This window comes from Thermodesulfovibrio sp. TK110 (assembly GCF_054658355.1).
On the sequence record NZ_BAAHNB010000001.1, the window covers coordinates 785,687 to 841,185 of the forward strand.

Below are 55,499 nucleotides of genomic sequence, written 5' to 3' on the forward strand. Positions count from 1 at the left end.
ATCAAATATCCTTAAAGAAGCTGGATACAATGTCTCAACAGAATACTACATTAATGATGCTGGTAAACAGGTGGAACTTCTTGGTTTGAGTGTTTACATTGCATTACAAAAATTTTTTGGAAAAGAACTGCCCATGCCAGAAGACTGTTATAAGGGCGAATATATACATGAGATTGCAAAAGAGATTTATGAATCTTACGGTGATAGTTTAAAAGACAAAAGCTTTGATGAAATTGGTGATTTTTTAATTGATTTTTCCTATAAAAAAATACTCAATGAAATCAAAAAAGATCTTGAAGACTTTGGAGTAACTTTTGACAGCTTCCTTAGTGAGAGAAAACTTTATCATACAGGTGAGGTTCAAAGAGCGATCCTGAAGCTTAAAGAGCTTGGATTTATTTACGAAAAAGATGGAGCACTATGGTTTCGCTCAACTGAATTTGGTGATGACAAAGATAGAGTTGTTGTAAAAAGTGACGGAACCTATACATATTTTGCCTCAGACATTGCCTATCATAAAAACAAAATTGAAAGAGGATTTGATGAGCTTATAAACATCTGGGGTGCTGACCATCATGGATACATTCCGAGAGTAAAAGCTGCTGTGCAAGCACTGGGAATGACTGCTTCTCAAATCAAGATAATTCTTGTTCAGATGGTAAATCTGCTAAGGGAAGGGAAACCTGTGCAGATGTCAAAAAGAGCAGGAACATTTGTCACTTTAAGAGAAGTTATGGATGAAATTGGCTCTGATACCACAAAATTCATATTTCTTACAAGAAAATCTGATAGTCACTTAGAGTTTGACATAGAGGTTGCAAAAATGCAATCACAGGAAAATCCTGTTTATTATGTTCAGTATGCCCATGCAAGAATTAACAGTATTTTTGAAAAAGCAGGAGCTTCACCTCCTAGGGTCCCCAACGGATTTTGCCCAGAACTGTTTAATGAAGATGAGCTTAAAATTATAAAAAAATTGCTTCTTTATCCAATGATTTTTGAACTATCTGTGCAGATGAGAGAACCTCACAGAATAACCTTTTATTTACAGGAAGTTGCAGGGATGTTTCACAGTTATTATCATAAATATAGAGTTATCTCTGAAGATGACAAATTAACACAAACAAGGCTCAGTCTTTGTAAAGCTGTAATGCTGGTTTTAAAGCATGGATTGAGAATGCTTGGAGTAAAAGCTCCTGAAAAGATGTAAATCAGCTGAAACGAATAGCATCCACTACTTTTACAACCTTGGAAATAAATCCAACATCGTGAACTCTCACAATATTAGCTCCATTTAAAATTGAAACAGCAACTGCTGCAGCAGTACCTTCAAGACGAGCATGGGGAGGAGCATCATTCAGAATTTTTCCAATAAAGCTTTTTCTTGATACTCCAATAAGTATTGGTTTGCCCAATTGAGAGAATGCTTTGAGATTTTTTATTATTTGAAGATTATGTTCAGGTAGTTTACCAAATCCTATGCCTGGGTCAACAATTATCATATCTTCATTAACACCTGCCTGTTTTGCAATAACTATAGAGTTTCTCAGATATTCAATAATTTCAGGTATTAAAGCCTCATAATAGGGATTTTTTTGCATATCTCGTGGTGTTCCTTTTATGTGCATTATAACTAAAGGCACTTTGTATTTACTGACAACATCTGCCATTTTAGGATCAAATCTTAGTCCACTTATATCATTAACAATAGTTGCTCCTGCTTTAATTGCTTCCTCTGCAACAGAAGCTTTATATGTATCAATGGAAATAGGAACAGAGACCTTATTTGAAAGAGCTTCTATTACAGGAATAACCCTTTTTAACTCTTCATCAATACTAACTGGTTCTGCACCAGGTCGGGTTGATTCTCCACCAATATCAATTATGTCAGCTCCTTCATCAATCATTCTTAAAGCATGGTCAATAGCTTTTTGATAATTAAAATATCTACCACCGTCATAAAATGAATCTGGAGTGATATTTAGAATTCCCATTATATAAGTTTTATGAAGAAAATTGAATTCAAAGTTATGAAATTTGAGTTTCATGCAGCTTTTGAAACTATTTCATCTATTTCTGAAGCTTCAAGAGTCTCTCTTTCAAGCAAAGCCTGAGCAATTGCATCAAGAATCTTTCTGTTCTTTTCAAGTAACTGTCTGGTCTGGCTATAAGCCTCTGTTACAATTCTTTTTGTTTCCTCGTCTATTTCTTCTGCAGTTTTGTCAGAATAATCTCTGTGTTTTGCAATTTCCCTTCCAAGAAATACATGCTCTTCTCTTTTACCAAATGTAAGAGGTCCCATCCTGTCACTCATTCCCCATTCTGTAACCATCTTGCGGGCAAGTTCAGTAGCTCTCTCAAGGTCATTTCCAGCTCCTGTTGTCATTGTTCCAAGAGCTATTTCCTCTGCAACTCTTCCTCCAAGAAGAACTTTAAGAGTGCCATAAAGATATTCTTTTGAATAGGTATAACGGTCATCAAGAGGAAGTTGCTGGGTTACTCCAAGAGCTCTTCCTCTTGGAATTATACTAACTTTATGAATCGGATCAGTTGCAGGTGTGAGTTTTGCTACAAGAGCATGTCCTGCCTCATGATAGGCTGTAATTCTTCTTTCTTCTTCAGAGAGAACCATGCTTTTTCTTTCAACACCCATCAAAACTTTATCCTTGGCTGACTCAAAGTCATTCATGTGGACGGTATCACTATTTTTTCTTGCTGCGGTTAAAGCAGCTTCATTCACTAAATTTGCAAGGTCTGCTCCTGAAAATCCAGGAGTTCCTCGTGCAATTTTTTCAAGATCTACATCTGAAGCAAGAGGAATTTTTTTTGTATGAACTTTCAGTATCTCAAGCCTTCCTTTTACATCAGGAAGAGGAACAACAATCTGACGGTCAAATCTTCCAGGTCTTAAAAGTGCAGGGTCTAAAACATCAGGCCTGTTTGTGGCTGCAAGCACAATTATTCCTTCATTGCTTTCAAACCCGTCCATTTCAACGAGAAGTTGATTCAGTGTCTGCTCCCTTTCATCATGTCCTCCACCAAGACCTGCTCCACGCTGTCTTCCAACTGCGTCTATCTCATCAATAAAAACAATGCATGGTGAGTTTTTCTTTGCCTGATCAAACAAATCTCTAACTCTGCTTGCTCCAACTCCGACAAACATCTCAACAAAGTCTGAACCAGAGATTGAGAAAAATGGAACACCTGCCTCTCCTGCAATTGCTTTTGCTAAAAGAGTCTTTCCTGTTCCAGGAGATCCGACAAGAAGAATACCTTTTGGAATCTTTGCTCCAAGCTTTATATACTTTTGAGGATTGGTAAGAAAATCAACGATTTCTTTTACTTCTTCCTTTACTTCCTCAATCCCTGCAACATCTGAAAAAGTTACTTTAACTGATTTATTGGAAATCATCTTTGCTCTTGCTTTTCCAAAAGACATGGCACGGGAACTTCCAGCCTGCATCTGTTTCATAAACATGATCCATAAAAACAGAAGAAAAATCACAGGACCCCATGAAATCAAAAAGTTAATATACCATGGTGTCTGATCAGGAGGTTTGACTGAAATTTTTACTCCATGAGAAGAAAGTTCTTTTATAAGGTCTGGATAATTTATGTAATAAGTTTTAAAAAAAGAGCCATCTTTAAGTTTTCCTGTTATGGTATTGTCCTTGATTAAAACTTCATCCACTTCAGAATTCTGCACTTTTATGAGAAATTCTGAAAATATTATATCTTTTTCATTTTTCTGAGGCACATTAAAAAAATTAAAAAGTGCAATTATAGAGATTCCTATAATTAACCATATCAGAAATGTTTTTAATGAACTCTTTGAGTGTCCATTCATAGATTAATTTTAACTTAAAATAACCATAAAAGTAAAAAGTTGAGGTAAAATATAATTTTCTTGACAGATAAAATCTCTTTATGTTTTAATTTATTCAATTTATGGAAAGGCAAGATTCGCAAATTCAGTCCCCTTTACCCCCCCCCCCCCCCCATATCTTGTACATTTTTATATTTCCGCATTGTTAGAGCACAAAGGTTTACTAATTATTTGAATATTAAATTTTGGTAGGAGGTAAAAATGAAAGTAAGTTTATTAATGAAACTAATCTTATCACTCCTTTTTCTTTTTTCCCTCACAAGCACGGCTTTAATGTTTTTGTTTCTTGCAGGAATGACTGATGATGGAAGAGTCGTAAACTATGCTGGTATTGTAAGAGGTGGAACGCAACGACTTGTAAAATTTGAACTTTCAGGAAAACCATCTGATGAGCTTATTGCAAATCTTGATAAAATCATTGCAGGACTTTCCGAAGGAAGTAAGGAACTAAATCTTCCAAAAATAACTGATGAAAGATTTATCTCAAAGCTTAATGAGCTTAAGACAAAATGGAAATTTCTAAAGGATTTAATTAAAAACTTCAGACAGGACAGGACCCTTTCAGGAAGGCTTCTTGAGGAATCGGAAAGCTATTTTAAACTTACCAATGAAGTTGTCTCCGCGGCAGAGGATTACTCCAGGAAAAAAGTAATAACCTTAAAAATTATTCAGATATCCATATTTGTAGTCAATGTAGCTCTTCTTGCACTGATTTTTATCATGACTCAGAAAAAGATAATTAATCCCATTTACAAATTTTCTAACCTGATAGAAAAAGTTTCTAAGGGTGAGTTAACTATAAAGGTTGACACCAAGGGCAAAGATGAAATATCTAAGCTTGGTAGTTATCTTAATGGAATGATTCAATCTTTTTCCGGAATTATAGATAAAATTCTTCAGACAGTGCTCAGTGTAATAGATTCAACGGATAAACTAAGAGAAACAGCTCAGAAAGCTTCTGATGGTGCTCGCAATCAATCTTCACAGGCATCTCAGATTGCAACAGCAGCTGAGCAGATGAGCCAGACAATAACAGATATTGCAAAAAATGCTTCTCAGGCAGCAGAAAGTGCTGAGGAAGCAATGAAAACAGCCAGTGAAGGTAAAGCACTATCAAACGATGCCATAAAAGTTGTAGAAGAAGTTTATCAATCCACTTCAGAACTTTCTAATGTTGTTCAAAAGCTTAATCAGAGAGCAGAAGAAATAGGTGAGATTATAACAGTGATAAAGGACATAGCTGACCAGACAAATCTTCTTGCTTTGAATGCAGCAATTGAGGCAGCAAGAGCAGGAGAGCAAGGTAGAGGTTTTGCAGTTGTAGCTGATGAAGTCCGCAAACTTGCAGAAAGGACAATAAAGGCAACAGATGAAATATCAGAAAAAATTAAAAACATCCAGAACGACTCTCAGGCAACAAGCAAGTCAATGGAGATTTCTCTTAAAAATGTCACAAAAGCAAATGACTTTATCAAGGAACTTGGAAATTCTCTTCTTCACATTGTTGATTCAGTAAACAGAGTAAAGGATCAGATAACACAGATTGCAACAGCAGTAGATGAACAGTCTGCAGCAAGTGAGGAAGTGGCAAAGAATATAGAAAAAACATCAGAAATTGCAAAGGATATGGAAAAAAATGCATCAGAGGTCATGACAAGAGTAAATGAGCTTACAAAAATCGTTGAAGAACTAAGAAATGCTACATCTGGCTTTAAAACAGAGGCAAGTCAATTCATGATTATTGACATTGCAAAAACAGACCACAGAGTATTTGTAGGAAAAATCGGAGCCTGCCTTACTGGTTCGCTTTCTCTTTCTGCAGAACAACTTCCAGACCACAGAAACTGCAGATTTGGCAAATGGTATCTTGATGAAGGACAAAGATTGTGTGGACATCTTACAAGTTTTAAAGCAATAGATGAGCCTCATGCACGAATTCATGCCTTAGCAAAAGAAGCTATTTCTGCCTGCAATCGGGGAGATACAAAGCGTGCAGAAGAATTATATAGACAGATAGAAACACTATCGCACAATCTTGTGAATTTGCTTGATAATTTAAAAAGAGAATGTCAGCAAAACATGAGGGTTTAAGCAGTCAATGACATAATGATAGATTATCCCTTGAAGAATCCTGATTACCGAAAGCTTCCTTTTACTGTTTTAGCATGCAAAAAGAACGACAATACTATTTTACTTTATACCCACTTAACCAACAGGGTTATTAAGGCACTGATAAATGATAAAAAATTGCAATTTTACAGTAGAGTTAAGACAGTCTCAGAAGAAATAGGCAATGGAAAAGGATTTATCTTGAAGTGAAATCCTGCACTTTTTTGGAGAGAATTCTGCCATGTTTCCACAGAATTAGTCAACAGGACAATGTATGTGTTATAATTGTTAAATTCTAAACTCTGGAGGTGTGATAATGAAGATTTATTATGATGTTGATGTAAACACAGATGTTCTTAAAGGAAAAAAAATTGCAATAATAGGATATGGCAGCCAAGGATACGCTCATGCAAATAATCTTAAAGACAGCGGATTTGATATTATTGTAGGAGTCAGAAAAGGCAAAAGCTGGCAGAAGGCTGAAAATGCAGGGCTTACTGTTATGACAGTTTCTGAAGCTTCAAAGATAGCAGATATAATAATGATTCTTACACCAGATGAACTTCAGCCAGAGCTTTACAAAACAGAAATAGAGCCAAATATAAAAAAAGAAGCTTTTCTTGCCTTTGCCCATGGTTTTAACATTCACTTCGGACAGATTGTTCCATCAGAAGATATAAATGTTTTTATGGTTGCTCCAAAAGGACCTGGACATCTTGTAAGAAGTGAATATTTAAAGGGAATGGGAGTTCCATGTCTTATGGCTGTTTATCAAGATCCTTCAGGTATAACAAAGGATGTTGCCCTTGCATATGCAGTGGGCATTGGTGGTGGAAGAGCAGGAATTATTGAAACAACTTTTAAGGATGAAACAGAAACAGACCTTTTTGGAGAACAAGTTGTTCTGTGCGGTGGTTTGACTGCTCTTATAACTGCAGCGTATGAAACACTGGTTGAAGCAGGATATCCACCTGAGCTTGCCTATTTTGAGTGTCTCCATGAAGTAAAACTCATTGCAGACTTAATTTATGAAGGCGGAATATCAACGATGCGTTATTCCATAAGCAATACTGCCCAGTATGGAGATTTAACACGTGGACCAAGAATTATCAATGAATCTGTAAAAGCTGAAATGAAAAAGATTCTTGAAGAAATCCAGAATGGCAGTTTTGCAAAGGAATGGATACTGGAATGTAAAGTTGGTAAACCCACTTTTAATGCTCTTACAAAGAAGGGCGAAGAACATCCTATTGAAAAGGTGGGAGAGAAATTAAGAGCAATGATGCCATGGCTTAAAACTTCAAAGCTTGTGGATAAATCAAAGGCATGATCAGAAAAGAAGTAATACCCTATGTTGCTGGTGGATTATTTTTAAGCTCCTTTTTTTATCTTTTATGGTTAGAGCCTTTGGCAATTGTGTGTCTTTTATTATGCCTGTTTTTTCTTTATTTTTTTCGTGATCCTGAAAGAATTCCACCAGCAGACCCTAATGTAATAGTTTCTCCTGCAGATGGAAAGATAATAGAAATAAGACAGAACAGTAATCTGTGCGGTCATGATTATGTGGAACTAAGTATTTTTATGTCACCCCTTAATGTTCATGTTAACAGAGCTCCATTTGATGGCATTGTAAAGGAAATAATTTATACTCCCGGGAAATTTTTATCAGCTTTTAAAGAGAAAGCTTACAGAGAGAATGAAAACATAAAAATAAGATTTGAGACTCCCTATGGAGATATAGTTGTAAGGCAGGTTGCTGGTTCTATTGCAAGAAGAGCAGTATGCTGGGTAAAAGAAGGAGAAAGGCTAAAAAAAGGAGAAAGATTCGGCATGATAAAGTTTAGCTCCAGGGTTGATGTGTGTCTTCCATCTTCTTTTAAAATTCAGGTGAAAGTAGCAGATAAAGTTAAAGCTGGACAGACAATAATTGCATTGGTAGAGTAATGATCAAAACAAAAAAGAAAATAAGAGATCCTGATAAAAAACCTAAAAAAGGGGTTTACATTCTTCCAAATGCACTTACACTTTGTGGGATGTTTTTTGGTTTTTATGCAATAATAACAGCAATAAATGGAAAGTTTATTCATTCTGCATGGGCAATTATTCTTGCAAATATATTTGACGGACTTGATGGATGGGTAGCAAGACTTACAAGAACAACCACACGATTTGGTGTTGAGCTTGATTCTCTTTCAGACCTTGTTGCCTTTGGAGTAGCTCCTGCAATTCTTATATACAAATGGGCTTTGTTTGAGTTTGACAGAGTGGGATTTGCTATAGCTTTTTTATTTGCAGCCTGTGGAGCACTCAGGCTTGCAAGATTTAACATTCAAGTTGGAGGCTCAAAATCATTTAAAGGTTTACCAATACCAGGTGCTGCTACAATGCTTGCTGCTACAGTGATTTTCTGTCAAGAAATATTAAACTTTACTCCGCAGAAAAATCTATTTTTCCCTTTACTTACATTTATTTTGTCTTTTATGATGGTCAGCAATCTTAAATTTCATGCCCTTAAGGAAGTTGATTTTAAGGAAAAAAAACCTTTCTGGATACTTCTTTTTTTTATTTTTTTGATTTTCTTCATCGTAATCCATCCACCTCTTGCTGTATTTATACTTGCAAGCCTTTATGTTCTTTCAGGTATAATTGAAAATATAATAATTTTAATCAAAAAAAGAAGACAAAATGCTTTGTATTTTTCTGAGGGCATAAGCCCGAAAGAATCAAAATTAGAGGTGCAGAATGAGAAGGATAAAAATATTTGACACTACATTAAGGGATGGAGAACAATCCCCCGGTGCATCAATGAATGTGGATGAGAAAATACAGGTTGCACGACAGCTTAAAAAGCTTGGGGTTGACATAATAGAGGCAGGCTTTCCCATTGCTTCTCCAGGAGATTTTGAAGCAGTAAACAGAATTTCAAAGGAAATAAAAGGCGTGGTTGTTGCTGGACTATGCAGAGCCCGTGATGAAGACATTGAAAGAGCAGCGGAAGCACTGAAACCAGCAGAACAAAAAAGAATTCATACATTTATTGCCACATCAGATATACATTTAAAATATAAGCTTCGCATGGACAGAAATCAGGTTATTGAAGCAGCGGTGAAAGCTGTTAAGAAAGCAAGGCAGTATACTGATGATGTGGAATTTTCAGCTGAGGATGCAACCCGTTCAGACTGGGACTATCTCTGCAAAGTTACTGAAGAAGTAATAAATGCAGGTGCTACAACTGTAAACATCCCAGATACAGTGGGTTACACAATTCCTCAGGAATATGGAGAGCTTATTGAATACCTTTTAAATAAAGTTCCAAACATAGATAAAGCCACAATAAGTGTTCACTGTCACAATGATCTCGGGCTTGCAGTGGCAAACTCTCTTACCGCAATTCTTAAAGGTGCAGGACAAGTAGAATGCACAATTAATGGAATTGGTGAAAGAGCAGGAAATGCAGCTCTGGAAGAGATTGTTATGGCACTTAAAGTAAGAAATGACTTTTTCAAGGCTGACACAGGAATTGTTACACAGGAAATTTACAGGACAAGTAGACTTATCAGCAAGATTACAGGAATGGTTGTTCAGCCCAATAAAGCAATTGTTGGAGCAAATGCCTTTGCCCATGAGGCAGGAATTCATCAGGACGGAGTTCTTAAGGAAAGGACAACATATGAGATCATGAGACCTGAAGATATTGGAATTCCAAGTTCAAAAATAGTGCTTGGTAAACACTCTGGAAGACATGCCTTTAAGAAAAGACTTGAAGAACTTGGATTCAGCCTCACAGAAGAAGAGATAAACAGAGCCTTTGAGAGATTTAAAAGGCTTGCAGATCAGAAGAAATATATCTTTAATGAAGACATTGAGGCAGTTGTTTCTGATGAAGTTTTAAGAATTGCAGAGGTTTATCAACTTATAGAGCTTGAGGTAGCAAGCGGAACTAAGAAAAAGCCAACAGCCACAGTAAAAATGAAGATAAACGGAGAGGAAAAAGAGATCACTATCTCAGGTGATGGACCTGTTGATGCAGTTTACAAAGCTATAACTGAACTTACAGGCTCAAAGGCTGAACTCAATAAGTTTGAGATAAAGGCAATAACAGGAGGAACAGATGCTCTTGGAGAAGTAACAGTTATTCTTGAAGAGGGTGGACATACTGTAAGAGGACATGGCTCTGATACAGACATCATTGTAGCTTCTGCAAAAGCATACATAAATGCTTTGAATAAACTTGCTTTAAAGAATTTGAAGGCTTAAGGTGATTTTATGAGTGAAACTGTAAAAGATTTAACAGTAGAAGAGCTACAAAAAATAATTGAGAATACTGTAAGAGAGATATTAGAGGACTACATGGAGGATATTATTGCTCTTTCCAGTGAAAAATACCTCTCTTCAATTGAAGAAGCACGCAAGGAATACAGAAACGGAAAAATAAAAAAATTTGAAGAAATTTTTAATGTATGAAATAATCTTTACCCACAGAGCAATTAAAGATCTGGAAAAATTGGAGAAAGAGGTAAAAAATCAGATTGCGATCAAACTTAAAGAATTTTCAATTGATCCATTTAGAAACTCAAGAAAGTTAATAAATCCAAAAATCGGAAGTTATAGATTTAAAATAGGTAACTACAGAGTAATCTTTGATATAGAAGACAATCACTTAATAATTCTCCGAATAGGACACAGAAAAGATATTTATAAGTAAAAGAACTTGCTTTAAAGAATTTGAAGGCTTAAGACGAATTGATAGGCTGATCTTCCAGTTGTACCGTGAGTTAAAGCCCATTGTCTTGCTTTTTTCATTAATTCATCATAAGGCATGGTTATTCCATCTTTAGTTGCATAATACTTAACTATTTCAAAATACTGCTCTTCTGAAAATCTATAAAATCCAATTCTCAAGCCAAATCTCTCAATTAAAGATGCTCGCTCCTGCAGGCTATCCTCTGGAAAAAGTTCATTATCTGATTGGGATACAGCAGGCATGAGATTTCTTCTGTTTGAAGTGACATAAATAACTGAATTTTCAGGAATTTCTTCAATTCCGCCGTCCATAATAATCTTTAAATCTCTAAATTCCTGCTCATCTTCATTAAAAGAAAGGTCATCTATGAATATAATAAACCTGAACGCAGGATTTTCATAAATTATGTCATAAACATAAGGAATACTGATAATATCATTTTTTAACACCTGAATCATTCTTAAAGGTGTTTCTTTAAAATGATTAAGCAAACTTTTTATCAGTGTAGTTTTGCCTGTTCCTCTTTCTCCCCATAAAAGAACATTATTTACTCTTTTCCCTTCAATAAAAGCCTTTGTGTTTGCAATTAGCAACTGTTTCTGTTTTTCAATTCCGTAAAGTTCATTAATGTTTTGTTTTGGAATCCTTATAACAGGTTTTAGCTGTCTATCTTTTCCATTCCAGGAGAATGCCTGATGTCTGTCAAACATAAATTTTATTATAACATTAACACGGACTTTTCATGTTCTATGAGCCATTTTTTTACATCAATTCCAAGACTATATCCTCCCAGAGTTCTGTCAGATTTGATTACCCTGTGACAGGGAATAACAATTGGTAAAGGATTCCGCTTTAAAGCCTGTCCAATAGCTCTTGGTGATGTCTTAAGCTTACTGGCAATCCACTTATATGTAACAGTATGTCCATATGGTATTTTACAGATTAAATCAATAACTGTTCTATCAAAATTGGATACATTCTGGATGTTTAAAGGATAATTAAACTTTAAGAGTTTTCCTTCAAAATAAGCATTCAGCTGGTGGGCAAAATTCATCGCAATTTCTGGAATGTATATTTTTTTAAGAGTTGTTAAAGATATTTTCTTTACTGCTAATGAATTATCAAATAAAATTTCAAGGAAACCAACAGGAGTTTTTACATAAGCAAAATACATTTTTTTATTATAAACCAATTAAAGTTGACCTTTTAGCATATTTTTTTGTATTCTAAACTTGTGGGCCGTTAGCTCAGCTGGTAGAGCAGCTGACTCTTAATCAGCGGGTCGCAGGTTCGAATCCTGCACGGCTCATTTATTTTCAGGGTTTCTGATTTTCATTTACCACTTTATTAACCACTTGTTTGCCATATATAGCCTCAAGCATCTGGATTGCATTCTGAATCACGGGAAAGCTACTTTTGTATAGATCATGCGGAGCGGATGTCATTCGGATGGAGCTGTCTCAAGCTATGGCAGTGTAGTCAAAATCTATAATTCAAACTAAAGGCTTGAGAATGAAGCCTGCCACACGGGAAATTCAAAGTTCAAAGTTCAAAGTTCAAAGTTTATGGATTAAGCTTCTGTGAATTTTTTAAATACAAGGGAAGCATTTGTTCCGCCAAAACCAAATGAGTTTGTGATTGCATATCTGATTTCTTTTTTCTTTGGTTTATAAGGAACATAATCAAGGTCGCATTCAGGGTCTGGATTGTCAAGATTAATTGTTGGAGGAACAATGTCTTCATAAACACTTAAAACTGTAAAAATTGCCTCAACTCCACCAGCAGCACCAAGAAGATGTCCTGTCATGGATTTTGTAGAGCTTACGCAGAGTTTATAAGCATGTTCGCCAAAAACTTTTTTTATTGCCTGGGTTTCAAGTTCATCTCCCTGTTTTGTCCCTGTTCCATGAGCATTTATATAGTCAACTTCTTCTGGATGAATTCCTGCATCATTTATTGCCATTTTCATACATCTTGCTCCACCCTCTCCTTCTGGTGCAGGTGCTGTAATATGATAAGCATCAGAACTCATTCCATATCCCACCAGCTCTGCATAAATTTTTGCTCCTCTTTTTAAAGCATGTTCAAGCTCTTCAAGAATAATAATTCCACTTCCTTCACCCATTACAAATCCATCTCTATCAATATCAAATGGTCTGCTTGCTTTTTCAGGCTCATCATTTCTCGTTGAAAGAGCTCGCATTATGGAAAATCCTGCTACTGCCATTGGTGTGATAACAGCCTCTGTGCCACCTGCAATCACTACATCCGCATCTCCATACTGAATCATTCTGAAAGCTTCTCCAATTGAGTGATTTCCTGTTGCACAGGCAGTTGTTACTGCAAGATTTGGTCCTTTTATTCCATATCTCATAGATATCTGACCAGCTGCAAGATTAACGATAACCATAGGAATGAAAAATGGAGTTACCCTTTTCCATCCTTTCTCAAGCAATACTTTGTGGTAATGCTCAATGGTTGGAAGTCCTCCCATCCCTGAGCCAATCACAATCCCAATTCTTTCAGAATTCTGAGGAGTGATTTTTAAACCTGAATCCTGCAGTGCCATTTCTGTCGCAGCAATTGCAAAATGGATAAATCTATCCATTTTTTTTATCTCTTTTTGTTCAATAAAGTTTGCAGGATCAAAAGCTTTAACTTCTGCTGCTATTCTTACAGGATAATCTTTTGCGTCAAAATGAGTAATATAAGAGACTCCAGATTTACCCTGAAGAATTGCCTCCCATGTAGATTTAACATCAAGACCGAGAGGAGAAACCATCCCCATCCCGGTCACAACAACTCTTCTTTTCCTCATAAAATATTATGCCTGACCTGTTTTGTTTTTTATGTACTCAATTGCATCTTTTACTTTACTGATCTTTTCAGCATCTTCATCAGGAATCTCAATACCAAAAGCCTCTTCAAATGCCATAACAAGCTCAACAGTATCAAGAGAGTCTGCTCCAAGATCCTCCACAAAGGATGCTTCTGGTGTTACCTGAGATACCTCAACACCAAGCTGTTTTGCTATAATTTCCTTTACCTTTTCTTCTACCATTACTTACCTCCTTTTTCTTTTTTTTACATGTACATTCCGCCATTTACATGAATAACCTGTCCGGTTATGTATCCAGATTCTGGCAAAGCCAGAAATACTATGGCATTTGCAACATCCTGCGTTGTTCCAAATCTCTGAAGTGGAATCATACGCAGCATCTCCTCTTTAACCTTCTGAGGCAACTGCTCTGTCATAGCTGTTTGAATAAAACCTGGAGCAACAGCATTAACAGTGATTCCACGGGAAGCATACTCCTTAGCCAAAGTCTTTGTTAAAGCTACCAGCCCTGCCTTTGATGCTGAATAATTAACCTGTCCAGGATTTCCTATAAAAGCTACAACAGATGCGATATTTATAATTCTACCATACTTATGTTTTGACATGATTTTAACTGCCTCTCTGCAGCATAAAAATGCGCCTTTAAGGTTTATGTTTAAAACAGCATCCCATTCTTCATCTTTCATTCTTATGAGAAGATTATCTCTTGTTATTCCAGCATTGTTTACAAGAATATCAATCCTTGAGAATTTTTTCACTGCCTCATCAAAGAGTTTTTTTACATCTTCTAAGTTAGAAACATCTGCTTTAACACCTAAGCTTTCTACACCATAAAGAGATTTAATTTCTTCTGCAACTTTTTCAGCATTTCCACCATTTATATCAACAATTACAATGTTTACTCCTCTTTTAGCAAACTCTTCTGCAGTTGTTCTACCAATACCTCTTGAAGAACCAGTTATTATGGCTGTCTGTCCTTTCATAAAAAACCTCCTTAAGCATTCTCTAAAAGTTAAATTATAAAAAAATTCTTTCTAAAAATTCCACTCGTTTTTTCTATCTGTCATCTTTTTTCCACAGAATGTATCCATAAATACACACCACAAAAACACAAAACTAAGAAAATAAAGCCATTTTTTCTCTGGCAGAAAAATTGCTTAAATAATAAATGTCATTTTCAGCAAAGAATCCCCTTGACAAAGGGGAGAAACTATGCTAAAATTTTTTAAACTTGATAAAAAGGAGGTGAGAAGGCGAACACGGTGCAGGGGGGTAACCCCGAATCTAATTAATGTAGTACCACCGCCTTTGGCGGTGTAACTGAACTAACCATTTGGAGGTTAGGAAGTGAAACATTTTGTAAGTATTTTATCAGTATTGGTTCTTCTCTTAGGTATTGCTGCACTTAGTTATGCAGCACCAGCAGAGATTCCCTCTGACACAACAGCAGTAATTGCAAAAGGAAAAACCCAGATAACCCTTGGCGGTGAACTGAGATTCAGAGGAATTTATGGAAAAAATTTGGGAGTAATGGATAATGATTCCTACGGACCAGCAGGTTCTTCTAACACCGCCAATTATGATTATCGTGTAAGACTTAATCTTGAAGCAAAGGTATCTCCTAATACTACTGGATATGTGGAAGTTGAGAGTAACAAAGCTGACAATAAATCTGAAAATGTTGTATGGGGTTCTGGAACATACGGTCCAAAAGGTAATTATCAAATGGGTAACTGGCATAATGAATCTAATCTTTACATCCGTCAGGCATGGATTCAGTATCAGGGAAGTGGACTTCTTGGTGTTCCAGCAGGATTTAAAGTTGGTAAACAGCTCATCAAGCTTGGCTATGGTCTTTTCTTTGACCACACCTACTATGGTGATGATGCAATCCTTGTATTCGTTCAGCCATTGAAAGAGCTTACAATTGCTGCTCATACAATTAAATTCTATGAGGGAAACACAACACGTAATGATGACTCTACAGCATATGGAATTCTTGCTGCATATGCAGGAAAAGGCTTTGGATTAAGCGCTGATATAACTTATGTAGATCACCAGCAATTTCTTCCAAATACCCCTCTTCATCTCTGGAACTTTGGATTAAGAGGAAATGTTGATGACATTGCAGGAACAGGGCTTAACTTCAGAGCAGATGTAGAGTTTCAGACTGGTAAAGTAGATTTACCAGTAGGTCATGATCCAAAATTCAAAGGCTGGGCTGCATTAGCAGGACTTGACTACAAATTCAAGAGCATTCCATTAACACTTACAGCAGAGTATGCAATCGGAAGTGGTGACAAAGAGAATTCACAAGATATTAACGCATTTATCACAGCTCTCGGACCAGAACAGCATTACACATTCATATATGAATATCTTGCTCCATCTGCATGTAACTTCGGACCAAATGTTGGAACAGGTCTTTGCAACACCCAGTATGTAAAATTTGGTGGTTCCTATGACATCACAAAGGACATCAATGCAGAGCTTTATGGCTACTGGTTAAGAGCTCAAAAAGCAGTTGCAATTAATGGTTATTCAACGAAAGACAAAGACCTTGGCTGGGAAGTTGATGCAAAGGTAACTTATAAGATTGACAAAGGTCTCAAATACTGGGTAGAAGGTGGCTACTTCTGGCCTGGTGATGCTTACAAACTCTCAAATGGAAAAGATGCTGATGATGCCTGGGCAGTAAGACACGGCATTCAGCTTAACTTCTAATTGCCTTAAAATGTAAAAACGCACCGTGTTCGCCATAGAGGCGGGGATTTTCCCCGCCTTTTTTATTTTTCCTTAAAAATAGTATTACCCAGATTCAAATATCTCTTGATTTTTTTTAAAATTTGTTTTTTAATAAATACGATGTTCAACTGGGATTGGGAAACAAAGGAAAAACTTGTCTGTGATGTGAAAGAATACAAAGATAAATTCTCCAATGTTCATGAATTTTTTGTTAGTCCTGATGGAGAAAAGATTGCTGCTACAGTTGAAATAGAAGATAAAAAACTCACACCATGCATAAATGGAAAAACATGGAATAATACCTTTGAAAGGGTTTGTTTTTTAAATTTTATTCCTGATGATTCCATTGCATGCCTTGTTTTAAAGAATTATGAATGGACAATGGCAAAGGATGAAGTTCTTTTAGATCAAACTTTTGATTATGCATGGAATCTTCAGTTTAGTAGAAACACTTCTTGCATAGCCTTTAATGTAAAAAAAGGAGACTCCTATGGAGTCTGTGTAAATGGAAAGGTATGGGATAATCTCTTTTTTGATGCAAGAGATTTGTTTATAGCTCCAGATGGCAACAAAACTGCCTGTTATGTAAGGACAAAAAATCCTCAGTTGCTTGATGTTTTCAGTTTTAAAGAAGGTGTCTGGAGTGTAGCAGTTGATGGCATTGTATGGGATAAAAACTTTATCTCTGTTTATGGATTGAGCTTCAGTCCTGATGGTAAGAAGGTTGCAACCACTGTGAGGCTTTCCCAGCAGGAATTTACAGTGGCAGTTGATGGAAATCTCTGGAATGAGATTTTTCCCAATGCATGGGAGCCTGTTTTTGTAAATGAAAGTGATATTTGTGTGCCAGTTAAGACAGAAAAGGGATGGACAGTTGTCCTGAATGGAAAGCCTTTGTGGAATAGATATTTTGTTCAACTGTGGAATCAGAGGGTTAGCCCTGATGGTAAAAAAATTGCTGCTGTTTGCGCAACAGAGTTTGGCAGATGGACAGTTGCTGTTGATGGAGTTGCTTGGAAAAGGACATTTTCTCAAGCTGTTCTGCCTCCTCAATTCAGTCCTGATGGGAAAAAAGTAGCATCTGTTGTAAGGGAAAACAATTTATGGACAGTTGCTGTTGATGGAGTTGCTTGGAATGAAGGATTTGATAGAGTATGGACACCTCAATTCAGCCCTGAAGGTTCTCACATTGTTGCAAAAGCAGAAAAGCATGGAGTTTTTTTTATAGTGCTTGATGGAATGATTGGAAAGGATGTTTTTGATATGCTTTGGGATCCTGTTTTTAGTCCTGATGGAGAGAAAATCTTAGTAAGATGTATTAAAAATGGAAAGTATTATAGAAAAATTCTTACAATTGGAGAGATTTTGAGGTAATGGAGCAGTTTTTCAAAGATCCATCAATTTACACTCTGGTAAGAGGACCACTTGTCTGGCTTGCATTTATAGTGTTTTTTGCTGGAGTGTTTTATCGTCTGTATAACACCATTCAGCTTGCAAAAAAGGAAAAAGTAATATATCCCTATCTGAGTTTTAAATATACTCTTCGCTCTTTAATTCACTGGCTTATACCCTTTGGAAGCATAAGCATGAGAAGACATCCATGGTTTACATTAATCAGTTTTGTTTTTCATATATGCGTTATTTTAACTCCTGTATTTTTAGCCGGTCACATTGAACTGTGGTATGATTCATGGAATATTAGCTGGTGGAGTATTCCTCAGGCTCTGGCTGATGCAATGACATTGATTGTCATATTTGCTTTAATTCTGCTTGTTATCCGCAGGATAACTCAACCAGATGTGAGATTTCTTACTGGTAGTGCAGATTATCTGGCAATTTTTACTGTCTCTGCAACTTTTATAACAGGATTTCTTGCCCATTATGAGCTTTTACTGGAATATAAAATAATGCTTACAATCCACATGATTATGGGTGAAATCATGCTTGCTACTATTCCTTTTACAAGGCTTAATCACATTTTTATGTTTTTCCTTACAAGAGCTCACACTGGAAGTGAGTTTGGTGCAGTAAGACATTCAAGGGATTATTGAGGTAACTATGATAAAGTTTGAAAGAAAACCTGTCACAGACATTGGAATTGATGAGACACTGATTAGAATTGATGAGTCAAAGATTAAAAGGGCTATTGATTGGGTTTTAAAAAGAGAAGCCTCAGCAAGACTAAGAAGCTTTGTAGAGACATGTATGAGATGTGGAATGTGCACTAACTCCTGTCATCACTATCTTGCCCATGAAGGTGATCCAACCTATGCACCTGCAGCCAAAGTAAAGCAAACAATATGGGACATGCTCAATAAAAAGGGAAATGTCAGCAAAGATGATATAAAGAAGTATGCAAGAATTGCCTTTTCTGAATGCAATCTCTGCCGCAGATGTGTTCAGTTCTGCCCCTTTGGAATTGATATTGCCTACTTAATAGGGCTTGTAAGAAGAATATGCTGTCTTATTGGTGCAGTGCCTCAGTATATTCAGGATCAGGCATTGAGTCACATGCAAACAACGAATATGTTATGGTTCAGACAGGATGAATGGCTTGACACAGTTCAATGGCTTGAAGATGAGTTAAGGGCAGAAATTAAAAATGCAAGAATTCCTCTTGGTAAAAAGGATGCTGAAATTCTTTATCTTGCCCATGGGCTTGAGGCAAAATACATGACAGGGCTTCTTACCAATATGGCAAAGATAATGAATGTTGCAAAGGTTGACTGGACAATGCCTGATTGTGATGGATGGGATTATACAAACAAAGCCTTTTATGCTCAGGATCATGAAACCCTTCAGAAAGTGGTGAGAACTCACTATGAAATTGCCTTTAAACTTAATGTTAAGAGAATTGTTATGGGAGAGTGCGGACATGCTTATAGAACAGGCATATATGAAGGAACAAGACTTATGGGATGGAAGGAAAATCCAATTCCCTATCTTCACGGTGTTGAGTTCTTCTACGAACTTTTAAAAAGCGGTAAGATAAAAATAAGCCAAAAGATTAAAGAACCTGTAACTTTGCAGGATCCCTGTAATATCATCAGATATAGAGGGCTGGGAGAAAAGCTCAGATATATTGTAAACATACTATGTGAAAACTTTATTGAGATGTCACCAAAAGATGACCATAACTACTGTTGTTCTGCTGGCGGAGGAATGATTGATGCTGGTCCACCATGGAAGATGGCAAGAATTGAAGGTGGCAAGATAAAGGCAGAACAGATAAAAGGTACAGGAGCAAAAATAGTGATTGCACCATGTCATACCTGTCACAAAGGTATTGAGGATTTAAATGATTATTACAAGCTTGGAGTTCATGTAAAGTTTTTAACTGATATGATTGCAGAGCAAATGGAAATTCCAGAAGAGATGAGAGCATGAAGAAATTTGTATTTATAGGAATTTTGCTGTTCGTAGCTTTCTCTGCCTTAGGCATATATGCTTTGCTTTATTCAGAGCCTGTCAGTAAAAGCTCTGAGGAAGGCAAGGATATTATCACCATTGCTCATAAAGAAATATTTGGCAGACTTGAATATGGCACTGTTTTATTTGAACATCAAAGACATGTTAAAGCTCTAACAAAGGCTTTTAAAAAGCCTGATGAAATGCTCTGTCAGGAATGTCACGTTCAGGACAAATTCGGAGATTTTTCATTTGAGTTTCCTAAAAACATTGATAGAAAGGATTCTCAACTGCTTAAGAATGCCTATCATGAACAGTGCTTGAAATGTCATCAAAAATTAAGCTTTGAAAAAATAAAAACAGGTCCTGTAATTCTTTCCTGTAGAGACTGCCATAAGAAAGAATATGAGGACAGGACAGTTAAATATCCTTCAGTGGAGTTTGATTTTTCCCTTCATGGCAAACACGTGGAAAAAAATAAAAAAGATTGTAGCCTTTGCCATCATACTTATGACATTGAAGAGAAAAACAAAGAACTTGCACTTTTCTATGAAAAAGGAACTGAAGAGTCCTGTTATTACTGCCATGACTTAAATAAGAAAAGAGGTCCTGAACTTTCAAAAATAGTAAAAGTAGTAAAACAGAGCGGTTGGAGCATTGAAAGAGCCTTTCATAGCCTGTGTCTAAACTGTCATCTGCATAATAAGTTAGAAGCTAAGGAAGCAGGTCCACTAAACTGTTCAAACTGTCATACAGGAAAATATAAAACAGTTGATGAGCTTAAAGATATACCAAGACCTGAAAGAGATCAACCAAAGACTGCATTCATAAACATTGAAGAAGCAAAAATGAAAGGAGTTCCCTTTAACCATGAATTTCACGAAAAAAATAATAAGAGCTGTAGAAGCTGTCATCATGAAAGATTGAAGAGTTGCAAAGAATGTCATAATTTAAAAGGCAAGCAGGAAGGCGGATTTGTAAATATCCTTACTGCCTATCACTCACATGCCTCACAGATGAGCTGTCAGGGTTGTCATAGGAGTTTCATTGAAAAGAAAGAATGTCAGGGCTGTCACTACTTTATTGCACCAATTAAAACAGAGATAACAAACAAAGAAATATGTGCCAGGTGTCATAGCGGGAAAAAAGAAGTTGAAAAGGTTGCTCAATTGAGTGTTTCAACTCAAAAGGTAAAAAAGGAAGTAATAATAAAGCACATTGAAAAGGAGTTTGAGCCAGCTAAGATGCCTCATTATAAAATTGTAAAAAAGCTCACTGATATATCAAATCAAAGCAGGCTTGCAACATATTTTCATAAAGATTTAAATACAATCTGCAAAGGTTGTCACCATAAAAGTAAGGAAGAAGCAGAGGCAAAGAAGGACAATCCACCAATTTGTAAAAGTTGTCATGGTGTTTCCTTTGATTCTCAAGCAATGGGAAGACCGAGACTGCAGGCTGCCTATCATACAATGTGTATTAAGTGTCATGAAAAAATGGAGCTACAAAAACCAAAAACCTGCACTGACTGTCATGAAAGAAGGAGGAGGACATAAAAATGTACATCCTTGAACAGCTTTTTTCTCATCACGGAGCTGAGTATGCCATTGCTGTGCTTTCAATATTTGCATTTATTATAATTATGGGAATGCTCAGGGAAAGAAAAAGATATTAAACTACTGAGGGGCAAATGAATAGAAGAGAGTTTTTGAAAAAAGCATTGACAGTAGCTGGAATTAGTTTTATAAGAGGAAAAACAGTTTATGGAGGAGACTCTTCTGCTTTGTCTCAGGATAGTGTAAAATCAACAGGTAACATTGCAAACAAAAAGAATTGGTTAAAATATGAAGAAGTAAAAAGCATGCAGCTGCCAGAGGAGCCATATGCTGTGCTTGTTGACATTACAAAATGTATTGGATGCAGAAGATGTGAATGGGCATGCAATGAATGGAATAAAAATCCTAACAGACCCATTAAAGAGTTTGAGGAATCAAAGGATAAAGTTCCATCAGTTTTTGACAGAGTCCGTAGAACTCATGCTGGAGAGTTTACTGTTGTAAACAGATTTTATGATAGAGGAAAACCTGTTTATGTTAAAAAACAATGTATGCATTGCACTGAACCTGCCTGTCTTAATGCCTGTTTTGTTGATGCATTTAAGAAGACTCCTCATGGAGCAGTGCTTTATAATCCTTCTTTATGCGTTGGCTGTCGTTACTGCATGATTGCCTGCCCCTTTGATATTCCAGCTTATGAATACTACGATCCAATTACACCGCAAATAACCAAATGCACAATGTGCTTTGATAGAATAACAGAGTCTCAGGTTCCTGCCTGTGTAGAAATATGTTCAGCTGATGCTTTAAGATTTGGACCAAGAAGTGAGATGCTAAAGCTTGCCTATGAGAGAATAAATAACAATCCTGAAAGATATATAAAGCATGTTTATGGAGAACATGAAGCAGGTGGAACGAACTGGCTTTACATTTCAGGAGTTCCCTTTGAAAAGCTTGGATTTCCAATGCTTGATAAGAGAGCTATTCCCGACTACAGTAAAAACTTTCTTTTTACTGTAAAAGTGCTTGAGATTGTTGCTGCAGCGCCTCTTGTCTGGGGAGCATATTACATGATTTCAAAAAATAAAAAGAAAAAAGAAGAAAGCAATGAAAAACAATAGCTGGTTTAAGGAAAAAATACTTATGGGAATGAGCTTTAAAGAGTATGTTTCAAAACATGCTACACTGTCTTTTTTAATCGCCATTGTAATTCTTGTTTTTTCTTTTTATTCAATGATTTACAGGCTTCTTTATGGACTTGGTCCTGCAACAAATCTCTCTGACACTTATCCGTGGGGATTGTGGATTAGCTTTGATATTCTTGCAGGAATTGCTCTTGCTGCACCTGGACTTACAGTAGGCACAGCAGTCTATCTTTTTGGATTAAAGGACTACAAACACTTTGCCAGACCTGCAATTCTTTCAAGCCTGCTTGGTTATGTTTTTGCAGTCTTTGCATTGATGTTTGACCTTGGTAGATACTACCGTGTTCCCTATGTAATTGGTTGGTCATGGGGATTAAATTCAATACTGTTTTTAATTGCTTGGCATTTCTTTTTGTATATCATTATTTGCCTCATTGAGTGGTTTCCTGCATTTTTTGAATGGCTTGGCAGGGAAAAATTGAAAGAATTTTTCTCAAAGCTTGGAATCTGGGCAACTGTATTTGGTGTAATTATTGCTGGTGGACATCAATCAGCTCTTGGAGGACTGTTTCTTGTTGCACCAACAAAGATTCATCCACTCTGGTATTCGGCATTACTGCCGCTGTTTTTCCTTATCTCTGCAGTCTTTGCTGGAATTTCAATGGTTATAATTGAAAGCACCATATCTCATAAAGTTTTTAAGGAACAAATAAAAAACTTTGATGAAGAAGAATTTAATAGAAAAACAGTTGGGCTTGCAAAGGCTTTGGTTGTCTCTCTTTTTGTATATTTAATTCTTAAAATTCTTGACCTTGCTCATTATAACAACTGGCATTATTTAAATAACGGTTATGGCTACTGGTATCTTTTTGAAGTTGGTGGCTTTGTATTTGTACCAGCCTTGATTCTAATAAATGCAATAAAAACAAAGAATGCAAAAATAGTTAGAGCAACAGCCTTTGCTATTGCTTTCGGAGTAATACTTAATCGTTTTAATGTAAGCCTGATTGCCTATAACTGGTACATTCCTCTTTCTGAGAAATACTATCCTACATGGATGGAAGTAGCACTTTCCTCAGGAGTGGTAATCTTAATAGTTCTGTTTTATAGATTCATTGTAAGGAGAATGGCTATTCTTTCGTAAAAGTTGTCTCATACTTTATTTTTGATATTCTCTGTCCAATCATTTCAACAACTTTAAAAGTTTTGCCATCAACATTTACAGTATCACCAACGCGTGGAATTCTTTGAAGTACAGTAAGAATGAATCCTCCAAGAGTATCGTATTCTTCTGATTCTTCAATTTCTATTCCATAGTCTTCTTTTAAATCTCTTATAGAAATTGTAGCATCAATGAGCATTGAACCATCAGGAAGCATGATTACAGGCATTTCAGTATCATATTCATCCCTTATCTCACCTACAAGCTCTTCAAGAATGTCTTCAAGTGTTACAAGCCCTGTTACAACACCATATTCATCAACAACCAATGCCATATGAACTCTTTTTTTCTGCATTTCTTTAAGCAGTATGTTTATTTTCATTGTTTCAGGAACAAACATAGGAGGTTTAATAAGTCTTTTTATATCTATGGTTTCAGGATTTTTAATAAGTGCATTGTAGAAATCCTTTGCATGGAGTATTCCTCTTATGTCATTGAGATCCTTGCCAAGAACAGGATATCTTGAAAACTTTTCATCCATGATAATTTCTTTAATTTCATCAATACTCATGTAAATGCTAACAGTAACCATTTGAGGAGCTGGAACCATTATTTCTTTAACTGTTATTTCACTGAAACTGAATGCGCTATGGATAAGCTGTCGCTCTTCAGGTTCAAATATACCTTTTTGTTCTCCTTCTTCAATTAAAAGTTTTAATTCTTCCTGTGAGACAAAGCCTCTCTCAGAGAATGCCTTAAGTCCAAAAGGTTTTAGAAGAAAATTTGTACTTACTGTTAGAATTTTTACAAAAATAAATGTTAGTTTTGAAAATATGTCAATAAATTTTGCGGTTTTTAAGCTTATCCACTCAGGATGGGAAAGAGCAATAGATTTTGGAATTAATTCCCCCAATATTACCAGAAAATATGTAAAGACTACTACAACTACAGCTATAGATATTGCCTCTGCAGAAACTCTCAAGAAACTGAATGGCAATGCCTCAATCAAAGGCTTTACATTCTTTACTGCATATGCACCTGCTACTGCTCCCGCAAGGCTTCCTATGAGAGTGATCCCAACCTGAATTGTGGCTAAGAATTTATCAGGATTTTCCTTGAATTTCTGAACTACCTGAGCATTTGGATTTTTTTCTTCAATAAGTTGTTTAAGCCTTGATCTTCTTAATGTAACAACTCCAATTTCACTGGCAGCAAAAAGACCATTCAAAAAGATAAGAAGAAATATTAAAAAAATCTCATTCATATTTAAGAAAATTTAATTTTCTCAACAACTGCCTCTGCTACCTCCTGTGTTCCTACAGGTGGATTTGGATCATCAGGTGATTTCATATCATAGGTTACAAACTTTCCTTCTTTTATAGTTTCTGCTACTGCTTTTTCTATCTTATTAGCAGCATCAAATTCACCTAAATGTCTTAGCATCATCACAGCACTCAATATTATTGCAAAAGGATTTACTTTGTTTAGTCCTTTGTATTTTGGCGCACTTCCATGGGTTGGCTCAAATACAGCATATTCATCACCAATGTTTGCTCCTGGTGCCAGTCCAAGTCCACCAATAAGTCCTGCTGCAAGATCGCTTATTATGTCACCATAGAGATTTGGTAGTACAAGAACATCATAAAGCTCAGGCTTTTGAACAAGCTGCATACACATATTGTCAACAATTTTGTCCTCAAACTCTATGTCCGGATATCGGGCTGCCACTTCTCTTGCTACTTCAAGAAAAAGCCCGTCAGTGTATTTCATAATGTTTGCCTTATGAACAGCTGTAACCTTTTTTCTACCATTTTTCCTTGCATACTCAAAGGCAAAACGAACAATTCTTTCTGTTCCAAAGACTGAAATAGGTTTAATGCTCACTCCAGAGTCCTTCCTGATTTTTTTGCCTGTTTTTTCTTCAATAAATTTTATCAAATCCATAGTTTCAGACTCACCTTTTTTAAACTCTACTCCAGCATAAAGGTCTTCAGTATTTTCTCTTACTATAACAAGATCAATATTTTCATACTTTGTTCTTGCACCTTTAAAGCTCTTACAGGGTCTTACACATGCATAAAGGTCAAGAGCCTGTCTAAGTGTGACATTTACGCTTCTAAAACCTGTTCCAACAGGTGTTGTTATAGGTCCTTTTATGGCAATTTTATTTTTTTTAATTGAATCTATTACCCTTTCAGGAAGAGGATTTCCCTCTTTTAAATAAACCTCCTCACCTGCATGTTGAATTTCCCAGTTGATTTTTATTCCTGTTGCTTCAACAACTTTTTTCATTGCCTCTGATATTTCAGGACCAATTCCATCTCCTGGAATAAGCGTAATATTGTACATTCTTATGTTTCCCTCCTAAGGTGTTACTGTGAGAATCTGCCTGACAATGTCAGGATACTGTGCTATAAATCTAAGTTCATCATCAGTAAGAGGTTTCTGTGTATGTAAGTTTGCATACTGAACAAGTTCAAGTATTTTTCTTGCTTCATTGTCATCGTGAAATTCTATTCCAAGTTTACTGTACACATATCTGAATCCTTTTATTCCACCATACTCTCCAGTAGTTATAATTCTTCCTGTTTCAAGAAGTTCTGGTTCTCCACGACCAACATCTTCTGGAGAGTAAAGTTCATAATTAGCTCTGTCTTTTAAAACTCCATCAGCATGGATTCCTGATTCATGAGCAAAAGCATTTGCACCAACACCTGGCTGATTTATAGGAATGGGGATATTGAATGCATATGATGCGTATCTGGCAATCTTCCATGCCATTTTAAGATTAATATGCTCATCAAGTGGACATTTTTCCCTCAGTCCATGAGAAAATTTAAGAGCTAAGATTGTGGAAACCAGATCAGCATTTCCAGCTCTTTCACCATATCCATTAACTGTTGTATTTATGTAACTGTCAACTCCTGCCTCAATTGTTCCCTGAGCTCCTGCAACAGAGACTGCCTCTGCCATACCAAGATCATTGTGGCAATGCATTTCAATAGGAAATTTTGTAGCCAGCGCAAGTGTATGAATTCTTTCATAAATTGTAATCGGGTCTTCACATCCAAGTGTATCACAATAACGGAATCTATCTCCACCTGCCTCTTTTCCTGCAAGAATGAATTCAATGAGTCTGCTCAATTCTGTTCTGGATGCATCTTCTGCATTGAATCCTACTGTTTCTGCTCCTAATTCTTTGGCAAGTTTTACAGCATCATACATTCCTTTTAATATATCATCCCATGTCTTTCTACCCTGAAATTTACCCTGAATCATAATTTCAGATGTGGATACAGAGAGATTAAGATGTTTAATTTTGGGACAGTTCTTAAATGCTAACTCAACATCTTCAGGAATTGCTCTTGCCCATCCTTCAAGATGAATTCTTTTAAATACTCCCATCTCAGCAAGTTCAAGATTTGCATTAATGTAATTAACTTCATGTTTCAAAGTAGGAAATCCAATTTCACTCTGATAAACTCCCATTTCATCAAGATATAAATTTAGCATTGTCTTTGAAAGTTTTGGAAGAAGTATTCTTGAAGTCTGTACACCATCTCTATTTGTTACATCAATAAGATAAACTTTTCCTATGTTTGCCATTTTTCCTCCTTTTTTTAATTTGTTGTTATTTTCTTTGAGATATTTCTCTTGGAATGGCTACTTTACCTGTTCTCACAAACTCTTTTATTCCTAAGGGTTTCATAAGTTCTATGAAAGCTTGAATCTTTTTTTCATCTCCTGTGACTTCTATTGTATAGGTTGTAGGACCTGAGTCAACAACTCTTCCACGAAATATTTCAACTGTTTTCAATAACTCAAGTCTGTTTTCCTTTCTTGGGGCAACTTTAATTAAAACCATTTCTCTTTCCACATGATCTATGTCAGTTAAATCAACAACTTTGATAACATCTACAAGTCGGTTAAGTTGTTTTGTAATCTGTTCAATAACTCTATCATCTCCTGTTGTCACGATTGTCATGATTGATATATTTGGATCAATTGTTTCTCCAACTGAAAGACTTTCTATGTTGTAACCCCTGCCACTGAACAGTCCAGCAATTCTTGCTAAAACTCCAAATTTGTTTTCTACTAAAACAGAAATTGTGTGTCTCACTGTTTCCTCCTATTTAACCGCTTTCAGTTTTCGCTCTTTTTTCTTCTCTTCAAAGATCATCTGATCAATAGGAGCTCCAGGCGGCACCATAGGATATACCTTTTCTTTCCAATCAACAACAAAATCCATAAATACAGGCTTTCTTATTGATAAAGCTTCTTTTATTACAGGTTCAACTTCACTTGGTTTAGTTGCTCTCAATCCAACAGCACCATAAGACTCTGCCACTTTTACAAAATCAGGTGCTGTGCTTAAATAGGTATGTGAATATCTTTCGTTGTAAAAGAGTTCCTGCCATTGTCTTACCATTCCAAGATAGCTGTTATTAATTATTGCTACTTTTACAGGTAAATCATAAACTACTGCTGTTGCAAGTTCCTGAATATTCATCTGAATACTTCCATCACCTGCTATGTCAATAACTGTCATGTCAGGAAAGGCAAGTTGAGCACCAATTGCTGCAGGAAACCCATATCCCATTGTTCCAAGTCCACCTGAGGTTACAAGCCTGCGAGGTTTGTCAAACTTGTAAAACTGCGCTGCCCACATCTGATTCTGTCCAACCTCTGTTGTAATAATTGCATCACCTTTTGTAATTTCATATATTTTTTCAATAACATACTGGGGCTTTATAACTTCTGGATCAAACTCATATGTAAGAGGTCTTTCCTTTTTCCATTGATTTATCTGTTTTAGCCATGCTTTTCTGATCTCCTCCCACTGAGGCTTGATTTCTTCTTTTATTATTTTATTAAGCACCTGAAGAACCCTGCTAACATCTCCAACTATGGGAATATCTACTCTTACATTTTTACGAATTGATGTAGGATCAATATCTATATGAATAATTTTTGCCTGAGGAGCAAAGGCATCTGCTTTCCCTGTTACTCTATCGTCAAATCTCATTCCAATTGCAATAATTAAATCAGAATTCTGAACTGCCATATTGGCATAATATGTTCCATGCATTCCAAGCATTCCAAGTGAAAGTTCATGGGTACGAGGAAAGCTGCCAAGCCCCATCAAAGTATTTGCAACTGGAATTTGAGTAATTTCTGCAAGTTCTTTAAGATATTCATGGGCATTGGAAATAATACATCCACCACCAGCAATAATAACAGGTTTTTTTGCCCTGGCTATTTCTTGAGCTGCTTTTTTTATCATGTAAATATTGCCCTCATAGGTTGGATTGTAGCTTCTTATATAAACTTTCTCTGGCCAAACAAACTCTGCCCTGCCCTGAGTAACATCCTTAGGAAGATCAACAAGCACAGGACCTGGCCTTCCTGTTGTGGCAATATAAAAAGCTTCTCTTACCTGTTTTGCTAAATCTTTTACATCCTTTACAAGAATATTGTATTTGGTGCAAGGTCTTGTAATTCCTACAATATCTGCTTCCTGAAAAGCATCATTTCCAATAAGAAATGTGGGAACCTGACCTGTAAAGATAACAAGTGGAACAGAATCCATGTAAGCAGTTGCTATTCCTGTGACAGTGTTAGTTGCTCCTGGTCCACTTGTGACCAGAACAACACCAGGTTTTCCACTGACCCTTGCATATCCATCAGCAGCATGGGTAGCTCCCTGTTCATGTCTTGTAAGAATCAGCTTTATGTCTGGATCATCGTAAAGAAGGTCAAAGATGTCAAGAATTACTCCTCCAGGGTAACCAAAAATGTGTTTTACCCCTTCCCTCTTCAAACATTCAATTAAAATTTCTGCACCTTTCATTTTTGCCATGGCTATATCCTTATTTTATAAGTTTTAAAAAATAAAATACCATAAATATTTTTATTTAATCAATTCTTTAAGTATTTTTATGCTTTTAAAAACATCCTGCGGAGTATGAGCCTCAATTGTATATAAACAATCTTCTTTTTTCAATAATCTAAAGAATTTTTCAAAGTCAAAGCAACCGCCTCCAATATAAAGATGTTCATCAAACTGTTTGTTGTTGTCATGGAGGTGAAGCTCAATTATATAGTCATTCAATGAATAAAGCCATTCTTCAATGCTTTTTTTTGAAAAGAGATTAAAATGCCCTGTATCAAAACATACTCCAAAATAGGAGGAGCAAAGTTTTTCCATAAGCATTTGCAGATTTTCAGGGTCTTCTTCAAAAATGTTTTCTATGGCAATTTTAATCTTTAATTTTTCCGCCCTTGGTAATATTTTTTCCCATGTTTTAAGGCTTGCCTCCAGCCATACTTTTACTTTAAAGGCATACTTCCATTTTTCATAGCCTGAATGAAAAACTATTGATTCTGGGTTTAATATTTCAGCAATATCAAAAACCTGATTGAATCTTTCAATTGTAATTTCTCTTACTTTTGAATCAACCGCACCCGGAGATAAATCCATAAATGGTGCATGGAAAGATAAAGAAGGCTCATATGATAGAGTTTTTTTAAGTTTTTCTATATCCTTCGTAGTAATACAATCAAGTGATTGAGAGTCAAAATATATCTCAAGATTAAGTTTTTCTTTTTGAATAATATCAATGTAATCGTAAATTTTGTTATATGGTATATGAATATGTGTTTTTTTCATCTATGTGGATTTTCCTTCTGAGTTTTTGGAAGTTTTGTTTGCATTGGAAGAAGCCTCTGAGTTGTTTTTTCTTGCATAGTCTGTCACATACCAGCCACTTCCTTTTAAAATAAAAGAAGACTGTGATATAAGTCTTTTAAGTTCCCCTCCGCAGACAGGACAATTTTTTAAGGGTTCTTCACTAATTTTTTGAATAACTTCATGAACTTTGTGGCATTTCATACATTCATATTCATAAATCGGCATCTTACTCTACACCTCCTTATAAGAGTATTGATGAATTTTATTTTAAAACATTTTTCTTTATTTTTGGTATAATTAATAAAAATTTTTAAGGAGGCTTCAGGCATGAAAGTTCTTGTAACTGGTGGAGCCGGTTTTATAGGAAGTGATTTTGTAAGATTAGCTGCAAGAAAAGGCTGGAAGGTTACAGTTGTTGATAAATTGACCTATGCTGGTGATATAGAAAGACTTAAACCAATTCAGGACAGAATAGATTTTTACAATGTGGACATCCTTGACAAGGAAGAATTAAGAAAAATATTTGAAAAACATAAGCCAAAAGTAGTACTACATTTCGCAGCAGAAACAAATATAGACAGATCAGTTATAGAGCCAAGTGTTTTCATGGAAACAAACATTATAGGAACTATATATCTTCTTGAGCTTGTTAAAGAGTTTGAAATAGAAAAGTTTATAAACATTACCTCCTATGAAGAATATGGTGATATTAAAGAGGGAGAAAGGGATGAAGACTGCCCTTTGAATCCTCGCTCCCCCTATGCTGTAAGTAAAGCATCAGCAGATATGCTTGGACAGGTTTACTGGAGAGCATTAAGGCTTCCTATTATTACCTTAAGACTTTGTAGTATTTATGGTCCCTGGCAGAATCCTGAAAGACTTATACCCATGACAATACTCAAAGCTTTGCGAAATGATTATATTCCTGTTTATGGAACAGGTGATATAATTCGTGAATGGCTATATCTTTGTGATTGTATAAGGGCAATTTTTGCAGTTCTGGAAAAGGGCAAACCAGGAGAAGTATATAATGTGGGAAGTGGAGAGAGATTTCAGGTGATTGATATTGTAAAGCAAATACTAAAATTTCTTGAAAAACCTGAAAGTTTGATAAAGTTTGTTCCAGATCGGCCTGGACATGAAAAAAGATTTGCCATATGTAGTGAAAAAATCAAAAACAGAACAGGCTGGGCTCCTGTAACAAAGTTTGAATCTGGATTAAAATCTACAATAGAGTGGAATTTAAACAACAGAACATGGCTTTTCAAAAAGCTGTTTTATTATGAAGACTTATGGAGCAGGCTATACAGGGAAGACTAAATTACTATATTGGCACATCAGGCTGGCAATATGGACACTGGAGAGGAATTTTTTATCCTGAAGAATTAAAATATTCAGAATGGTTGTCTTATTACTGCAGGTATTTTTCCACTGTTGAGATTAATGTTACTTTTTACAGAGATGTGAGACCTTCAACATTTCAAAGATGGTATAGTCTGACACCAGAAGATTTCCTTTTCTCAGTAAAACTTTCAAGGCAGATAACACATTTTAGAAGACTTAAAGTGAACAAAGATTTAGTCAACAGCTTTATTGAAAAATATGTTTCTTTAAAAGAAAAATTAGGGGTTATTCTAATTCAACTTCCACCAGGATTAAAATTTGATGCAAAATTAGTTAATGATTTTATTTCTTTGCTTGACAAAACATATAAATATACCATAGAAGTGAGGAATAAAAGCTTCATTAATGACAACTTTTTTAGTATTCTTAAACAGAATAACATTGCTTTTTGTATAGCAGATTCTGCTGGAAGATTTCCATATTATGAAGTGGTTACAGCAGACTTTGTTTATGTGAGACTGCATGGCTCAAAAAGACTTTATGCCTCGGAATATACAGATGAAGAATTAAGCCTTTGGGCTCAAAAGCTCAAAACATGGAATAAGTCTGCATATATTTATTTTGACAACGATTTCCTTGGATACGCTGTAAAAAATGCATTAAGGCTTAAAGAGCTTCTCACTGACACCTCTTTTCAAAAATAGGACAGAATCCTTCCTGTGTGGAGGATTGCGTTGCTTGACTGAGTAAATACTCCTTTATATTATCCTGTCCTACAATGAACTTTTTTGTTGCACCTTCATCACAAAAAAGCACAGGAACATGCTCTATTTTCAGAGTTTTAAGAATGCCTGCAACTTCTTTTGCATCCTGAGTTTTAACTGAAATTGAGTGAGCTTTACAAAATTGTATTACTTCTTCACAGTGCGGACATCCTTGGGAATAAACAAGAACATATTGGGAAGATGGTATCAGGTTAATTCCAGGATTTACAAGATAAACTGTTAAAAATACGGAAACAAAACCAATAAAGGCATAAGCCATTGCATGGTGTTTTTTGAATAATCTAAAAACACTGCTTATGAAAAGAATTCCAAAGACAGTAAGACAGAAGATGCATAATTCTTTAATTATAAACAGTTGGAAACCAACTAAATAACCTTCTACTGATAAAGCTGTAATAAGAATCCCTGAATGAATATGTTCAATTAGAGAATTGGCTCTTACAAGAGAGATAAAAGTTAAAACTCCAAATAAAGCTAAACCTGTAATAAGAAGAACCAGGTCTCCTCCTTTTACAAAGCTTTCAACAATTTTGCATCCCTCTGTTGTGCAAAGGCTTTTGCCATAAAAATGCATTATAGTCTCAGCTAAAACAAGGAGAAAACCTGTTAGATACAATAGAGCAGATAAACTGAATTTTTTATTTTTAAGCATAGTTATAATATACCACAATTTACTAACAGGATAAAGTGTTCCTTGCCAATTGACACAGAAAGAGGTTTTATGATAGTTTTTTATATGCTGTCTTTTTTCAAAAAATGGAAAAATAAAAGAGAGCTCAAAAAAATTAACAAACTTATAAAAGAGTTTGAAGAAATGCGTGAAAATTTATTAAAAAAAGCTGAAGCACTTGAGGAATTTGCAAACAGAAGGATAAAAGAGTTAGAATTAAAATTAGATAATATGGAGCAGCAGTTAGAGATCTTTGAGAGAATCATAGATTCTCTTGATCCTAAAAAAAGAGTTAACTAAGGGGCACCCCAAAAAGTCGTAGACTTTTTGGGGACCCGCTTTGCGGGTGTAGCTCAGCTGGTAGAGCACAACCTTGCCAAGGTTGGGGTCACGGGTTCAAATCCCGCCACCCGCTTTTTTATTGGCGACGTACCCAAGCGGCTAAGGGAGCGGTCTGCAAAACCGCCATGCGCCGGTTCGAATCCGGCCGTCGCCTTTAAATAAGAAAAAAATTTCTGCAAAGGTGAGATCGCTCGGCGTTCATACTTCAATTAAAGATAGCTTAATAAATTCAATAAATGAAGCAATAGACCTTCAATGCACAACCTTTCAGATATTTCTTCATAGTCCAAGAATATGGCAGATTCCAGAATTTGAAAAAGAAGTTATTGATGAATTTAAAAGACTTAGACAACTTTATTCATTGAATCCTTTTATTGTTCATGCCTCTTATCTGATAAATCTCATTTCATCAAATCCAAAAACCATTGCTTCTTCAAGATATCTTTTAAAAAGAGAGGTTTTAATGGCAGATGCCCTTGATGCTGACTACTATGTAATTCATTTAAAGGACAACAAGGATATGGAAAAAGATGAAATTTTTGCAAAAACCATTGAGGGATTCAGCAAAATTGGAAAGCTTGAAAAATGTAAAATTCTTATAGAAAACACTGCAAAAAGTAAGATTACATCCTTCATTCCAGATTTAGTTGAGACATTTAAAAATATTGAAAATGAAAATCTTGGAGGCATCTGTATTGACACCTGCCATCTCTTTGCTGCAGGATATGATATATCCAAAGAAGAAGGAATATCAAAATTTATTGAAGAAATCTCTCAATATGCCTCTTTTGATTTAATTAAATTAATTCACCTCAATGATTCAAAGGCTTCTGCAGGCTCAGGAATTGACAGGCACGAACATATTGGCAAAGGATACATTGGTATAAAAGGTTTTGAGAGATTTTTAAAAATAGAGAAACTCTCTCATCTGCCATTAATCCTTGAGACACCTAAAAAATCCCCTGATGATGACTTAAAAAATCTTGCTACTGTAAGAGAAATACTTAGGAAGTTAGAATCCTGAATATCTCTTCATATCTTTCTTGAGCTTTCTTTACAATTTCATCTGGCAACTCTGGTGCAGGCGGTTTTTTATCCCATTTTATTGAAAGAAGATAATCTCTTACGATCTGCTTGTCATAGCTGTCCTGTGGTTTCCCAGTAGCATAATCCTTCATGGACCAGAATCTTGATGAATCAGGTGTTAAAAGTTCATCAATAAGTATGAGGCTGTCACCATAAAATCCAAACTCCATTTTTGTGTCAGCAATTATAATTCCTTTTTTTTCAGCAATCTCTGATGCTCTTTTATAGATTGCAATGGAAATTTCTTTTATTTTTCTTGCTGTTTCTTCGCCGAGAATCCTGACAGTTTCATCAAAACTTATATTTATATCATGTCCCTTTTCAGCCTTTGTGCTTGGTGTGTAAAGAGGCTCTGGAAGTTTTTGTGACTCCATAAGTCCCTCTGGAAGTTTAATTCCGCAAATCATGCCTGTTTTTTGATAATCTTTCCATCCTGAACCAGTTATATATCCCCGAACAATGCATTCCACAGGAATGGGCTTTGCCTTTTTTACAAGCATGCTTCTTCCTTCTAAAATATCTCTGTATTTTTTAAGAGACTCTGGAAACTCATTTACATCAGCTGAAATAATATGATTTTCAATGATGTCTTTTACCTTGTTGAACCAGAATAAAGAAATCTGCGTTAAAACTTTTCCCTTACCTGGAATCCCTGTGGGAAGCACCACATCAAAGGCTGAGACTCTATCTGTTGCCACAATAAGCAGGTAATCATCAACCTCATAAATATCTCTAACTTTTCCTCTGCGAAGAAGTTTTACATCTTCAAGATTTGTTTCAAAGACAATGTCTTCCATTGTTTTCCTCCTTATATTTTTAATAAATTCATGCCTCTGCCTAATTTTAAGGCATTTAAAATAGAGTTTTTAATAAATTTTTTTGTAGCATTAAAAGCCTCCTTTGGCTCATATCCAAGACACAAAAATGAAATAAAAGCTGATGAAAAAGCACATCCAGTTCCATGAAACTCGCCAGGGTATTTTTCATCTTCTATTTTATGAAAATTTTTTCCATCATAAAGCATATCAACTGCCTTTTCTTTAAGCGGGTCCCCAAAAAGTCTACGACTTTTTGGGGTGCCCCAATGTCCTCCTTTAATTATTGCAATGCTTGTTCCCATTTTATGGAGTTTTTGTAAAGCCTCAAAAGCATCATCAATTTTTTCAATCTTTAGTTCTGTGAGTGCTTCTGCCTCTGGAATGTTTGCTGTAACAGCCATTGAAAGAGGAATAAGCTCTTCTTTGAGAATTTCCAATGCTTCTGGCTCTATTAATTTAGCTCCCAGCGTAGAGGTAATTATAGGGTCAACTACAAGATTTTTTATATTAAATTTTTTAATTTTTTCAACAATACACTGTATAGTTTCTCTACTGTAAAGCATTCCTGTTTTTGCTCCATATGGTTTTATATCTTTGAGAAGAGTTTCAAATTGAGCTTCTATTATTTCTACTGGCAAAGGATAGGTTAAAACAAACTCTGATGTGCTCTGTGCAGTAACAGCAGTTATAATGCTTAATCCATAAATATCAAGTGAATGAAAAACTTTTAAATCCATCTGAATACCTGCTCCAGATGTGGGATCAGTTGCTCCTATTGTTAAAACTGTTTTCATTTCTTTTCTATATTTTTTATTAACTCTGCTCCATAAAGAAAAACTGCCCATCCATAAAACAGCCACATGAGAAGAGCCAAAAAAGTGGATACAGAGCCATAGAGTGTACTTATTTTAATTATTTTTACTACATAAAATGCAAAAACATGTTTAGCAATCTCTATTAATACTGTGGTAACTGCAGCTCCTGTTAAAATTGAACCAAGCTTAATTTTTTTGCTCGGTAAAATTTTGTAGAGCAATGTAACTATAACAAAGATTAACACAAAAGGAAGAAGGTATTTCAAGAAAAAAACAAGCATGATATTTAATTCAGAAAACACCACAGGATGAAGAAATCTTATAAGGTAGGTAAGGACAAATGAAGCTGCTACAGTGAGTGTTATAAGAAGAATTATAAAAAAAGAGATTAAAAGAGAGATTATGAAATGTCTTTTCTTTAGAGTTTTAAAAATTTTATTTAGAGAAAACTCAATTGCTGTGAAAAGCTGTAAAGAGAAGACACCATAAAGAATAAGAGAAACACTGCTAACCTCTTTTGAAGCTAAAATTTTTCTCAACTCCTTAATCATATGTAATTCTATCGCAGGAAAAAATGTAATTAACTTTGAATATACAAATTTTATAACTCTTTCTTCCTGCAATACATTAACCAGAACATTGACAACAAACATACTTAAAGGAATGATTGATAGAATTGAAAAAAAGGCAAGGGAAGAACTCAGAAAAATTCCTTCATCTTTATAAAAGTCTTTTAAACCCGAAATAAAAGCCTTAGGGAGTCTTACAATCATCTGAGCAGATTTTCCGCATTAAGATGAAAAATTTTTTCTAAAATTTCCTGAGCAAGACCAAGTTTTTGAAGATTTTCTATTTCTTTGCCCTGGTCTGCCCATGGAGAATCTGTACCAAAAAGAATATAATCTGAAGGATGTTTAAGAATAAGTTCCTTTATTTTTTCATCAGGCATCCATCCAAAACAAAAGGATATTTCCATATATATTGGTTTTCCAATCATTAACCTTTCAACATCATCCCACTGTTTCCATGCTCCAAAGTGAGTGGCAATAAACTTAAGTTCAGGAAACCTGTTTATCAAATTCATTATTCTTTCAGAAGAAGCAATATCCCACTCGGGAAAGGCTATGTCATAACCGCAATGCATTACAATCAATAAATCGTTTTCAATCAATGCCTCATAAAGGGTATAAACTTTTTCATCATCAATGGCAAAATTCTGATAAAAAGGATGCATTTTTATTCCATAAAAGCCTTCTTTTTTGATTAGCTTAACATGTTCTTTAATCTCTTTATCCTCAGGATGAACAGATGGTAGAGGAATAATTCTATCAGAGCGAATTTTATCACTCCATTTAAGAATTGAGTTAAACTGTTCTGGTCTTGTAGCAATATTACATAGCACAGATTTTGTCACACCATTTTTATCCATTGAACGAAGAAGATCATCCAGTGTTCCACTAAGACAGGCTTTGACCTGACTGTTTTCTTCCAGTTTCTTTATTGCTCTTTCTGCTATTTCTTCAGGAAATGCATGAGTATGAAAATCAATAATTTGCATAAGTTTTATTTTATCCTTAGAAAAGCTTAATTTGTCAATGATGTTTTCTTTGTGTTATTATCAGTTATCCTGATTTTGAGAGGTGCTTTATGGATATATCCTCTTTAGTTCAAAGAAATAACACGAAAATAGTTTTTATAATCCTTGACGGAGTTGGAGGGCTTCCTGTAAATGGAAAAACAGAGCTTGAGGCGGCAGTGAAACCAAATCTTGATGCTCTTTCCAGAGTCTCAGCCTGCGGACTTCACATTCCTGTAGCTCATGGAATAACTCCTGGAAGCGGGCCAGGCCATCTTGGAGTTTTTGGATATGATCCCCTTCAATATGAGATTGGAAGAGGTGTTCTTGAAGCAGTGGGAGTTGGTATAGAACTTAAAAAAACTGATGTTGCTTTAAGATGTAATTATGCTACTATTAAAAACGGTATAATTACTGACAGAAGAGCAGGAAGAATTCCCACAGAAAAAAATGTAGAGCTCACTGAAAGATTATCAAATCAGATAAAAGAAATTGACGGCGTAAAGATTATTTTAAAACCAGGGAAGGAACACAGATTTTGTCTTGTATTGCGTTTTCCAGAAAATATTACTGAAAAGGAAGCACAGGTTATGGATACAGATCCACAAAAAGAAGGAAAGCCACCGGGACAACCCATACCTTTAAATGAAGAATCAAGAAAAGTGGCAGAGGTTGCAAAGAAATTTATTGTAAAGGCAGAAGAAATTTTAAAGAATGAAGAAAGAGCAAACTATGTTTTGCTGAGAGGTTTTTCTGCTCTTCCCCATATTCCTTCTTTTGAAGAAAAATACGGACTTAAATCATGCTCCATAGCAGTATATCCTATGTATCGTGGAATTACAAGACTTCTTGGAATGGAAACCATTCCTGTAGAGGGTGACATTAAGGAAGAGGTTGAACTATTAAAAAAAGTTTATAAAGATTACGATTTTCTCTTTGTTCATATTAAAAAAGTTGATTCTTTTGGTGAAGACGGAAACTTTGAAGGTAAAGTAAAGAAAATTGAAGAGTTTGATAGTTTCCTTCCTGAAATTCTCTCATTAAATCCCGATACACTGGTTATAACAGGGGATCACAGCACTCCAGCTCTGCTTAAGGCTCACAGCTGGCATCCTGTTCCTCTTTTAATAAATTCTCCATATGTTCTTGGAGGATTGGTTAACGCCTTTACAGAAAGAGAATGTCTTAAAGGCGAGCTTGGAATAATTCCAGCTACGGCAATTATGCCTCTGGTTCTTGCAAATACTTTGAGGTTGAGGAAGTTCGGAGCATGATTGACAGCCACTGCCATCTTGAGATGTTCAAAGAAGAAATACCTGAGATAATTCAGCGTGCCTATGATGCAGGTGTTAACAGAATCATCACTGTTGCCTCAGATGTTGAAAGTCTTGATGAAACTGTAAAAATTGCAGAGCAGTATCCTATGGTTTACGCAGCAGTGGGAATTCATCCTCATGAGGCAAAGGAACTTGATGATAAAATCTTAAAAAATATCTTTGAACTGAGCAGACATCCAAAGGTTATTGCCATAGGAGAAATAGGTCTTGATTATCACTATGAGCATTCTTCAAAACAGACTCAAAAGTCTGCGTTTCTCAGTCAGCTTGAGCTTGCAAAAGATGTTGGACTGCCTGTAATTATCCATTCAAGAGAAGCCTTTGATGATACTGTAAAAATTTTGAAAGAGGCAGGCATTAGTAAAGCAGTTATGCATTGTTTCAGTGGAAGTATTTCTCAGGCAAAAAGAGCTATTGAAATGGGATTTTTTATATCAATCTCTGGAGTTGTTACATTTAAAAATGCAAAAAAGATTAAAGAGATTGCTCAGTTTGTACCTGATGATTACTTAATGATTGAAACAGATGCACCCTATCTTGCTCCTGAACCAATGCGAGGGAAAAGAAATGAACCTGCTTTTTTAATTTATACAGCAAAGGCTCTAGCAGAATTAAGAGGAGTAAGCATTGAAGACATTGACAGAATAACAACTGTAAATGTGAACAAACTTTTTCACATTGGAGACCTTCCAAAAGGCGAAATTGCCTACAAAATAAGAGATACTCTTTATCTAAACATAACAAACAGGTGTACAAATATATGCAGATTTTGCGTGAGATTTCATACTGACTATGTAAAAGGACACAATTTAAGACTTGAAAAAGAGCCTTCATCATCTGAGCTTATTAAAGCAATAGGAGATCCTAAGAATTATAAAGAAATTGTTTTTTGTGGATACGGTGAGCCATTTTTGAGACTTTCTCTTATTAAAGAAGTTGCAAGATGGATAAAAGAGCATGGTGGCAGAGTGAGAATAAATACAAATGGACAGGGTAATTTAATTCACGGAAGAAAAATTCTTCCGGAACTTGCAGGACTTATTGATTCAATTTCCATAAGTCTCAATGCACAGGACAAAGAAACTTATAAAAAAATATGTAATCCTTCAAATCCTGATGCTTATGATGCTGTTATTGAATTTATAAAAGATGCTAAAGAATTTGTTCCCTATGTGCAGGTAACAGTTGTTGATGTTAAGGAAGTGGATATAAAAAAATGTGAGGAAATTGCAAATTCCATAGGTGTTAAGTTTAAAATAAGGCATCTTGATCAGGTTGGATAAAAATGCTTGAAATCATCAAAAGAGATTTTTTACAGGGAGTTAAAACATTCAAGTTCTGGGCAGAGGTTCTTTCTGAAAGAGTAAAGATTGAACTGAATGTTTTGAAACTCATCAGCGAGATAAATAAGTTGAACATAAAAAGAGATGCCTTTCTTAAATCTATCGGCAAAGAAGTATATAATTCATGGGGTGGTAATTTTAGTCTAAAAGAAAATGAAAAAATATCAACTCTGATAAGACAGATAAGAGAAATTGAAGCTCAGATAGAGGATAAAAAGAGAAAATTAAGCGAACTTGAGGCTTTTAGCAGGTGGAAATTCTAATATTTATTGTGGGTCTTATTGTAGGCTCCTTTCTCAATGTATGCATTTATAGAATACCAAGAAAATTATCAATAATTAAACCTGCTTCATACTGCCCTTCCTGTGGTAATTCAATTAAACCCTGGCATAATATTCCTGTTTTAAGTTTTCTGTTTCTTAAAGGTAAATGCGCATACTGTGGAACAAAAATTTCTTTAAGATATCCAGTTGTTGAATTATTGAATGGTATTCTTTATGTTTTAGCATATTTAAATTTCAGCTTGCTATTTTTGCCTTTTGTTTTAATTTTCATCTCAGCTCTTATAGTTATCTCCTTTATTGACCTTGATTTTCAAATTATTCCTGATCAGATTTCAATTCCTCTGATTTTTCTTGGTATTATTTTATCTTTCTTCTCGGGTCCCCAAAAAATCGTTGATTTTTTGGGGTGCCCTTCCCACAATTCATTAAACTTAGCTCAGGGCATTAAAGATTCCCTGATTGGTATAGTTGTTGGAGGAGGAAGTCTTTTAATCGTTTCTCTTATAAGCAAAGGAGGGATGGGTGGAGGAGATGTGAAACTAAATGCTGCAGTGGGAGCATTTCTTGGATGGAAATCAGCATTGCTTACAATTTTTATTGGAAGCCTTGCAGGTTCAATAATTGGTATTTTAATTTTGAAAAAAACAGGAAATAGAAAAATTCCATTTGGACCATTCCTTTCCCTGGGTGCATTAATATGTTTATTTTTTGGTGAAAGGCTTCTTAATTGGTATTTTGGATAAACACTATCTTATATAAGCTTCAGTCACATAAAATCTGACCATTCTGTGAGTATTGAAATAATAAGCATTCAAAGCTATTGCGTTTTTCATTATCTTTATCCAGATATGCCTGTTTTCATAGAATAAAGGTAAAATCTCATTTGCCAGTTTGTGATATAAGTCTTCTGCATCTCTTTTAGGATCTGAACTTTCCTCAAGAGTTCCAATAGCCCACCCAGTATAACCTTCAATCCATCCTTCAATCCACCATCCGTCAAGAACGCTCAAATTGGGAACACCATTATGTGCTGCCTTCATTCCCGATGTGCCTGATGCCTCATAGGGCTTTTGAGGATTATTAAGCCATATATCAACTCCTGAAACAAGTTTCATTGCCATTGCCATATCATAGTTTGGTAAATAAACTATTTTGACCTTGTCTTTTATTCTCTCTTTTACTTCAAAGATTCTCTGAATAAGCTTTTTCCCTCCTTCATCTCTTGGATGAGCTTTACCAGCATATATAATTTGAATTCTTCCTTCTCCAATCATTGCAAGTCTCTGAGGGTCTGAAATCAATAGGTCTGCTCTTTTATAAGGCGTTGCTCTTCTTGCAAATCCTATTGTAAAGGTATCATAGTTTAAATTTGCGCCTGTGAGCCTATTTACATAGTCAATTAGATTTTTTTTTGCTTCCATATGGGCATGCCAGAGTTCTTCTTCAGGAATTCTCCAGGCTCTTACAAATATTTCAGGTTCATTTGCCCATCCTGGAAGATATTTATTATAAAGTGTTTTAAATGGCTCTGACACCCATGTGTAAGAGTGCACTCCATTAGTTATTGCATGGATTTCATAACCAGGAAACATCTTCTCTGAGACCTCTTCATGTTTTTTGGAAACTCCATTTATAAACTCACTTAAGTTGAATCCAAGCAAAGTCATATTTAGCATTCCATCTCCAGCAAGCTTTTTTAAAAGCCATAATGGAACTACCTCTCCCATTATTTTTTGAACAACTTCATAGGGAAATCTATCATGCCCTGCAGCAACTGGAGTGTGAGTTGTAAAAACGCATAAATCTTTAACTTTTTCAATATCCCATACAAGCTCATCAGACCATACTTCTTCAATGGGTTTTTTAAATCTCTGAAGAAGTTCCAGAGTAAGGAAGCTTGAGTGACCTTCATTCATGTGATATTTTCTAATTTCAAAACCAAGCTCATTAAGAATTCTTATTCCTCCTATGCCAAGAACAATCTCCTGTTTAAGGCGATATTCTAAGTCTCCTCCGTAAAGATAATGGGTGAGAGTTCTGTGCTCGGGTTCATTTTCAGGGATATCTGTATCAAGAAAAAGCACAGGAACTTTTCCACCTGTTCCACTTTCTATAACATAAAGCCAGGCGGTTACATAAACTGGTTTATTTTCTATTGTTACTGTAACCATTACATCAAGTTTGGTCAGATATTTTTCAATTTCCCATGGGTCAGGATGCTCAATCTGCCTTCCAAAGAAATCAATCTCCTGTTTAAAATATCCCATTTTATGAATTAATGTAATACCAATCATGGGAATTCTCAAGTCAGCAGCTGATTTCAAAGTATCGCCTGCTAAGATACCAAGCCCACCGCTATAAGTGTGCATCTCTGGTCTTATTCCAATTTCCATTGAAAAATAAGCAATTCTTGCTTCTCTGGTAAATTCATCTATGACCATACTCTGCTGTCCTTTATTCTTCTTATCAGCTCATTTATTGCTTGTATGCCTTTTTGTCCCATGTTAAAACTAAATTCATTTACATAGGTTTGAATATGAAGTTTTATAATATTTTCATCAACTTCCTGGGAATATTTTTTTACGAATTTAAGAGCTTTTTCTGGATGAGAATAAGCATACTCAAGGCTTTCTTTAATGATTTTTTCAAGAGTTTCTTTTATCTTCAATGATTTTCTGGATATAATGCAACCAAGAGGAATAGGTAAAGATGTCTCTTTCCTCCAGAGATCTCCGAGATCCGCAACTAACTGGAGTTCTTTCAAAGAATATATAAATCTTCCTTCATGAATTAAAACTCCCAGGTCTGCTTTTTCATCAGCCACTTTATTGATGATTTCATAAAAAGGCATAAATTCTAATGAGTAGTTTTTCTCAGGGAAATTTTTCTGCCAGTAAAACCACATTAGAGCAGAGGCTGTTGTGAGTCTTCCAGGCAGAGCAATTTTAACAGTTGAGAGATTTTTAAGTTTTTCTAAATCTTTTGTAATCACTACAGGACCATACTCTGATAAAGCTCCACCTGAGGAAAGAAGTTCGTAGTCTTTTTGAAGATAATAAAAAGCATGGGATGAAACTTTTGAAATATCAAGAGCTTTTTTAAGGCATAAGGAATTTAAAGTTTCAACATCTTCAATGACAAAATCAAAATTAACTCCATGAGTATTTACTTTTTTTTCAATTATTCCAAAAAATATGAATGTATCATTTGGACAGGGTGATATTCCAAATTTTAGCATGAAATAATTTTAACAGATATTGAAAGATTTATGGAATCTGTGCTAATTTAGAAAATTAATACTTATACAGGAGGGGAAATTGGCAACCAAGAGATCAACGATTAAAAAAAGAAGTAAATCAGTATTAAAAAGAATAAGACAGAATGAAAAAAGAAGATTAAGAAATCAAGCCTGGAGAACAAAAATTAAAACCTCTATTAAAAAGGTTGAGGAAGCAATTAGACAAAACAATAAAGATACAATTCAATCAGTACTAAAAGAAGCAACAAAAATTATTAGTAAAGCTGCTTCAAAAGGCATTATCCATAAAAACACAGCATCAAGAAAAATATCAAGATTAATGAAGAAAGTTAATAGTCTTTTAGCCCCTTCAGAATCTACAAGTTAATTCAATTTAAATTTTATATAATCAGATGGGGCACCCCAAAAAATCGTAGATTTTTTGGGGACCCAGTTCAGGTATTCTCCTGAACTCTATTTAATTATACTTTAAATGAAGATTTAGTTCAGGATTATGTATTAAAATCCCTTTTAATTCCTTAAATTTTTTTCTTTCCTTTTCATCTTTAATTTTTTTCTCAAGCTTTCTAATGCCTTTCAGTTTAGTTTCATAAAGTTTTAAATATGAGTTGTATTTATTCCTGTTAACCTTTATTGAAAAATCTCCCGGAATGAACCACTTATCAGTGAAATAAATCCATGAGGCAAAATCTGTTAATTCAAATCCTGGTAAAATATTTATTTTACTGTGCCAGAAATCTTTTATTTTTAAACCTTTCTCATCTGCAACAATTGTATATCCTCCTTTGAAAGGCTCAGCACCCTGAGTATCTTCATACTGCCATGTGGATACAGAAATCTGCCTTCCGCTGTGACAGCTTTTACAATTCCTTGCTTTTCCAAAAGGATGTGCAACCTCTTCAATCTGAAACCATAGTAAGTGCTTGTTTGCAGAAGGAAGATTGTCAAATGTTCCAACAATGTAATACATATCTTTTGTTTCACCATTATTCCATCTATAGCGAAGTCCTGAAGATGAAACATCTTCTTTAATATTGCCAACAATGTGTGGAAATATCTTAACAGGGAACCATACTCCCTTTTGATCTTTCATAAGAATTAACGGTTTCTGAACTCCATAATACAGTGAATATTTTTTAAATGGTGTTAGTTTATCTCCTATATACCCCCTACCCCATATTGTTATCTGATATCCACCAGCTTCTGTTACATGACAGGCTGCGCAGGTAAGATTTTTATGAATGGATTTTGCATGTGCTCTTTCAATTTCCACATGACAATCCTGACAGCTTGCTTTACGAGTCATGTCTCCCATTCCTTTCCTACCTGTTTGATGGCAATCCACACAGTGAATGCTTTTTTTGAAATGGATATCAGCACTTCTTCCTTGCGGAATCGAGTAAAAACCACCGATATAAGTTTCACCTCTTCTTGATTGAGCAGAGCCAGTGTGACATACTGAATTACCTCTTCCTCTTCCCATACAGCTATAAGAATCTGGCAGTTTTAAAAATGCATGAGAACCTCTTTCGCGACTTGGTGCATAATGACAGTCAAGACAGCCTGCATGACAGATATTGCACATCTTCTGCCTTCTCATTGCCTGTTCATTAGTAAAAGGAATATTCATTTCTTTTCTAATCCTTTCAGTATTTGTAAAATCAAATCCTGCTTTTTTTAAAACTTCCTCTGGTGCAACATCTGCGAAAGAAGGACCACAATTATGAGGACCATATGGCTCCAACCAGCTAATCATTGTCCTCTGCCTGAAATTTATAGCCATTACTGTTGTTCTGAATTGTCTTAATTCTTCAGCATGACATCCTTTTTTTCCACATGTTTTCTTTGCTATTTCAGGGTCAAAATTAAAACTTTCAGGGTTTCTGTCATGCCAGAGTATATTTCTTACTTCTGGGTGTAGATGAAGTTCACTGTCTTCCTTTATTTTTGGAAGCATATCAAAGAGTTTGTCTTTCCCCTGTGGAATCAATCTATTCAATGCCAAATCGTTTTCCTTATAAAGCATTTTTCTATCTACAATATCCATTGAATCCTTCACATAAATTGGCTTAAGCATGCCTTTGTGGGCTTCATCTTTATCCTTTGCTCTGCCATTACCAAGATGACAGTCCCTGCAAAAAACATTCCTGTGTCCTGTCTGTTTTCGGACATCTGTTAGAGTTACATAAAACTGTGGATATCCAGATTCAGCCATTTTTTCTTTTGAACCATGGCATTGAATACAGCTTTCTGAAGAATCCATATAGTAGTCATACCCAAAATATCCAACGATGACTAAAAATTGAAGAAAAAAAATTATAACAGTGAAAGGAGAGGCTAAATCGCTGATTCTACCAAGTTTAAAACTCATTGCAATTAATTTTAACATATAAAAGTCATATGGGTATAAATGGCTTTTCCATTGACATAAATAATTAATTTGGTATATACTCCTATAGAGTATTCCTGCTTTGCAGGATAAAAAACTGATTAGGGAGGTTTAAAAATGAAGAGGTATTTGAGTCCTCTATGTGATTCAGGATGTAAAAAGAGAATACCCATTTCAGGTCTTCTTATTGCAGGAATTTTGCTTTTAATTCTTGTCAATTTTACATGGGCTGTCACTCCTCTTAGCGATGAAAGAGTGAAGGAAGCGCAGCAATGTGGCATTAATGTAGTTGATATTAATGGAGCAAAAGAACTTATTAAAAAAGGTGCAGTTATTGTTGATGTCAGGGAATATACTGAATATGTGGCAGAACACATCCCGGGTGCTATCTGGGCTCCAAGAGGATTAATGGATTTTCAGGCTTTTACATGGTTGCCAGATAAAGAGAAAACATATCTTATTTATTGCAAAACAGGAGGCAGAGGCTCAATAGTAACATGCGATTTGAAAAAGCTTGGTTATAAGAATGTGTATAATTTGAAAGGTGGATTTGAGGCATGGAAAAAAGCTGGCGAGCCTGTAGAAAAAGGTGAACCAGAAGGCATGGGCAAAGGCATTAAGAAATAGTTGGATTGACAAAATATAATATTTTAGGTTAATTTAAATTATTAATGGGCCTATAGCTCAGCTCGGTTAGAGCGCACCCCTGATAAGGGTGAGGTGGTTGGTTCGATTCCAACTAGGCCCATTAATAATGTGGGGGTGTAGCTCAGTTGGGAGAGCGCCTGCTTTGCACGCAGGAGGTCGTGGGTTCGAATCCCTTCACCTCCACTTTATTTTCAAGGATTTGTGAGACTCACTTACCTTGACTGTAGTAAAATTGTAATGAAATTGTCACAAGGTAGTTTTTCCAGCTGTTTAACAGTCTCTTTCTTATAAACTGGCTTAGATGAGCATATCTTAGGGTCATGGTTAAGCTTTTGTGTCCAGGTAGTTCCTGCACAGTTTTCAGATCCAATCCATTCATTACAAACTGGCTTGCGTAACCATTTCTTAAGTCATGGAAGAGAAAGTGCTTGATATACGTTTTAAATATAATTTTGATATAATTTAATCAAACAAAGAAAGGAGGTGGTTATGAAGAATAAGTTGAAAAGATACGGAATTTACGGAGTTGCTTTAGTGCTTCTGTGGTTTATGGTAGCTCTTCTATCTCCTAAAATTCTTGCTAAAACAAATACTCCTGAGTACTGTGCCAGTTGCCATGTTATGGAATCCCAATATTTAAGTTTAATGAAAGGTGGAGTTCACAATTCTCTTAAATGTGTTGACTGTCATCTTCCCAATGATTCAAAAGCAAGCTTTTATTTATGGAAAACAGTTGATGGTAGCAAAGATCTGATAGCCTTTCATTCAGGAAATGTTCCTGATCCAATTAAAGCTTCAGCTCATGCAAAAAATACAATTCAAAAAAACTGCATCAGATGTCATGAAGGTATGGTTTCACGAATCACAATTGCTGACAGAAGATGCTGGGATTGTCATAAAAGAATATCACATAAGCAGGCAGGATTAAGAGAAACAATCTAAAGGAGGTGTTTTTTATGAAACGATGTAGTTTATTTTTGATTGTAATCTTACTTTTTACTCTTTTTGTTTTTGCTTGCGCACCAGAAAAGCCCAGGGAATTTAAAGCCACGGCTTTATCAGAGAATGAAATTGATCCTGAAGTATGGGGAAAAGTTTACCCAATCCACTATGAGATGTATAAGCAATCAAAGGAACCAACACCAGCTGGAAAAAGTAAATACAAAAGGGGATGGGATACAGATAAGGTTATCTACGATAAACTCTCGGAGTATCCTTTTATGGCATTGCTTTACAATGGATGGGGATTTGGAATTGAATATAATGAACCGAGGTCTCACTTTTACAGAGTTATTGATCAGCTTGAAATAGACCCTTCAAGACTTAAACCAGGCGGTGTTTGCCTTACTTGCAAAACATCTTATGCACCTGAGCTTGAGGCAAAATATGGTATTGCCTACTATAACAGACCTTACAAAGAAGTATGGAGCTGGATTCCAGAAAAACATAGAAGGCTCGGAGACTCCTGTATTGATTGCCATAATCCAAAGGATGCTTCATTACAGATAAGAAGAGGATTTACTCTTGTTAAAGCTCTTCAGACAATGGGAGTTGATACTAACAATATTCCTCATCAGCAGATGAGAAGCATAATATGTGCCCAGTGTCATGTAACCTATGTTGTTCCAAGAGATAAAGACATGAAACCTACTGGACTTTTCTTCCCCTGGCAGGGAAGCAAACTCGGTGGTATTAGTATTGAAAACATAATAAAAGTTTTAAAAAGTGATCCCTCCTATGCAGAGTGGAAACAGGCAGTAACAGGATTTAAACTTGCCTATATAAGACATCCTGAGTTTGAGTTTTTCTCAAACAATTCAACACACTGGAATGCTGGTGTATCCTGCGCAGACTGCCACATGCCCTATAAAAAAATGGGAGGCTTTAAAGTTTCTGAGCACAGAATTATGAGCCCGCTAAAGTCTGACATGAAGGCATGTCTGCAATGTCATGGAGAAACTCCTGAATGGCTAAAACAGAGAGTGCTGACTATACAGGACAGAACAATGAGTTTACTTCTCAGAGCAGGATATCAAACAGCAGTTACTGCAAAGTTGTTTGAAATAGCAAATAAAGCTCAGGAAAGCGGAAAACAGTTTGACCAGAGTCTTTACAACAAAGCAAAGGATTTATATCTTGAAGCTCTATACAGGGTAATATTTATAGGTGCTGAAAATTCCATTGGATTCCATAATCCAACTGAAGCCATGAGAATCCTTGGTGATGCTGTCTCTTATGCATCCAAATCTGAGGCAGTTTTAAGAACAATGCTTGCAAAGGCACAGGTTCAGGTTCCTGTTAATATTGATCTTGAACTCAAAAAGTATCTGAATAATCGTGGTGAAAAGAAACTTAATTTCAAACCAGAGCAGGAATTCAAAGATCCATACGGAACCCAACAGAATATAGAAGCTTTGCTTAAGTAAACTTATCCGTTAAAGAACTTCTTCGGTAAGCCTTTCTAAAGGCACCGAAGAGGTTCTTTAATGATATAATAAAAAATGTCCCATCCTTTGAAAATTAAAGAATTCAGAGCCTACTGGATAGGTCAGATCATATCTCTAAGTGGCACATGGATGCAGCAGATAGCACAGAGTTGGCTTGTTTATATTCTTACAAAATCTGCCTTTTATCTTGGGTTGATTTCCTTTCTTGCTTCATTCCCCACTCTACTTTTTAGTTTATTCGGAGGTGTGATAGCTGATAGATATCCAAGAAGAAACATCTTAATTGCAACTCAGATTTTCTCAGCTTTACCTGCTTTAGTAATTGGAGTTTTAATTCATTTAAACCTCATAAATATCTGGCATATTGCTGTAGCTTCTTTTGTTCTCGGAATAGCTACAGCTTTTGATATGCCAGCAAGACAGGCTTTTATAACTGAAATAGTGTATCAGGAAATGATTACTTCTGCTATAGCAATGCAATCAATATCTTTCAATATTGCAAGAATCGTTGGACCAATGCTTGCAGGATTTATTGTAACTCACTTAAATTTTTATATGTGTTTTTATATCAATGCCTTAAGCTTTCTGCCACTTATTTTTATTCTTTTTAGCATTAAATTAAATCTTTCAACTTCCTCAAGCTATGTGTCTTTTAAAGAAAGCTTAAAAGAGGGGTTGCAATTTATTCTTAAAAACAAGCAAATTTTAAATATAATTTGCTCTGTGGGAGTTTTTACATTATTCGGAGTTTCTTTTATGACAATTCTTCCGATAATAGCTGGAGAGATATTAAAGGTGAATGCAAAAGGATTTAGTATGATTGTTTCCTCCGTTGGAATTGGTTCACTTCTTTCAGGTATTTTCATAGCTTTAAAAAGAGATATAGAGGAAAAAGTAAATCATATTTTTAGAGCTTCTTTATTATTTCCAATCGGACTTTCTGGAATTGCCTTTTCTCAAAATATTTATTTAACAATGGGATTTGCATTTTTACTTGGTGTTGCCTTTGTTAATTTCTTTACTGTAAGCAACAGTTTTATTCAACACCAAACAGAGCAAAGACTTAGAGGAAGAGTAATGAGCTTTTTTGCCTTTGTTTTTCTCGGATTTACACCATTAGGTAACCTTCTTGTTGGAGCCTTAGTTGAAAAATTTGGAGTTAGGAGAGTGCTTGAATTCTATTCTTTAGTATGTCTGGTAGGAGGAATAATCTTTCTTAAAATTTTACCGGCTACTAAAAAGAAAAACTCTGTGATATAATGATTTCATGGATCCCTTTGAAATCATAAAAAAATATTACAATCCTCAGAGTATGGCATATAAAATTCTTATAAATCACTCTCAATCAGTTGCAGAAAAAGCTTTAAAAATCGCAGAAAAATTTGATGTGGACAGAAAGTTTATCTATGAAACAGCAATGCTTCATGATATCGGAATTTTTATGACAAACACTCCAAGACTTGACTGTTATGGCAGATTTCCCTATATTGCCCATGGATATCTTGGACGGGAACTACTTGAAAAAGAAGGTTTTCCTTTTCATGCACTTGTCTGTGAAAGACATACAGGAGTTGGCATAACAAAGGAAGAAATAATAAAAAACAAACTTCCTCTGCCTCAGCGAGATATGTTACCCATTAGCATGGAGGAGAAAATAATTGCCTACGCAGATAAGTTTTTCTCAAAAGAGCCTGACGGTTCTGTAAGAGTAAGAACTGTGGAGGAAATAATAAAAGACCTTTCAAGATATGGTGAGGAAAAGGTAAAAATTTTTAAAGAATGGTTTAATCTGTTTGAGGGAGCCGGCTAAGCAACTCCCTCACTCAGTAATCCTGAAAAATTAATCTCTTTCAATGCTTGAATTAATCTATCTCTTATCCTGAACCATACTGGATGAACAGGACAGCGTGAAGAAAATCCACATATTTTTTTACTAACCACGCATCTATTAAGTGCTACTGTCTTCTCCATTGCCACAATTACATCATAAAGGGTTATCTCTTCAGGCTTCTTTTTTAATGTTACTCCTCCACTCACCCCTCTTTTAAGTGAAAGAATCCCGTAGTTTTCAAGCTGTTTCAGTATTTTCATGAGAAAACTTTTTGGAATCTGCATCTCCGTTGAAATCTCCTCAGCCTTTGCAGTATAGCCAGCTTTCCTTGAAAGATAAAGTACAGTTCTTATTGCATAGTCTGTTTCTCTTGTAATCTGAAGTCCCTTAATAGCCTTCCTCCTTAAGCTCTTTTTCTGTAATTTTATACATGAATGTTTTATATGTCCATGCCTGATAAAAGAGTACAATAGGAACAAAGATTATTACCACAATTGTCATAACTTTAAGAGTATATGGGCTTGATGAGGAGTTAAATATTGTAAGGCTGTATTTAGGATCAATGGATGATGGAATGAGATTTGGATAAAGTCCAATGACTCCACTGAATACCAGAGTTATGATAAATAAAATAGATGAGATAAAAGCCATACCCCTTTTATTTTTCACAAGATAAAAGCCTGTTGCAAGAAGACAGACCACAGCAACTACAGGAACAGCAAACCATAAAGGGAATTTGAGAAAGTTATCGTAAAGATTTGTAAAAACCGCTGTTAAAATCAAAAAGAGCACTGCACATATAGCCTGCAAATACCAGAATTTTTTAGCCTTTAACACAGCTTTTTCAGCCAGTGTATCGGGTACTCTAAGTGAGGTCCATAATCCTCCATGCACTATAAAAGTAAATAAAAACAACAAGCCAACAACTAAGCCGTAAGGATTAAGAAGGCTGAAAAGGTTTCCATAATATCCAGAGTCATCAAATGGAAGTCCCATAAATATGTTTCCGAAGGCAACTCCAAAAAGCAGGGCAGGAATAAAACTTCCCACAAATACCCAGAAATCCCAGAATTTTTTCATACTCTCAGAAGTGGCTTTACCTCTTAATTCCACAGCCACTCCCCTGAATATGAGTGCAAAAAGTATTATCAGAAGCGGGGTATACAGATAACTGAACATGTAGGCATAGGTAGTAGGAAAAGCAGCAAAGGTAGCACCACCAGCTGTAATGAGCCATACTTCATTTCCATTCCATACAGGTCCGATTGCATGAAGCACTGCTTTTTTATCAATTTCATTCTTTGCAATGAAGGGATAAAGAATGCCAGCACCAAGGTCAAATCCATCAAGGGCAAAATAAACTGCCCATAGTAAGCCCCATAAAATAAACCATATAGTTTGAAACTCCATAACTACACCTCCTTTGGTTCAGGACCTTTTCTTGCATATTTTGCAAGAAGGTAAATATCAATTATTCCAAGAGCACCATAAAAGAGTGTAAATCCTGCTAAAGAAGCCACTACCTGAGCAGGCTCAACTGCCTTTGATACAGCATCAGCAGTTTTAAGCAATCCATAAACAATCCATGGCTGCCTTCCTACTTCTGCGACAATCCATCCAAGCTGTCCCGCAATATAGGGTAGAGGAATTGACCATAAAAGGATTCTTAAAAGCGTTGTGGAATTCTCAATGGTTTTAAATTTAATCAATGTCCACAGAGCAAGTATTATAAAGAGAAAACCAAGTCCAACCATAAGTCTGAAGCTAAGAAATGTAATAGTTACAGGAGGTCTTTCAGAAGGTGGAAACTCCTTCAATCCCTTTAGTTCCTTCTGTCCTGCAAGAATACTTAACAGAGAAGGTATTCCAATTGCCTCAACAGAGTTTCTTTCATTCTTAGGGTCTGGCACAAGAAGTAAATACATGGGTGCATCTTTTTTGGTTTCCCATAGAGATTCCATTGCTGCAAGCTTTGTTGGTTGAGTACGAGATACTTCTTTTGCATGGAAATCACCCACTGCAGCAACAAGAATTGAGCTCAAAAGTGCAAAGGTTGCTCCAATTTTTAGAGCTTTCTTAAAAAATTCAGTTTCATTTTTTCTTAAAAGATGGTAAGCAGAAATCCCTAAAACAAAAAATCCTGCAACAACCCAGCCAGAGAGCACTGTGTGGGCAAATTTAAGTAGTCCATAAGGATTTGTTACAACTGCCCAGAAATCAACCATCTCTGCTCTTCCATTTTTTAAGACATAACCAACAGGATGCTGCATCCATCCATTGGCAATTAAAATCCACAAAGCAGAAAGATTTGTTGCCAGTGCTACAAGCCATATGGAGAGAGCATGTAATTTTGGAGAAATTCTATTCCATCCGAAAATCCACACACCAATAAATGTTGACTCAAGGAAGAATGCCAGTGTTGCTTCAATTGCAAGAGGAGCTCCAAAAATATCTCCCACATAACGGGAATACTCAGCCCAGTTCATCCCAAATTGAAATTCTAGCGTAATTCCCGTAACAACTCCCAGTGCAAAATTAATTAAGAAAAGCTTTCCCCAGAACTTTGCCATCCTTAAATAATCCCTATCACCTGTTGCCACATACCTGCTTTCCATATACGCCACAAGAACTGAAAGCCCGAGTGTAAGAGGAACAAAGATAAAATGGAAGGCTGCAGTTATAGCAAACTGAAGCCTGCTTAATAATACCGTATCCATACCTCCCTCCTTTAATTTATTGTTGACTAATTTTATCTACTTTTAAAAATTTTGTCAAGAGATTTTTTTCTTGAAATTGCTGAAAGAAAATATCATTTCCGAACCCTTTCCTTGTCATTCCAAGCAAAGCAAGAAATTCCCTCCACTTTCACTATGAAGGAGACACTGCAAAACTCGGGAAACAGGGATGACACTGGCTGGGCAGATTGCTTCGGTAGATTTCTCGCTACCGCTTGGAACATGGTCTATCGGAATGAAACTACTGCTAATTGAGAGCCAAACTTTCTCAGGCGTGCAATAACAGTGTTGAAGCTTACTCAAAGGGATTAAGCAATGATTTACTTTATTCTTCCACGCATATCTGTTTCTTAGTAACAGCAATTATTGTTTTGAAAAGAACAAAACTGATCACTACAGTGGTTATGATTACAAAGAAATAACTTAAAAATTCATACACGGGAAGATGGGTTATTTTATATCTTAAGGCAACTGCTATGGTGATAGCATCAAGGGGAAATGTATATGCCCACCAGGATATGTAAAACTTTAAATTGAAAAATTTTTTTATTAAAGCAACAAGCACAATAAACATGAAAAGAGCAAAATAAAATAGAAGATTACCTAGTGTATCAATGTGAGCAGTAATTTTCGTATAGGAGATGAACCCAACTGCAGGAGGTGCAATGAGTATAAAAATGGTAGGGTAGAGTCTGTCTGGCAATGGATTGTGAAAAATAAATCTATAAAATACTATGGTAAATAAAGAAACCCAGAATAAGAGACCAATACTAAAGAAAAACCATGAAAGTTCAATGGAATAATTAATTCCCTGAATGGGAATTATTATAGCTCCAACTACTGGTATAAACCATGCTGGATTTATCATCTCTACTTTGAACTCCTTATTTATCCATAAAGTAAGAGTTCTCACAAGCAACAGAAAATGCAGAATGCTTCCTGCAATCCATAATAAAAGAGCGAAACTGTCATTAATTTCTCCATAGGCAACCGATAACAACAAAAGAGAGATGGAAATTGTGGGGAAAAAACTTGATTTCACAGGATGATGAAACTCTTTTTTTACATCTGTCGGATATTTAAATAACTTGATTAAATAAACTATCAAAAGCAGAAAAAACAAAGAAGTACAGAAATAGGTAAGAACAATCCCAGAATTTTTTAAAAAATCACCGATAAAGGATAATCTCATGTAAGCAATTGCAAGCCCTGTAAGTCCCATGATTACCGCAAAAAATGAAATGGGAAAATTTTTAATCCTGCTTTCTTCCATATACCCCTCCATTTTTGTAATTTTGTTATTTTTATTTTAAAGAAAATGAGAAGTAAAATCAATAAAAATTTTTATACCCCTATGGGCTATCATGATAAAGCTTCAATTATTGTGGTTACAACAAATAGAAACAGAAAGATTAGTCCTATAATTGCTGTAAATGTCCAGCCAAATTTTTTATCAAGCCATGGAATACAAAGTAGAAAGATTACTAATATAAAGGGAACTAAAA

58 protein-coding genes and 5 tRNA genes (2 of these 63 running past the window's edge) are annotated in these 55,499 nt (G+C 35.5%); 35 read left to right on the forward strand and 28 right to left on the reverse strand.

Annotation, left to right across the window (positions count from 1 at the left end):
• A protein-coding gene (argS, locus tag ACYQ3X_RS04100; RefSeq protein ID WP_460180556.1) for an arginine--tRNA ligase crosses the window boundary here: on the forward strand, positions 1–1,210 show its 3' portion. The gene continues 419 nt to the left of window position 1, outside the view; the window shows 1,210 of its 1,629 coding nt (coding positions 420–1,629); its start codon lies beyond the left edge, outside the window; its stop codon occupies positions 1,208–1,210.
• A 1-nt stretch (position 1,211) separates the two neighbouring features.
• Here the strand turns inward: argS and folP are convergent, their stop codons facing one another.
• Both folP and ftsH read right to left on the reverse strand, forming a co-directional pair.
• A complete protein-coding gene (gene folP / locus ACYQ3X_RS04105; protein WP_460180557.1) occupies positions 1,212–2,048 on the reverse strand; it encodes a dihydropteroate synthase in 837 nt (278 codons plus the stop codon).
• Positions 2,045–3,847, reverse strand: coding sequence for an ATP-dependent zinc metalloprotease FtsH (gene ftsH / locus ACYQ3X_RS04110; protein ID WP_460180558.1), 1,803 nt, complete (start codon positions 3,845–3,847; stop codon positions 2,045–2,047). Before ftsH ends, folP begins: the two co-directional genes overlap by 4 nt.
• A gap of 240 nt (positions 3,848–4,087) precedes the next feature.
• Between ftsH and ACYQ3X_RS04115 the strand changes: the two genes are divergently transcribed.
• From ACYQ3X_RS04115 to ACYQ3X_RS04150, 8 genes are all read left to right on the forward strand, one after another.
• Positions 4,088–5,977, forward strand: a complete 1,890-nt coding sequence (locus tag ACYQ3X_RS04115; RefSeq protein ID WP_460180559.1) for a methyl-accepting chemotaxis protein — start codon at positions 4,088–4,090, stop codon at positions 5,975–5,977.
• Positions 5,978–5,992: 15 nt separating this feature from the next.
• Complete coding sequence (locus ACYQ3X_RS04120) at positions 5,993–6,205, forward strand: hypothetical protein (protein ID WP_460180560.1); 213 nt, start codon at positions 5,993–5,995, stop codon at positions 6,203–6,205.
• Positions 6,206–6,311: 106 nt separating this feature from the next.
• A complete protein-coding gene (gene ilvC / locus ACYQ3X_RS04125) occupies positions 6,312–7,325 on the forward strand; it encodes a ketol-acid reductoisomerase (RefSeq protein ID WP_460180561.1) in 1,014 nt (337 codons plus the stop codon).
• Complete coding sequence (locus tag ACYQ3X_RS04130) at positions 7,322–7,939, forward strand: phosphatidylserine decarboxylase family protein (protein ID WP_460180562.1); 618 nt, start codon at positions 7,322–7,324, stop codon at positions 7,937–7,939. The genes ilvC and ACYQ3X_RS04130 overlap by 4 nt, the downstream gene beginning before the upstream one ends.
• Positions 7,939–8,760, forward strand: coding sequence for a CDP-diacylglycerol--serine O-phosphatidyltransferase (pssA, locus tag ACYQ3X_RS04135; RefSeq protein WP_460180563.1), 822 nt, complete (start codon positions 7,939–7,941; stop codon positions 8,758–8,760). The genes ACYQ3X_RS04130 and pssA overlap by 1 nt, the downstream gene beginning before the upstream one ends.
• The gene (locus ACYQ3X_RS04140; protein WP_460180564.1) at positions 8,738–10,252 is read left to right on the forward strand and encodes a 2-isopropylmalate synthase; all 1,515 of its coding nucleotides are present in this window, start codon (positions 8,738–8,740) and stop codon (positions 10,250–10,252) included. The genes pssA and ACYQ3X_RS04140 overlap by 23 nt, the downstream gene beginning before the upstream one ends.
• 9 nt (positions 10,253–10,261) lie before the next feature.
• Positions 10,262–10,459 carry a hypothetical protein gene (locus tag ACYQ3X_RS04145; protein WP_460180565.1) on the forward strand — a complete coding sequence of 66 codons (198 nt, stop codon included), beginning with the start codon at positions 10,262–10,264 and terminating at the stop codon, positions 10,457–10,459.
• Positions 10,452–10,700 carry a type II toxin-antitoxin system RelE family toxin gene (locus ACYQ3X_RS04150; RefSeq protein ID WP_460180566.1) on the forward strand — a complete coding sequence of 83 codons (249 nt, stop codon included), beginning with the start codon at positions 10,452–10,454 and terminating at the stop codon, positions 10,698–10,700. Before ACYQ3X_RS04145 ends, ACYQ3X_RS04150 begins: the two co-directional genes overlap by 8 nt.
• Positions 10,701–10,711: 11 nt before the next feature.
• Here the strand turns inward: ACYQ3X_RS04150 and ACYQ3X_RS04155 are convergent, their stop codons facing one another.
• Entirely contained in the window at positions 10,712–11,449 is a 738-nt protein-coding gene (locus ACYQ3X_RS04155; protein ID WP_460180567.1) for an ATP-binding protein, read from the reverse strand.
• An 8-nt stretch (positions 11,450–11,457) separates the two neighbouring features.
• Entirely contained in the window at positions 11,458–11,913 is a 456-nt protein-coding gene (locus tag ACYQ3X_RS04160; protein ID WP_460180568.1) for a methylated-DNA--[protein]-cysteine S-methyltransferase, read from the reverse strand.
• A 62-nt stretch (positions 11,914–11,975) separates the two neighbouring features.
• On the opposite strand from ACYQ3X_RS04160, the gene ACYQ3X_RS04165 reads away from it, so the two are divergent.
• Positions 11,976–12,048: transfer RNA gene (locus ACYQ3X_RS04165), tRNA-Lys, on the forward strand.
• 261 nt (positions 12,049–12,309) lie between these two features.
• Here ACYQ3X_RS04165 and fabF read toward each other — a convergent pair.
• Genes fabF through fabG form a run of 3 tightly spaced genes read right to left on the reverse strand, consistent with a single transcriptional unit; the run spans position 12,310 to position 14,561 of the window.
• Entirely contained in the window at positions 12,310–13,557 is a 1,248-nt protein-coding gene (gene fabF, locus ACYQ3X_RS04170; protein ID WP_460180569.1) for a beta-ketoacyl-ACP synthase II, read from the reverse strand.
• Positions 13,558–13,563: 6 nt separating this feature from the next.
• Positions 13,564–13,800, reverse strand: a complete 237-nt coding sequence (gene acpP / locus ACYQ3X_RS04175) for an acyl carrier protein (RefSeq protein WP_059176190.1) — start codon at positions 13,798–13,800, stop codon at positions 13,564–13,566.
• Positions 13,801–13,823: 23 nt separating this feature from the next.
• Positions 13,824–14,561 (reverse strand): 3-oxoacyl-[acyl-carrier-protein] reductase, encoded by a 738-nt coding sequence (gene fabG, locus ACYQ3X_RS04180; RefSeq protein WP_460180570.1) that lies wholly within the window; start codon positions 14,559–14,561, stop codon positions 13,824–13,826.
• 364 nt (positions 14,562–14,925) lie between these two features.
• Here fabG and ACYQ3X_RS04185 point away from each other — a divergent pair, with 364 nt between their 5' ends.
• The 7 genes from ACYQ3X_RS04185 to nrfD all read left to right on the forward strand — a co-directional run bounded on the left by ACYQ3X_RS04185 (position 14,926) and on the right by nrfD (position 23,576).
• A complete protein-coding gene (locus ACYQ3X_RS04185) occupies positions 14,926–16,302 on the forward strand; it encodes an alginate export family protein (protein ID WP_460180571.1) in 1,377 nt (458 codons plus the stop codon).
• A gap of 141 nt (positions 16,303–16,443) precedes the next feature.
• The gene (tmcD, locus tag ACYQ3X_RS04190; RefSeq protein WP_460180572.1) at positions 16,444–17,697 is read left to right on the forward strand and encodes an electron transfer complex subunit TmcD; all 1,254 of its coding nucleotides are present in this window, start codon (positions 16,444–16,446) and stop codon (positions 17,695–17,697) included.
• Positions 17,697–18,374, forward strand: coding sequence for a TmcC family electron transfer complex membrane anchor subunit (tmcC, locus tag ACYQ3X_RS04195; RefSeq protein WP_460180573.1), 678 nt, complete (start codon positions 17,697–17,699; stop codon positions 18,372–18,374). The genes tmcD and tmcC overlap by 1 nt, the downstream gene beginning before the upstream one ends.
• Positions 18,375–18,381: 7 nt before the next feature.
• Positions 18,382–19,710 (forward strand): (Fe-S)-binding protein, encoded by a 1,329-nt coding sequence (locus ACYQ3X_RS04200; RefSeq protein ID WP_460180574.1) that lies wholly within the window; start codon positions 18,382–18,384, stop codon positions 19,708–19,710.
• Complete coding sequence (gene hmcA, locus ACYQ3X_RS04205; protein ID WP_460180575.1) at positions 19,707–21,287, forward strand: sulfate respiration complex hexadecaheme cytochrome HmcA; 1,581 nt, start codon at positions 19,707–19,709, stop codon at positions 21,285–21,287. The genes ACYQ3X_RS04200 and hmcA overlap by 4 nt, the downstream gene beginning before the upstream one ends.
• A gap of 134 nt (positions 21,288–21,421) precedes the next feature.
• Positions 21,422–22,408, forward strand: a complete 987-nt coding sequence (locus ACYQ3X_RS04210; protein ID WP_460180576.1) for a 4Fe-4S dicluster domain-containing protein — start codon at positions 21,422–21,424, stop codon at positions 22,406–22,408.
• Positions 22,395–23,576, forward strand: coding sequence for an NrfD/PsrC family molybdoenzyme membrane anchor subunit (gene nrfD / locus ACYQ3X_RS04215; protein ID WP_460180577.1), 1,182 nt, complete (start codon positions 22,395–22,397; stop codon positions 23,574–23,576). Before ACYQ3X_RS04210 ends, nrfD begins: the two co-directional genes overlap by 14 nt.
• Here the strand turns inward: nrfD and ACYQ3X_RS04220 are convergent.
• From ACYQ3X_RS04220 to ACYQ3X_RS04250, 7 genes are read right to left on the reverse strand one after another with little or no spacing between them, the layout of a single operon-like run.
• On the reverse strand, positions 23,563–24,858 hold the full coding sequence (locus tag ACYQ3X_RS04220; protein ID WP_460180578.1) for a hemolysin family protein: 1,296 nt from the start codon (positions 24,856–24,858) through the stop codon (positions 23,563–23,565). The genes nrfD and ACYQ3X_RS04220 overlap by 14 nt on opposite strands.
• 2 nt (positions 24,859–24,860) lie before the next feature.
• A complete protein-coding gene (locus ACYQ3X_RS04225) occupies positions 24,861–25,943 on the reverse strand; it encodes an isocitrate/isopropylmalate dehydrogenase family protein (protein WP_460180579.1) in 1,083 nt (360 codons plus the stop codon).
• 15 nt (positions 25,944–25,958) lie between these two features.
• Positions 25,959–27,191 (reverse strand): homocitrate synthase/isopropylmalate synthase family protein, encoded by a 1,233-nt coding sequence (locus ACYQ3X_RS04230; RefSeq protein WP_460181688.1) that lies wholly within the window; start codon positions 27,189–27,191, stop codon positions 25,959–25,961.
• Between the two features lie 34 nt (positions 27,192–27,225).
• Positions 27,226–27,714 carry an acetolactate synthase small subunit gene (ilvN, locus tag ACYQ3X_RS04235; RefSeq protein WP_460180580.1) on the reverse strand — a complete coding sequence of 163 codons (489 nt, stop codon included), beginning with the start codon at positions 27,712–27,714 and terminating at the stop codon, positions 27,226–27,228.
• Between the two features lie 9 nt (positions 27,715–27,723).
• Positions 27,724–29,454 carry a biosynthetic-type acetolactate synthase large subunit gene (gene ilvB / locus ACYQ3X_RS04240; RefSeq protein WP_460180581.1) on the reverse strand — a complete coding sequence of 577 codons (1,731 nt, stop codon included), beginning with the start codon at positions 29,452–29,454 and terminating at the stop codon, positions 27,724–27,726.
• 51 nt (positions 29,455–29,505) lie between these two features.
• Positions 29,506–30,264 carry a sugar phosphate isomerase/epimerase family protein gene (locus ACYQ3X_RS04245; protein ID WP_460180582.1) on the reverse strand — a complete coding sequence of 253 codons (759 nt, stop codon included), beginning with the start codon at positions 30,262–30,264 and terminating at the stop codon, positions 29,506–29,508.
• Positions 30,265–30,510 carry an FmdB family zinc ribbon protein gene (locus tag ACYQ3X_RS04250; RefSeq protein ID WP_460180583.1) on the reverse strand — a complete coding sequence of 82 codons (246 nt, stop codon included), beginning with the start codon at positions 30,508–30,510 and terminating at the stop codon, positions 30,265–30,267.
• A 102-nt stretch (positions 30,511–30,612) separates the two neighbouring features.
• Between ACYQ3X_RS04250 and ACYQ3X_RS04255 the strand changes: the two genes are divergently transcribed.
• Together ACYQ3X_RS04255 and ACYQ3X_RS04260 are read left to right on the forward strand one after the other, a co-directional pair.
• On the forward strand, positions 30,613–31,605 hold the full coding sequence (locus tag ACYQ3X_RS04255) for a dTDP-glucose 4,6-dehydratase (protein WP_460180584.1): 993 nt from the start codon (positions 30,613–30,615) through the stop codon (positions 31,603–31,605).
• Positions 31,578–32,333, forward strand: coding sequence for a DUF72 domain-containing protein (locus ACYQ3X_RS04260; protein WP_460180585.1), 756 nt, complete (start codon positions 31,578–31,580; stop codon positions 32,331–32,333). The genes ACYQ3X_RS04255 and ACYQ3X_RS04260 overlap by 28 nt, the downstream gene beginning before the upstream one ends.
• Here ACYQ3X_RS04260 and ACYQ3X_RS04265 read toward each other — a convergent pair.
• Positions 32,308–33,066 carry a hypothetical protein gene (locus ACYQ3X_RS04265; protein ID WP_460180586.1) on the reverse strand — a complete coding sequence of 253 codons (759 nt, stop codon included), beginning with the start codon at positions 33,064–33,066 and terminating at the stop codon, positions 32,308–32,310. The genes ACYQ3X_RS04260 and ACYQ3X_RS04265 overlap by 26 nt on opposite strands.
• 69 nt (positions 33,067–33,135) lie before the next feature.
• Here ACYQ3X_RS04265 and ACYQ3X_RS04270 point away from each other — a divergent pair, with 69 nt between their 5' ends.
• From ACYQ3X_RS04270 to ACYQ3X_RS04285, 4 genes are all read left to right on the forward strand, one after another.
• The gene (locus ACYQ3X_RS04270) at positions 33,136–33,384 is read left to right on the forward strand and encodes a hypothetical protein (protein WP_460180587.1); all 249 of its coding nucleotides are present in this window, start codon (positions 33,136–33,138) and stop codon (positions 33,382–33,384) included.
• Positions 33,385–33,426: 42 nt separating this feature from the next.
• Positions 33,427–33,499: transfer RNA gene (locus ACYQ3X_RS04275), tRNA-Gly, on the forward strand.
• 8 nt (positions 33,500–33,507) lie between these two features.
• Positions 33,508–33,580: transfer RNA gene (locus ACYQ3X_RS04280), tRNA-Cys, on the forward strand.
• Between the two features lie 27 nt (positions 33,581–33,607).
• Positions 33,608–34,450: a deoxyribonuclease IV gene (locus tag ACYQ3X_RS04285; RefSeq protein ID WP_460180588.1), complete on the forward strand. Its 843-nt coding sequence runs from the start codon at positions 33,608–33,610 to the stop codon at positions 34,448–34,450.
• Here the strand turns inward: ACYQ3X_RS04285 and ACYQ3X_RS04290 are convergent.
• The 4 genes from ACYQ3X_RS04290 to ACYQ3X_RS04305 are packed head-to-tail and all read right to left on the reverse strand — an operon-like array spanning position 34,431 to position 37,703.
• Positions 34,431–35,309: a phosphoribosylaminoimidazolesuccinocarboxamide synthase gene (locus tag ACYQ3X_RS04290; protein ID WP_460180589.1), complete on the reverse strand. Its 879-nt coding sequence runs from the start codon at positions 35,307–35,309 to the stop codon at positions 34,431–34,433. The two genes, ACYQ3X_RS04285 and ACYQ3X_RS04290, sit on opposite strands and share 20 nt — an antisense overlap.
• Before the next feature lie 11 nt (positions 35,310–35,320).
• Entirely contained in the window at positions 35,321–36,124 is an 804-nt protein-coding gene (thiD, locus tag ACYQ3X_RS04295) for a bifunctional hydroxymethylpyrimidine kinase/phosphomethylpyrimidine kinase (protein ID WP_460180590.1), read from the reverse strand.
• A complete protein-coding gene (locus tag ACYQ3X_RS04300; protein ID WP_460180591.1) occupies positions 36,121–36,918 on the reverse strand; it encodes a YihY/virulence factor BrkB family protein in 798 nt (265 codons plus the stop codon). The genes thiD and ACYQ3X_RS04300 overlap by 4 nt, the downstream gene beginning before the upstream one ends.
• Complete coding sequence (locus tag ACYQ3X_RS04305; RefSeq protein WP_460180592.1) at positions 36,915–37,703, reverse strand: amidohydrolase family protein; 789 nt, start codon at positions 37,701–37,703, stop codon at positions 36,915–36,917. The genes ACYQ3X_RS04300 and ACYQ3X_RS04305 overlap by 4 nt, the downstream gene beginning before the upstream one ends.
• Positions 37,704–37,792: 89 nt before the next feature.
• Here ACYQ3X_RS04305 and ACYQ3X_RS04310 point away from each other — a divergent pair, with 89 nt between their 5' ends.
• The 4 genes from ACYQ3X_RS04310 to ACYQ3X_RS04325 are packed head-to-tail and all read left to right on the forward strand — an operon-like array spanning position 37,793 to position 41,428.
• Positions 37,793–38,995, forward strand: a complete 1,203-nt coding sequence (locus ACYQ3X_RS04310) for a 2,3-bisphosphoglycerate-independent phosphoglycerate mutase (RefSeq protein WP_460180593.1) — start codon at positions 37,793–37,795, stop codon at positions 38,993–38,995.
• Positions 38,992–40,341 carry a TatD family hydrolase gene (locus ACYQ3X_RS04315; RefSeq protein ID WP_460180594.1) on the forward strand — a complete coding sequence of 450 codons (1,350 nt, stop codon included), beginning with the start codon at positions 38,992–38,994 and terminating at the stop codon, positions 40,339–40,341. The genes ACYQ3X_RS04310 and ACYQ3X_RS04315 overlap by 4 nt, the downstream gene beginning before the upstream one ends.
• 2 nt (positions 40,342–40,343) lie before the next feature.
• On the forward strand, positions 40,344–40,664 hold the full coding sequence (locus tag ACYQ3X_RS04320; protein ID WP_460180595.1) for a hypothetical protein: 321 nt from the start codon (positions 40,344–40,346) through the stop codon (positions 40,662–40,664).
• On the forward strand, positions 40,652–41,428 hold the full coding sequence (locus ACYQ3X_RS04325) for a prepilin peptidase (protein WP_460180596.1): 777 nt from the start codon (positions 40,652–40,654) through the stop codon (positions 41,426–41,428). Before ACYQ3X_RS04320 ends, ACYQ3X_RS04325 begins: the two co-directional genes overlap by 13 nt.
• 3 nt (positions 41,429–41,431) lie before the next feature.
• On the opposite strand, the gene glgP is transcribed toward ACYQ3X_RS04325, so the two are convergent.
• A complete protein-coding gene (glgP, locus tag ACYQ3X_RS04330; RefSeq protein WP_460180597.1) occupies positions 41,432–43,126 on the reverse strand; it encodes an alpha-glucan family phosphorylase in 1,695 nt (564 codons plus the stop codon).
• Positions 43,117–43,923 carry a 1,4-dihydroxy-6-naphthoate synthase gene (locus ACYQ3X_RS04335; protein ID WP_460180598.1) on the reverse strand — a complete coding sequence of 269 codons (807 nt, stop codon included), beginning with the start codon at positions 43,921–43,923 and terminating at the stop codon, positions 43,117–43,119. The genes glgP and ACYQ3X_RS04335 overlap by 10 nt, the downstream gene beginning before the upstream one ends.
• Positions 43,924–44,002: 79 nt before the next feature.
• On the opposite strand from ACYQ3X_RS04335, the gene rpsT reads away from it, so the two are divergent.
• Positions 44,003–44,311: a 30S ribosomal protein S20 gene (gene rpsT, locus ACYQ3X_RS04340; RefSeq protein WP_460180599.1), complete on the forward strand. Its 309-nt coding sequence runs from the start codon at positions 44,003–44,005 to the stop codon at positions 44,309–44,311.
• A 90-nt stretch (positions 44,312–44,401) separates the two neighbouring features.
• Here the strand turns inward: rpsT and ACYQ3X_RS04345 are convergent, their stop codons facing one another.
• Complete coding sequence (locus tag ACYQ3X_RS04345; RefSeq protein WP_460180600.1) at positions 44,402–46,333, reverse strand: cytochrome c3 family protein; 1,932 nt, start codon at positions 46,331–46,333, stop codon at positions 44,402–44,404.
• A gap of 117 nt (positions 46,334–46,450) precedes the next feature.
• On the opposite strand from ACYQ3X_RS04345, the gene ACYQ3X_RS04350 reads away from it, so the two are divergent.
• From ACYQ3X_RS04350 to ACYQ3X_RS04360, 3 genes are all read left to right on the forward strand, one after another.
• On the forward strand, positions 46,451–46,960 hold the full coding sequence (locus ACYQ3X_RS04350; RefSeq protein ID WP_460180601.1) for a rhodanese-like domain-containing protein: 510 nt from the start codon (positions 46,451–46,453) through the stop codon (positions 46,958–46,960).
• A 46-nt stretch (positions 46,961–47,006) separates the two neighbouring features.
• Positions 47,007–47,081: transfer RNA gene (locus ACYQ3X_RS04355), tRNA-Ile, on the forward strand.
• Between the two features lie 10 nt (positions 47,082–47,091).
• A tRNA-Ala gene (locus ACYQ3X_RS04360) sits at positions 47,092–47,164 on the forward strand.
• 25 nt (positions 47,165–47,189) lie between these two features.
• On the opposite strand, the gene ACYQ3X_RS04365 is transcribed toward ACYQ3X_RS04360, so the two are convergent.
• On the reverse strand, positions 47,190–47,438 hold the full coding sequence (locus tag ACYQ3X_RS04365; protein ID WP_460181689.1) for a tyrosine-type recombinase/integrase: 249 nt from the start codon (positions 47,436–47,438) through the stop codon (positions 47,190–47,192).
• A 32-nt stretch (positions 47,439–47,470) separates the two neighbouring features.
• On the opposite strand from ACYQ3X_RS04365, the gene nrfH reads away from it, so the two are divergent.
• The 4 genes from nrfH to ACYQ3X_RS04385 all read left to right on the forward strand — a co-directional run bounded on the left by nrfH (position 47,471) and on the right by ACYQ3X_RS04385 (position 51,238).
• Positions 47,471–47,923: a cytochrome c nitrite reductase small subunit gene (gene nrfH / locus ACYQ3X_RS04370; RefSeq protein WP_460180602.1), complete on the forward strand. Its 453-nt coding sequence runs from the start codon at positions 47,471–47,473 to the stop codon at positions 47,921–47,923.
• A 14-nt stretch (positions 47,924–47,937) separates the two neighbouring features.
• The gene (locus ACYQ3X_RS04375; RefSeq protein ID WP_460180603.1) at positions 47,938–49,407 is read left to right on the forward strand and encodes an ammonia-forming cytochrome c nitrite reductase subunit c552; all 1,470 of its coding nucleotides are present in this window, start codon (positions 47,938–47,940) and stop codon (positions 49,405–49,407) included.
• Positions 49,408–49,482: 75 nt separating this feature from the next.
• Positions 49,483–50,688 (forward strand): MFS transporter, encoded by a 1,206-nt coding sequence (locus ACYQ3X_RS04380; protein WP_460180604.1) that lies wholly within the window; start codon positions 49,483–49,485, stop codon positions 50,686–50,688.
• A gap of 7 nt (positions 50,689–50,695) precedes the next feature.
• A complete protein-coding gene (locus tag ACYQ3X_RS04385; protein ID WP_460180605.1) occupies positions 50,696–51,238 on the forward strand; it encodes an HD domain-containing protein in 543 nt (180 codons plus the stop codon).
• On the opposite strand, the gene ACYQ3X_RS04390 is transcribed toward ACYQ3X_RS04385, so the two are convergent.
• The 5 genes from ACYQ3X_RS04390 to ACYQ3X_RS04410 form a co-directional block, all read right to left on the reverse strand.
• The gene (locus tag ACYQ3X_RS04390) at positions 51,235–51,729 is read right to left on the reverse strand and encodes an RrF2 family transcriptional regulator (protein WP_460180606.1); all 495 of its coding nucleotides are present in this window, start codon (positions 51,727–51,729) and stop codon (positions 51,235–51,237) included. The two genes, ACYQ3X_RS04385 and ACYQ3X_RS04390, sit on opposite strands and share 4 nt — an antisense overlap.
• The gene (gene cydB / locus ACYQ3X_RS04395) at positions 51,647–52,669 is read right to left on the reverse strand and encodes a cytochrome d ubiquinol oxidase subunit II (RefSeq protein WP_460180607.1); all 1,023 of its coding nucleotides are present in this window, start codon (positions 52,667–52,669) and stop codon (positions 51,647–51,649) included. The genes ACYQ3X_RS04390 and cydB overlap by 83 nt, the downstream gene beginning before the upstream one ends.
• Before the next feature lie 2 nt (positions 52,670–52,671).
• Positions 52,672–53,976, reverse strand: a complete 1,305-nt coding sequence (locus tag ACYQ3X_RS04400) for a cytochrome ubiquinol oxidase subunit I (RefSeq protein ID WP_460180608.1) — start codon at positions 53,974–53,976, stop codon at positions 52,672–52,674.
• Between the two features lie 343 nt (positions 53,977–54,319).
• Complete coding sequence (locus ACYQ3X_RS04405) at positions 54,320–55,267, reverse strand: SLAC1 anion channel family protein (RefSeq protein WP_460180609.1); 948 nt, start codon at positions 55,265–55,267, stop codon at positions 54,320–54,322.
• 89 nt (positions 55,268–55,356) lie between these two features.
• Positions 55,357–55,499 carry the 3' end of a hypothetical protein gene (locus tag ACYQ3X_RS04410; protein WP_460180610.1) on the reverse strand. 217 nt of this gene lie beyond the right edge of the window, so 143 of the gene's 360 nt are visible here — the last part of the coding sequence; its start codon lies beyond the right edge, outside the window; the stop codon is at positions 55,357–55,359.

What these genes read in the sequence shown, in the direction of transcription:
- folP (WP_460180557.1), bottom strand. Translation starts at nt 2,048, where the DNA reads ATGAAACTCAAATTTCATAACTTTGAATTCAATTTTCTTCATAAAACT.
- ftsH (WP_460180558.1), bottom strand. Translation starts at nt 3,847, where the DNA reads ATGAATGGACACTCAAAGAGTTCATTAAAAACATTTCTGATATGGTTA.
- ACYQ3X_RS04115 (WP_460180559.1), top strand. Translation starts at nt 4,088, where the DNA reads ATGAAAGTAAGTTTATTAATGAAACTAATCTTATCACTCCTTTTTCTT.
- ACYQ3X_RS04120 (WP_460180560.1), top strand. Translation starts at nt 5,993, where the DNA reads ATGATAGATTATCCCTTGAAGAATCCTGATTACCGAAAGCTTCCTTTT.
- ilvC (WP_460180561.1), top strand. Translation starts at nt 6,312, where the DNA reads ATGAAGATTTATTATGATGTTGATGTAAACACAGATGTTCTTAAAGGA.
- ACYQ3X_RS04130 (WP_460180562.1), top strand. Translation starts at nt 7,322, where the DNA reads ATGATCAGAAAAGAAGTAATACCCTATGTTGCTGGTGGATTATTTTTA.
- pssA (WP_460180563.1), top strand. Translation starts at nt 7,939, where the DNA reads ATGATCAAAACAAAAAAGAAAATAAGAGATCCTGATAAAAAACCTAAA.
- ACYQ3X_RS04140 (WP_460180564.1), top strand. Translation starts at nt 8,738, where the DNA reads ATGAGAAGGATAAAAATATTTGACACTACATTAAGGGATGGAGAACAA.
- ACYQ3X_RS04145 (WP_460180565.1), top strand. Translation starts at nt 10,262, where the DNA reads ATGAGTGAAACTGTAAAAGATTTAACAGTAGAAGAGCTACAAAAAATA.
- ACYQ3X_RS04150 (WP_460180566.1), top strand. Translation starts at nt 10,452, where the DNA reads ATGTATGAAATAATCTTTACCCACAGAGCAATTAAAGATCTGGAAAAA.
- ACYQ3X_RS04155 (WP_460180567.1), bottom strand. Translation starts at nt 11,449, where the DNA reads ATGTTTGACAGACATCAGGCATTCTCCTGGAATGGAAAAGATAGACAG.
- ACYQ3X_RS04160 (WP_460180568.1), bottom strand. Translation starts at nt 11,913, where the DNA reads ATGTATTTTGCTTATGTAAAAACTCCTGTTGGTTTCCTTGAAATTTTA.
- fabF (WP_460180569.1), bottom strand. Translation starts at nt 13,557, where the DNA reads ATGAGGAAAAGAAGAGTTGTTGTGACCGGGATGGGGATGGTTTCTCCT.
- acpP (WP_059176190.1), bottom strand. Translation starts at nt 13,800, where the DNA reads ATGGTAGAAGAAAAGGTAAAGGAAATTATAGCAAAACAGCTTGGTGTT.
- fabG (WP_460180570.1), bottom strand. Translation starts at nt 14,561, where the DNA reads ATGAAAGGACAGACAGCCATAATAACTGGTTCTTCAAGAGGTATTGGT.
- tmcD (WP_460180572.1), top strand. Translation starts at nt 16,444, where the DNA reads ATGTTCAACTGGGATTGGGAAACAAAGGAAAAACTTGTCTGTGATGTG.
- tmcC (WP_460180573.1), top strand. Translation starts at nt 17,697, where the DNA reads ATGGAGCAGTTTTTCAAAGATCCATCAATTTACACTCTGGTAAGAGGA.
- ACYQ3X_RS04200 (WP_460180574.1), top strand. Translation starts at nt 18,382, where the DNA reads ATGATAAAGTTTGAAAGAAAACCTGTCACAGACATTGGAATTGATGAG.
- hmcA (WP_460180575.1), top strand. Translation starts at nt 19,707, where the DNA reads ATGAAGAAATTTGTATTTATAGGAATTTTGCTGTTCGTAGCTTTCTCT.
- ACYQ3X_RS04210 (WP_460180576.1), top strand. Translation starts at nt 21,422, where the DNA reads ATGAATAGAAGAGAGTTTTTGAAAAAAGCATTGACAGTAGCTGGAATT.
- nrfD (WP_460180577.1), top strand. Translation starts at nt 22,395, where the DNA reads ATGAAAAACAATAGCTGGTTTAAGGAAAAAATACTTATGGGAATGAGC.
- ACYQ3X_RS04220 (WP_460180578.1), bottom strand. Translation starts at nt 24,858, where the DNA reads ATGAATGAGATTTTTTTAATATTTCTTCTTATCTTTTTGAATGGTCTT.
- ACYQ3X_RS04225 (WP_460180579.1), bottom strand. Translation starts at nt 25,943, where the DNA reads ATGTACAATATTACGCTTATTCCAGGAGATGGAATTGGTCCTGAAATA.
- ilvB (WP_460180581.1), bottom strand. Translation starts at nt 29,454, where the DNA reads ATGGCAAAAATGAAAGGTGCAGAAATTTTAATTGAATGTTTGAAGAGG.
- ACYQ3X_RS04245 (WP_460180582.1), bottom strand. Translation starts at nt 30,264, where the DNA reads ATGAAAAAAACACATATTCATATACCATATAACAAAATTTACGATTAC.
- ACYQ3X_RS04250 (WP_460180583.1), bottom strand. Translation starts at nt 30,510, where the DNA reads ATGCCGATTTATGAATATGAATGTATGAAATGCCACAAAGTTCATGAA.
- ACYQ3X_RS04255 (WP_460180584.1), top strand. Translation starts at nt 30,613, where the DNA reads ATGAAAGTTCTTGTAACTGGTGGAGCCGGTTTTATAGGAAGTGATTTT.
- ACYQ3X_RS04260 (WP_460180585.1), top strand. Translation starts at nt 31,578, where the DNA reads ATGGAGCAGGCTATACAGGGAAGACTAAATTACTATATTGGCACATCA.
- ACYQ3X_RS04265 (WP_460180586.1), bottom strand. Translation starts at nt 33,066, where the DNA reads ATGCTTAAAAATAAAAAATTCAGTTTATCTGCTCTATTGTATCTAACA.
- ACYQ3X_RS04270 (WP_460180587.1), top strand. Translation starts at nt 33,136, where the DNA reads ATGATAGTTTTTTATATGCTGTCTTTTTTCAAAAAATGGAAAAATAAA.
- ACYQ3X_RS04290 (WP_460180589.1), bottom strand. Translation starts at nt 35,309, where the DNA reads ATGGAAGACATTGTCTTTGAAACAAATCTTGAAGATGTAAAACTTCTT.
- thiD (WP_460180590.1), bottom strand. Translation starts at nt 36,124, where the DNA reads ATGAAAACAGTTTTAACAATAGGAGCAACTGATCCCACATCTGGAGCA.
- ACYQ3X_RS04300 (WP_460180591.1), bottom strand. Translation starts at nt 36,918, where the DNA reads ATGATTGTAAGACTCCCTAAGGCTTTTATTTCGGGTTTAAAAGACTTT.
- ACYQ3X_RS04305 (WP_460180592.1), bottom strand. Translation starts at nt 37,703, where the DNA reads ATGCAAATTATTGATTTTCATACTCATGCATTTCCTGAAGAAATAGCA.
- ACYQ3X_RS04310 (WP_460180593.1), top strand. Translation starts at nt 37,793, where the DNA reads ATGGATATATCCTCTTTAGTTCAAAGAAATAACACGAAAATAGTTTTT.
- ACYQ3X_RS04315 (WP_460180594.1), top strand. Translation starts at nt 38,992, where the DNA reads ATGATTGACAGCCACTGCCATCTTGAGATGTTCAAAGAAGAAATACCT.
- ACYQ3X_RS04320 (WP_460180595.1), top strand. Translation starts at nt 40,344, where the DNA reads ATGCTTGAAATCATCAAAAGAGATTTTTTACAGGGAGTTAAAACATTC.
- glgP (WP_460180597.1), bottom strand. Translation starts at nt 43,126, where the DNA reads ATGGTCATAGATGAATTTACCAGAGAAGCAAGAATTGCTTATTTTTCA.
- ACYQ3X_RS04335 (WP_460180598.1), bottom strand. Translation starts at nt 43,923, where the DNA reads ATGCTAAAATTTGGAATATCACCCTGTCCAAATGATACATTCATATTT.
- ACYQ3X_RS04345 (WP_460180600.1), bottom strand. Translation starts at nt 46,333, where the DNA reads ATGTTAAAATTAATTGCAATGAGTTTTAAACTTGGTAGAATCAGCGAT.
- ACYQ3X_RS04350 (WP_460180601.1), top strand. Translation starts at nt 46,451, where the DNA reads ATGAAGAGGTATTTGAGTCCTCTATGTGATTCAGGATGTAAAAAGAGA.
- nrfH (WP_460180602.1), top strand. Translation starts at nt 47,471, where the DNA reads ATGAAGAATAAGTTGAAAAGATACGGAATTTACGGAGTTGCTTTAGTG.
- ACYQ3X_RS04375 (WP_460180603.1), top strand. Translation starts at nt 47,938, where the DNA reads ATGAAACGATGTAGTTTATTTTTGATTGTAATCTTACTTTTTACTCTT.
- ACYQ3X_RS04380 (WP_460180604.1), top strand. Translation starts at nt 49,483, where the DNA reads ATGTCCCATCCTTTGAAAATTAAAGAATTCAGAGCCTACTGGATAGGT.
- ACYQ3X_RS04385 (WP_460180605.1), top strand. Translation starts at nt 50,696, where the DNA reads ATGGATCCCTTTGAAATCATAAAAAAATATTACAATCCTCAGAGTATG.
- cydB (WP_460180607.1), bottom strand. Translation starts at nt 52,669, where the DNA reads ATGGAGTTTCAAACTATATGGTTTATTTTATGGGGCTTACTATGGGCA.
- ACYQ3X_RS04400 (WP_460180608.1), bottom strand. Translation starts at nt 53,976, where the DNA reads ATGGATACGGTATTATTAAGCAGGCTTCAGTTTGCTATAACTGCAGCC.
- ACYQ3X_RS04405 (WP_460180609.1), bottom strand. Translation starts at nt 55,267, where the DNA reads ATGGAAGAAAGCAGGATTAAAAATTTTCCCATTTCATTTTTTGCGGTA.